At 58.9% G+C, this 56015-nt stretch carries 54 protein-coding genes and 4 tRNA genes (1 of these 58 running past the window's edge); 36 read left to right on the top strand and 22 right to left on the bottom strand.

The window, feature by feature from the left end; all coding sequences use genetic code 11:
- Positions 1-1255, bottom strand: partial view of an Lnb N-terminal periplasmic domain-containing protein gene (locus KVG88_RS26250; RefSeq protein WP_217873177.1) — the 5' portion only. Its footprint begins 599 nt before the window's first position; only the first 1255 of its 1854 coding nucleotides appear in the window; the start codon lies at positions 1253-1255; its stop codon lies off the left edge, out of view.
- A gap of 219 nt (positions 1256-1474) precedes the next feature.
- On the bottom strand, positions 1475-1963 hold the full coding sequence (locus KVG88_RS26245; RefSeq protein ID WP_020798660.1) for a DUF3015 domain-containing protein: 489 nt from the start codon (positions 1961-1963) through the stop codon (positions 1475-1477).
- 276 nt (positions 1964-2239) lie between these two features.
- Between KVG88_RS26245 and KVG88_RS26240 the strand changes: the two genes are divergently transcribed.
- Positions 2240-4678, top strand: coding sequence for a Lon protease family protein (locus KVG88_RS26240; RefSeq protein ID WP_150701507.1), 2439 nt, complete (start codon positions 2240-2242; stop codon positions 4676-4678).
- Between the two features lie 315 nt (positions 4679-4993).
- A complete protein-coding gene (locus tag KVG88_RS26235) occupies positions 4994-5335 on the top strand; it encodes a PA4575 family protein (protein WP_150701506.1) in 342 nt (113 codons plus the stop codon).
- Positions 5336-5341: 6 nt separating this feature from the next.
- On the opposite strand, the gene KVG88_RS26230 is transcribed toward KVG88_RS26235, so the two are convergent.
- A complete protein-coding gene (locus tag KVG88_RS26230) occupies positions 5342-7171 on the bottom strand; it encodes a hypothetical protein (protein WP_217873176.1) in 1830 nt (609 codons plus the stop codon).
- A 159-nt stretch (positions 7172-7330) separates the two neighbouring features.
- Between KVG88_RS26230 and KVG88_RS26225 the strand changes: the two genes are divergently transcribed.
- From KVG88_RS26225 to bamJ, 3 genes are all read left to right on the top strand, one after another.
- Entirely contained in the window at positions 7331-7819 is a 489-nt protein-coding gene (locus KVG88_RS26225; protein ID WP_007943976.1) for a TIGR00645 family protein, read from the top strand.
- A 137-nt stretch (positions 7820-7956) separates the two neighbouring features.
- Positions 7957-8265 carry a DUF6482 family protein gene (locus KVG88_RS26220; RefSeq protein WP_150701504.1) on the top strand — a complete coding sequence of 103 codons (309 nt, stop codon included), beginning with the start codon at positions 7957-7959 and terminating at the stop codon, positions 8263-8265.
- Positions 8266-8386: 121 nt separating this feature from the next.
- Positions 8387-9004: a BamJ family beta-barrel-assembly machinery protein gene (bamJ, locus tag KVG88_RS26215; RefSeq protein ID WP_056855672.1), complete on the top strand. Its 618-nt coding sequence runs from the start codon at positions 8387-8389 to the stop codon at positions 9002-9004.
- A 131-nt stretch (positions 9005-9135) separates the two neighbouring features.
- Here bamJ and KVG88_RS26210 read toward each other — a convergent pair whose 3' ends face one another.
- The 3 genes from KVG88_RS26210 to KVG88_RS26200 form a co-directional block, all read right to left on the bottom strand.
- Entirely contained in the window at positions 9136-9393 is a 258-nt protein-coding gene (locus KVG88_RS26210) for a PA4570 family protein (RefSeq protein WP_150701502.1), read from the bottom strand.
- 207 nt (positions 9394-9600) lie between these two features.
- Complete coding sequence (locus tag KVG88_RS26205; protein WP_020798653.1) at positions 9601-9942, bottom strand: zinc ribbon domain-containing protein YjdM; 342 nt, start codon at positions 9940-9942, stop codon at positions 9601-9603.
- A 157-nt stretch (positions 9943-10099) separates the two neighbouring features.
- Positions 10100-11068 (bottom strand): polyprenyl synthetase family protein, encoded by a 969-nt coding sequence (locus tag KVG88_RS26200; RefSeq protein WP_150701501.1) that lies wholly within the window; start codon positions 11066-11068, stop codon positions 10100-10102.
- A gap of 240 nt (positions 11069-11308) precedes the next feature.
- Between KVG88_RS26200 and rplU the strand changes: the two genes are divergently transcribed.
- From rplU to KVG88_RS26175, 5 genes are all read left to right on the top strand, one after another.
- Complete coding sequence (gene rplU / locus KVG88_RS26195) at positions 11309-11623, top strand: 50S ribosomal protein L21 (protein ID WP_003176051.1); 315 nt, start codon at positions 11309-11311, stop codon at positions 11621-11623.
- Between the two features lie 35 nt (positions 11624-11658).
- A complete protein-coding gene (rpmA, locus tag KVG88_RS26190; RefSeq protein WP_003205738.1) occupies positions 11659-11916 on the top strand; it encodes a 50S ribosomal protein L27 in 258 nt (85 codons plus the stop codon).
- A 197-nt stretch (positions 11917-12113) separates the two neighbouring features.
- Positions 12114-13337 carry an Obg family GTPase CgtA gene (gene cgtA / locus KVG88_RS26185; RefSeq protein WP_053162546.1) on the top strand — a complete coding sequence of 408 codons (1224 nt, stop codon included), beginning with the start codon at positions 12114-12116 and terminating at the stop codon, positions 13335-13337.
- A gap of 137 nt (positions 13338-13474) precedes the next feature.
- Entirely contained in the window at positions 13475-14593 is a 1119-nt protein-coding gene (proB, locus tag KVG88_RS26180; RefSeq protein ID WP_033047437.1) for a glutamate 5-kinase, read from the top strand.
- 12 nt (positions 14594-14605) lie between these two features.
- A complete protein-coding gene (locus KVG88_RS26175; protein ID WP_217873175.1) occupies positions 14606-15070 on the top strand; it encodes a CreA family protein in 465 nt (154 codons plus the stop codon).
- Positions 15071-15251: 181 nt separating this feature from the next.
- On the opposite strand, the gene rpsT is transcribed toward KVG88_RS26175, so the two are convergent.
- The gene (gene rpsT, locus KVG88_RS26170; protein WP_150701498.1) at positions 15252-15530 is read right to left on the bottom strand and encodes a 30S ribosomal protein S20; all 279 of its coding nucleotides are present in this window, start codon (positions 15528-15530) and stop codon (positions 15252-15254) included.
- 252 nt (positions 15531-15782) lie between these two features.
- On the opposite strand from rpsT, the gene murJ reads away from it, so the two are divergent.
- From murJ to ispH, 6 genes are all read left to right on the top strand, one after another.
- Positions 15783-17321, top strand: a complete 1539-nt coding sequence (gene murJ, locus KVG88_RS26165) for a murein biosynthesis integral membrane protein MurJ (RefSeq protein WP_217873174.1) — start codon at positions 15783-15785, stop codon at positions 17319-17321.
- A gap of 129 nt (positions 17322-17450) precedes the next feature.
- The gene (gene ribF, locus KVG88_RS26160; protein ID WP_150701496.1) at positions 17451-18401 is read left to right on the top strand and encodes a bifunctional riboflavin kinase/FAD synthetase; all 951 of its coding nucleotides are present in this window, start codon (positions 17451-17453) and stop codon (positions 18399-18401) included.
- Positions 18402-21233: an isoleucine--tRNA ligase gene (gene ileS / locus KVG88_RS26155; RefSeq protein ID WP_150701495.1), complete on the top strand. Its 2832-nt coding sequence runs from the start codon at positions 18402-18404 to the stop codon at positions 21231-21233.
- Complete coding sequence (gene lspA / locus KVG88_RS26150; protein ID WP_150701494.1) at positions 21226-21738, top strand: signal peptidase II; 513 nt, start codon at positions 21226-21228, stop codon at positions 21736-21738. Before ileS ends, lspA begins: the two co-directional genes overlap by 8 nt.
- 7 nt (positions 21739-21745) lie before the next feature.
- Positions 21746-22183, top strand: a complete 438-nt coding sequence (fkpB, locus tag KVG88_RS26145; RefSeq protein ID WP_172668667.1) for an FKBP-type peptidyl-prolyl cis-trans isomerase — start codon at positions 21746-21748, stop codon at positions 22181-22183.
- A 151-nt stretch (positions 22184-22334) separates the two neighbouring features.
- Positions 22335-23282 carry a 4-hydroxy-3-methylbut-2-enyl diphosphate reductase gene (gene ispH / locus KVG88_RS26140; RefSeq protein ID WP_150701493.1) on the top strand — a complete coding sequence of 316 codons (948 nt, stop codon included), beginning with the start codon at positions 22335-22337 and terminating at the stop codon, positions 23280-23282.
- Here the strand turns inward: ispH and KVG88_RS26135 are convergent.
- The gene (locus KVG88_RS26135; RefSeq protein ID WP_217873173.1) at positions 23251-23808 is read right to left on the bottom strand and encodes a GspH/FimT family pseudopilin; all 558 of its coding nucleotides are present in this window, start codon (positions 23806-23808) and stop codon (positions 23251-23253) included. The two genes, ispH and KVG88_RS26135, sit on opposite strands and share 32 nt — an antisense overlap.
- Before the next feature lie 129 nt (positions 23809-23937).
- Between KVG88_RS26135 and KVG88_RS26130 the strand changes: the two genes are divergently transcribed.
- The 7 genes from KVG88_RS26130 to thiO are packed head-to-tail and all read left to right on the top strand — an operon-like array spanning position 23938 to position 30701.
- Complete coding sequence (locus tag KVG88_RS26130; protein ID WP_217873172.1) at positions 23938-24411, top strand: GspH/FimT family pseudopilin; 474 nt, start codon at positions 23938-23940, stop codon at positions 24409-24411.
- Positions 24408-24857, top strand: coding sequence for a type IV pilus modification protein PilV (pilV, locus tag KVG88_RS26125; RefSeq protein ID WP_150701490.1), 450 nt, complete (start codon positions 24408-24410; stop codon positions 24855-24857). Before KVG88_RS26130 ends, pilV begins: the two co-directional genes overlap by 4 nt.
- Positions 24854-25567, top strand: coding sequence for a prepilin-type N-terminal cleavage/methylation domain-containing protein (locus KVG88_RS26120; protein ID WP_217873171.1), 714 nt, complete (start codon positions 24854-24856; stop codon positions 25565-25567). Before pilV ends, KVG88_RS26120 begins: the two co-directional genes overlap by 4 nt.
- 11 nt (positions 25568-25578) lie before the next feature.
- Positions 25579-26058 (top strand): pilus assembly PilX family protein, encoded by a 480-nt coding sequence (locus tag KVG88_RS26115; protein WP_150701488.1) that lies wholly within the window; start codon positions 25579-25581, stop codon positions 26056-26058.
- Positions 26045-29128: a pilus assembly protein gene (locus tag KVG88_RS26110; RefSeq protein ID WP_217873170.1), complete on the top strand. Its 3084-nt coding sequence runs from the start codon at positions 26045-26047 to the stop codon at positions 29126-29128. The genes KVG88_RS26115 and KVG88_RS26110 overlap by 14 nt, the downstream gene beginning before the upstream one ends.
- A 14-nt stretch (positions 29129-29142) precedes the next feature.
- Complete coding sequence (locus tag KVG88_RS26105) at positions 29143-29544, top strand: type IV pilin protein (protein ID WP_150701486.1); 402 nt, start codon at positions 29143-29145, stop codon at positions 29542-29544.
- A 56-nt stretch (positions 29545-29600) separates the two neighbouring features.
- On the top strand, positions 29601-30701 hold the full coding sequence (thiO, locus tag KVG88_RS26100) for a glycine oxidase ThiO (protein ID WP_217873169.1): 1101 nt from the start codon (positions 29601-29603) through the stop codon (positions 30699-30701).
- Positions 30702-30785: 84 nt separating this feature from the next.
- Here the strand turns inward: thiO and KVG88_RS26095 are convergent, their stop codons facing one another.
- The 4 genes from KVG88_RS26095 to KVG88_RS26080 all read right to left on the bottom strand — a co-directional run bounded on the left by KVG88_RS26095 (position 30786) and on the right by KVG88_RS26080 (position 35090).
- Complete coding sequence (locus KVG88_RS26095; protein WP_217873168.1) at positions 30786-32117, bottom strand: sigma-54-dependent transcriptional regulator; 1332 nt, start codon at positions 32115-32117, stop codon at positions 30786-30788.
- Positions 32118-32119: 2 nt separating this feature from the next.
- Positions 32120-33709 (bottom strand): ATP-binding protein, encoded by a 1590-nt coding sequence (locus KVG88_RS26090; RefSeq protein WP_150701666.1) that lies wholly within the window; start codon positions 33707-33709, stop codon positions 32120-32122.
- Positions 33699-33932, bottom strand: a complete 234-nt coding sequence (locus tag KVG88_RS26085; protein ID WP_150701483.1) for a PP0621 family protein — start codon at positions 33930-33932, stop codon at positions 33699-33701. The genes KVG88_RS26090 and KVG88_RS26085 overlap by 11 nt, the downstream gene beginning before the upstream one ends.
- 135 nt (positions 33933-34067) lie before the next feature.
- The gene (locus KVG88_RS26080) at positions 34068-35090 is read right to left on the bottom strand and encodes an outer membrane protein assembly factor BamD (RefSeq protein WP_150701482.1); all 1023 of its coding nucleotides are present in this window, start codon (positions 35088-35090) and stop codon (positions 34068-34070) included.
- A gap of 151 nt (positions 35091-35241) precedes the next feature.
- Here KVG88_RS26080 and rluD point away from each other — a divergent pair, with 151 nt between their 5' ends.
- The 8 genes from rluD (at position 35242) to KVG88_RS26040 (ending at position 42117) form a co-directional block, all read left to right on the top strand.
- Positions 35242-36204, top strand: coding sequence for a 23S rRNA pseudouridine(1911/1915/1917) synthase RluD (gene rluD / locus KVG88_RS26075; protein WP_150701481.1), 963 nt, complete (start codon positions 35242-35244; stop codon positions 36202-36204).
- Positions 36201-36926: a peptidoglycan editing factor PgeF gene (gene pgeF / locus KVG88_RS26070; RefSeq protein WP_217873167.1), complete on the top strand. Its 726-nt coding sequence runs from the start codon at positions 36201-36203 to the stop codon at positions 36924-36926. The genes rluD and pgeF overlap by 4 nt, the downstream gene beginning before the upstream one ends.
- 130 nt (positions 36927-37056) lie before the next feature.
- Positions 37057-39621 carry an ATP-dependent chaperone ClpB gene (gene clpB / locus KVG88_RS26065; RefSeq protein ID WP_150701479.1) on the top strand — a complete coding sequence of 855 codons (2565 nt, stop codon included), beginning with the start codon at positions 37057-37059 and terminating at the stop codon, positions 39619-39621.
- Positions 39622-39921: 300 nt separating this feature from the next.
- Positions 39922-39997 (top strand) — tRNA-Asn (locus tag KVG88_RS26060).
- Positions 39998-40006: 9 nt separating this feature from the next.
- Positions 40007-40083: transfer RNA gene (locus tag KVG88_RS26055), tRNA-Pro, on the top strand.
- Between the two features lie 5 nt (positions 40084-40088).
- Positions 40089-40164 (top strand) — tRNA-Lys (locus KVG88_RS26050).
- Positions 40165-40261: 97 nt separating this feature from the next.
- Positions 40262-40338, top strand: a tRNA-Pro gene (locus tag KVG88_RS26045).
- Between the two features lie 153 nt (positions 40339-40491).
- Positions 40492-42117: a methyl-accepting chemotaxis protein gene (locus tag KVG88_RS26040; protein ID WP_150701478.1), complete on the top strand. Its 1626-nt coding sequence runs from the start codon at positions 40492-40494 to the stop codon at positions 42115-42117.
- A 116-nt stretch (positions 42118-42233) separates the two neighbouring features.
- On the opposite strand, the gene KVG88_RS26035 is transcribed toward KVG88_RS26040, so the two are convergent.
- From KVG88_RS26035 to KVG88_RS26020, 4 genes are read right to left on the bottom strand one after another with little or no spacing between them, the layout of a single operon-like run.
- Entirely contained in the window at positions 42234-43532 is a 1299-nt protein-coding gene (locus KVG88_RS26035; protein ID WP_217873166.1) for an NAD(P)/FAD-dependent oxidoreductase, read from the bottom strand.
- A 60-nt stretch (positions 43533-43592) separates the two neighbouring features.
- Positions 43593-43766, bottom strand: coding sequence for a DUF3094 domain-containing protein (locus KVG88_RS26030; RefSeq protein WP_007970531.1), 174 nt, complete (start codon positions 43764-43766; stop codon positions 43593-43595).
- A gap of 54 nt (positions 43767-43820) precedes the next feature.
- Complete coding sequence (locus KVG88_RS26025) at positions 43821-44348, bottom strand: MOSC domain-containing protein (protein WP_150701476.1); 528 nt, start codon at positions 44346-44348, stop codon at positions 43821-43823.
- On the bottom strand, positions 44345-44971 hold the full coding sequence (locus tag KVG88_RS26020; protein WP_007970534.1) for a DUF1780 domain-containing protein: 627 nt from the start codon (positions 44969-44971) through the stop codon (positions 44345-44347). Before KVG88_RS26020 ends, KVG88_RS26025 begins: the two co-directional genes overlap by 4 nt.
- 217 nt (positions 44972-45188) lie before the next feature.
- On the opposite strand from KVG88_RS26020, the gene KVG88_RS26015 reads away from it, so the two are divergent.
- The 3 genes from KVG88_RS26015 to KVG88_RS26005 are packed head-to-tail and all read left to right on the top strand — an operon-like array spanning position 45189 to position 49041.
- Complete coding sequence (locus tag KVG88_RS26015) at positions 45189-46532, top strand: aromatic acid/H+ symport family MFS transporter (protein ID WP_217873165.1); 1344 nt, start codon at positions 45189-45191, stop codon at positions 46530-46532.
- Positions 46533-46535: 3 nt separating this feature from the next.
- A complete protein-coding gene (locus tag KVG88_RS26010; protein ID WP_217873164.1) occupies positions 46536-47756 on the top strand; it encodes a benzoate/H(+) symporter BenE family transporter in 1221 nt (406 codons plus the stop codon).
- 16 nt (positions 47757-47772) lie between these two features.
- On the top strand, positions 47773-49041 hold the full coding sequence (locus tag KVG88_RS26005; protein ID WP_150701473.1) for an OprD family porin: 1269 nt from the start codon (positions 47773-47775) through the stop codon (positions 49039-49041).
- 8 nt (positions 49042-49049) lie between these two features.
- On the opposite strand, the gene KVG88_RS26000 is transcribed toward KVG88_RS26005, so the two are convergent.
- Positions 49050-49292 carry a DUF2790 domain-containing protein gene (locus tag KVG88_RS26000; RefSeq protein ID WP_150701472.1) on the bottom strand — a complete coding sequence of 81 codons (243 nt, stop codon included), beginning with the start codon at positions 49290-49292 and terminating at the stop codon, positions 49050-49052.
- A gap of 223 nt (positions 49293-49515) precedes the next feature.
- Here KVG88_RS26000 and KVG88_RS25995 point away from each other — a divergent pair, with 223 nt between their 5' ends.
- Positions 49516-50205, top strand: a complete 690-nt coding sequence (locus KVG88_RS25995) for an energy-coupling factor ABC transporter permease (RefSeq protein WP_217873256.1) — start codon at positions 49516-49518, stop codon at positions 50203-50205.
- Between the two features lie 34 nt (positions 50206-50239).
- On the opposite strand, the gene yacG is transcribed toward KVG88_RS25995, so the two are convergent.
- Genes yacG through pilB form a run of 5 tightly spaced genes read right to left on the bottom strand, consistent with a single transcriptional unit; the run spans position 50240 to position 54851 of the window.
- Complete coding sequence (yacG, locus tag KVG88_RS25990) at positions 50240-50440, bottom strand: DNA gyrase inhibitor YacG (RefSeq protein ID WP_034148252.1); 201 nt, start codon at positions 50438-50440, stop codon at positions 50240-50242.
- A complete protein-coding gene (gene coaE, locus KVG88_RS25985) occupies positions 50437-51060 on the bottom strand; it encodes a dephospho-CoA kinase (RefSeq protein WP_217873163.1) in 624 nt (207 codons plus the stop codon). The genes yacG and coaE overlap by 4 nt, the downstream gene beginning before the upstream one ends.
- The gene (locus KVG88_RS25980) at positions 51057-51929 is read right to left on the bottom strand and encodes a prepilin peptidase (protein ID WP_217873162.1); all 873 of its coding nucleotides are present in this window, start codon (positions 51927-51929) and stop codon (positions 51057-51059) included. The genes coaE and KVG88_RS25980 overlap by 4 nt, the downstream gene beginning before the upstream one ends.
- A 1-nt stretch (position 51930) precedes the next feature.
- Complete coding sequence (locus tag KVG88_RS25975) at positions 51931-53148, bottom strand: type II secretion system F family protein (RefSeq protein ID WP_150701469.1); 1218 nt, start codon at positions 53146-53148, stop codon at positions 51931-51933.
- Positions 53149-53150: 2 nt separating this feature from the next.
- Positions 53151-54851, bottom strand: a complete 1701-nt coding sequence (pilB, locus tag KVG88_RS25970) for a type IV-A pilus assembly ATPase PilB (protein WP_217873161.1) — start codon at positions 54849-54851, stop codon at positions 53151-53153.
- A gap of 225 nt (positions 54852-55076) precedes the next feature.
- Here pilB and KVG88_RS25965 point away from each other — a divergent pair, with 225 nt between their 5' ends.
- The gene (locus tag KVG88_RS25965; protein ID WP_150701467.1) at positions 55077-55493 is read left to right on the top strand and encodes a pilin; all 417 of its coding nucleotides are present in this window, start codon (positions 55077-55079) and stop codon (positions 55491-55493) included.
- Positions 55494-56015 lie beyond the last annotated feature (522 nt).

Below are 56015 nucleotides of genomic sequence, written 5' to 3'. Positions count from 1 at the left end.
CAAACGCGCGGTCGCCTCGGGTGCCGACACCAACCTGCCAGGTGCGGGATTCGTGGCCATCCTCAGGCAAGCCGGGTTGCGGGATGTCGAGGTCCGGTGCCGGGTTCTGGTTGATCGCCCGCAGCAGTTCGAAGCTGCGCTGCGCCCGCTCCGGGTCACGCTCCTGACCGTTGGCGCGATAGCGCTCAAGGCGATAGGCCGCATCGATGATCAGCGCTTGGCGGTCGCGAGGTAGCGTTTTGAATTCCGGTGTTTGCAGTTGTTTCTGATCGGCGCTGACTTGCAGAACCCATTGCTGCTCTTCGGGATTCAACGGCTCGGCGCGGCTCAGCAATTCCCGTTCGCGGGACGGGCGATACTCGATCGACTCCACCAGGCCTGCGTCTTTCACCGCTTTGACGGTGTCGGTAGGTATCGCGGTCAGCGGGAATTGTTCGGTCAGGCGCAGGCTCGGGCGGGCCACTTGCAGCAATTCCAGCAGGCGATACGAGCAGTTTTCGTCGAAGAAGAAATAATCGAATTTGATCTGCTTCAGTTCCCAGACATGCTCAACCATGCGTGCGGTTTCTTGCTGGGTTAGGTTCAGTCGGTATTCCCACAAGTCGCGGTTTTCGAGGCTGCGGTACTCCGAGAGTTTTTCCTGATAGGGCACCAGGGCGAACAGCCCCGGATAACCGCCCATCAAGCCTTTCCAGGCGTAGAGGATGCTGTTGTCCGAGCCTTCGATGTACGCGCCGAAATTGATCGCGTAACTGAGCAGCGAAGTCTTGTCGCTTTGCACATCCGCCTGATCGATACGCAGCAGGGTGTGGCCGAACATCGACGATGGACTGTTGAGGTAGGCCGCGGGGAAAATCATCACCGCGCTGTGGGGCGAGACATCCTTGAACCACTGCTTGAACTCGGCGCAGTCCAGCGTCGGCAGATCTGTCAGGTTGAACTGCGTTTTAAGCCAGCGGGTGCGCGCCGGATAAACACATTGGGCGTGCTGCTCGCCAGCGCTGGCCGGCGCGTAAAGCGCTTGCACGGTGGCCGCCAGTTCACGGTCCGGGTGTTCGTTGCCATCGGCGGCGAGGAAGAACTTTGGATCGCTGACATAGCTGCGCCAGCCGCCGAGTTTGGCGGTTTCGTAATGACCCAGGGAAATCCAGAAAGGGTCGTTGGCCAGTTGCTGCAAACGTTGATTGTCGATAAGTGGCGCGGCGGACAGCGGGGCGCAGACACAGAGCGCCAGCCAGGCAAGGCGTTTGAGCATAGTGGCAACTTAAACAGGAAAAAAATAAAGACCCGGCGCGGTTGATGCCGCTCATTTGCAGGCGCTGTCGAGTGAAACGAGGCTGCGATCTTTACAGACAAGATCAAAAGATCGCAGCCTCGTTTCACTCGACAGCGCCCACAGTTGATTGGCATTACCCAACAAGGGCAGGTCCAAAAAACAAAACCCGCTTCCCAAAGAGAAGCGGGCGTGTCGAGCTTAAGCCTGAGTGGCGTACTTGGCCAGACGAGGATCGCTCTTCAGGACGGCCAGGGTGTTGGTATGCACGTCTTCTGCAGTCACATCAGCCTTGCTGAAGATCTGCTGGAAGTGCTCGTGAGTGACGGCGGCGAAGTGCGCACGGTCTTCCGGCGCCACGCCCAGTACCACGGCGTAAGTGGTCAGCGCTTCGCCCTGACCCTTGGCCATGTCTTCGGACAGCTCGTTCATCATGCCATTCATGGCAAACCAGGATTTGCCGCCATACGTCAGCGACGCGTTGGTCGAGCAACCGTTGGTGCCGGAGGTCATACCGAAGGTTGCGTTGCCGGAAGTGCCGTTGGTGGTGGATGCCAGGAAGTGAGCCGGGGTGCCACGCTGACCTTCGAACAGCATGTTGCCCCAACCGCAATCCGGACCGCCTGGCGCCTGAGCCATGGCGTTGATGGATACAGCGGTGAAGAGAGTACCGAGAAGAATCCGTTTCATAGCTTTGTTCTCTTTATGTGCATACCAATGGACAAGGGATCTGGCCCGTTCCGGTGCCAGTGGGCCGGTTATTAGTCCAGCCGCGCAGGTTGGAGTTTAGGCACGATCACGCAGTTCCGTGATTTTTTGCAAAACATTCGTTGAAAACAGTGATTTGACGCACGCCCGCGGCGGCGCAATGACTTGTCTATGCTTTGGCCTTAGGCGCTCCTTGCCAGTCAGGCACAGGCAGCGCCAGAATGCCGCTATCTGCCCCGCCTGATGTAAGGAAGCCCGATGCCTGATCCTGTTGCTGCCAGCTTGCGTCTAGCGCCCGAAGCGCTGACCCGTCCGTTTTCCGCTGAACAGTTCAGCTTCTCTACCACCAATGATCTGGAGCCCTTTCGCGGTGTGCTTGGCCAGGAACGTGCGGTCGAAGCCTTGCAGTTCGGTGTGGCCATGCCACGCCCCGGTTACAACGTATTTGTCATGGGCGAACCTGGCACTGGCCGGTTCTCGTTCGTCAAACGCTACCTCAAAGCCGAAGGCAAACGCCTGCAGACCCCGGCGGACTGGGTCTACGTCAATAACTTCGATGAGCCGCGCGAGCCGCGTGCACTGGAACTGCCGTCGGGTACCGCCGGTAATTTCATTGGTGATATCAACGGTTTGATCGACAACCTGCTGGCAACTTTCCCCGCCGTTTTCGAGCACCCGTCCTATCAGCAGAAAAAAAGCGCCATCGACCGCGCCTTCAATCAGCGCTACGACAAGGCTCTGGACATCATCGAGCGTCTGGCACTGGACAAGGAGGTTGCGTTGTACCGCGATGCGAGCAACATCGCGTTCACCCCGATGCTTGAAGGCAAGGCGCTGGACGAAGCGGAGTTCGCGCAATTGCCGGAAGCCGAGCGCGAGCGTTTCCACGAGGACATTTCGGCCCTGGAAGAGCGCTTGAACGAAGAGCTCGCCAGCCTGCCGCAGTGGAAGCGCGAATCGAGCAATCAACTGCGTCAGCTCAACGAAGAAACCATCACCCTGGCCTTGCAGCCGCTGCTGTCGCCGTTGTCGGAGAAGTACGCCGAGAACGCGGCGGTGTGCGGGTATCTGCAAGCGATGCAGGTGTATCTGCTCAAGACTGTGGTCGAGCAATTGGTGGACGACAGCAAGACTGACGCCGTCGCCCGCAAACTGCTGGAAGAGCAATACGCACCGAGCCTGGTGGTCGGCCATTCGGCGAGTGGCGGTGCGCCCGTGGTGTTTGAGCCGCACCCGACCTACGAAAACCTGTTCGGCCGCATCGAATACAGCACCGATCAAGGCGCGCTGTACACCACCTACCGTCAACTGCGGCCGGGTGCATTGCACCGCGCCAACGGTGGTTTCCTGATCCTCGAAGCGGAAAAAATGCTCAGCGAGCCGTTCGTGTGGGACGCGCTGAAACGCGCCCTGCAATCGCGCAAGCTGAAAATGGAATCGCCGCTGGGCGAGATGGGCCGCTTCGCCACCGTCACGTTGAATCCGCAGCACATTCCGTTGCAGGTCAAAGTCGTCATCATCGGTGCCCGTTCGCTCTATTACACGCTGCAGGACCTCGATCCGGACTTCCAGGAGATGTTCCGCGTCCTGGTGGATTTCGACGAAGACATCCCGATGGTCGACGAGAGCCTGGAGCAATTCGCCCAGTTGCTCAAAACCCGTACATCCGAGGAAGGCATGGCGCCGCTGACCGCTGATGCGGTGGCACGCCTGGCGACCTACAGTGCGCGTCTGGCCGAGCATCAGGGACGGTTGTCCGCGCGTATCGGTGATCTGTTCCAACTGGTCAGCGAGGCGGATTTCATCCGTCACCTGGCGGGCGATGAAATGACCGACGCCGGGCACATCGAGCGTGCACTCAAGGCCAAGGCCACCCGCACCGGCCGGGTGTCGGCGAGGATTCTCGATGACATGCTGGCCGGGATCATCCTGATCGATACCGACGGCGCGGCAGTCGGCAAGTGCAACGGTTTGACGGTGCTGGAAGTCGGCGATTCGGCCTTCGGCGTGCCGGCGCGGATTTCCGCCACGGTGTACCCGGGCGGCAGCGGCATCGTCGACATCGAGCGCGAGGTCAACCTCGGACAGCCGATCCACTCCAAAGGCGTAATGATCCTCACCGGGTATCTGGGCAGCCGTTACGCCCAGGAATTCCCGTTGGCGATTTCCGCGAGTATCGCCCTGGAGCAGTCCTACGGATATGTGGATGGCGACAGTGCGTCACTCGGTGAGGCGTGCACGCTGATTTCAGCCTTGTCGAAAACCCCGCTCAAGCAATGCTTTGCGATCACCGGATCGATCAACCAGTTCGGTGAAGTGCAGGCAGTCGGAGGGGTGAACGAGAAAATCGAGGGCTTCTTCCGTCTGTGCGAAGCCCGCGGGTTGACGGGCGAGCAGGGCGCGATCATTCCTCAGGCCAACGTCGCCACGCTAATGCTCGACGAGAAAGTGCTGGCGGCGGTGCGTGCGGGACAATTCCACGTTTACGCGGTACGTCAGGCCGATGAGGCGCTGAGCCTGTTGGTCGGCGAGCCTGCTGGCGAGCCGGACGAGAATGGCGAGTTCCCTGAAGGCAGCGTCAACGCACGGGTGGTGGAGCGCCTGCGGGTCATTGCGGAAATGATCAGTGAAGAAGATCTGAAAGAAGCCGAGAAGGAAATGGCGGTCGAGGCGTTGGTGGAGGCCAAGCCGGCTTGATTTAATCCGGCTCATCCATCCCCTGTGGGAGCGAGCCTGCTAGCGAAATCGGTCTGACATTCAACATTTATGTTGTCTGGGTCTCCGTCATTGCGAGCAGGCTCGCTCCCACATTTCTATCCGGGTTTACCCGCGAAAACGCCATCACTCTGGCGCCAATATTCACACTATGACCATTCGGCGCCTACTGGTGTCGATTGGCCTGTCTCCCGTACTTTTCTTCTATTCTCTGCTCAAGGACAAGGACAGTAATCACTGGATCGAAACAGCCTTCGCGATGGGGGCTGAATATCGGATCGACCGAGGGTCGCCGCCATGTCGCGCAACCTCTGCCTCACTCGTCAATGCCTGGGTCTTGTGACCCGTATCGAATGCGCCATCAAGCCGTTGGCCGGGGATACGGGGATGTGGACCTTGCTCTTCGCCGCCGGAATGGCTGGCGAACAACCCTCAGCCATCAAAGCCCAAGGCCCGTTCCATGGTCCTTTCGCCGCTGAAACCATCCTCGACACGATTGTTGAAAGCCTGACGCTGCACGGCTATGAGCTGGCCAACGACCCGCAAATCTGGTGCCTGCATCTGCAAGCCCAGCTGCGGGAAATCAATGGTGGCCGTTGCCGTAACGTCGGTGGCTTCGAGTTTCGCCCCGAACATTGACCCGCTCTATTGGGGCAGTTTGGTCAGATCGGCCTTGTCGAGCTTGACCTCGAAACCGTAGGGCACGGTGGCGAGGTCAGTTCGCTGGTAGGTTTCCAGGCGCGTCGGTTGCCCGTAGAAGTAATGCACGGCAAACAGCGCCGGGCCGTCGGCGCTCGCAACGTGATTGACCGCGAGAATTTCCTTGAGGTAATTGCCGCTGTCGTCCTTGGCGAAGAAGCGCCAGTCCTGTTCGGGAAACAGCTTCAGGTCCACCACCAACGTGTTGCCTTTGAGCTCAAGCCCTTTGGGCAATTGATGGGCATCGAGGGCCTTTTTATCGATTGTCGCCAGAAACAACGGTATGGAGCCGACCACATAAGCTGGTGTTTGCGGAAACAGGTTCAGGTCGTAGGTGATGCTGCCGCGCAAGGGATCGACCTCATACGCCTGCGGTGGTAATTCAATGGGTTCGTCACGTTTGCCGCGGCTGTCCTCGGTGAAGAAACTGACCGGACTTTCGCCGGGATTGAATGACGTCCCCAGCAGCTCATCATTGAAGCTTCGCAGGTGATTGAACTCGATGCGCGCGGCACTGGGATCCTCGACCGATTGCGTGATGTTCACACCTTTTTTCAGCTGTTCCTCCGTCAACGCCGCGCCCTTGAGCCAGGTCGGCGCCTGATCGTCATACACCACCACCGGCAGGTTCAGCGGCTGAATGGTTTTCTCCGTGGTGTTGCGGTCGAAGCGGCGCACCGGCAGGTTCAAGTCCTTGCGGGTGACCGAGGCGGTCGAGAAATCCAGCAGGCTGACTTCGAGGGTTTCGATGGGGCCGTTGAAATACACTTTCGAGTAACGGTGGCTTTGTTGTTTCTCGAAGTTGCGTTGCTCGTCATCGAGCTGCTTTTCCAGCGCCTCGCTCCAACCCTTCTGCTGCTGCATCTTCGCCAATTGCTTTTGGTAAAAGCTGATTTGCGCGGCGGTTTCGTTGATTGACCCCGAACGCGAGAGAAATTGTCCGGTAGCGTCCCGGGCCTGGACGATCAACGGATTGAGCGGGGTTTCCCCGATCTCCGGGGCTTGCGGCGCGCTGTTGCTGAACTCGACTTCAGCGTAGTTGGTGCCCAGTTTGATCAGGGTAACGCTGAGGTTGTCATTGGTGCGGGTCTGGCCCTCGTCTTTTTTGGTCAGGTCGAAGCTGTAGAGGCGACGTGGCGCAATGACCTCCACCGTGCCTTGCAGGCTCACCGGTTGTGGCTGGTTCTTGATGTCGGCGTCGAGCCCTTCGATGAACGGGTAGGCCACGGTCAGGTCATCCGGGTTGGTCAGGTTTGAGCTCGACGGGCTCAACTGAATGCCGGGATCGGTTTCCGACCATTCCGGCTGGAAGGCAATCACGCGTTTGTTGCTCAAAGTAACCGACCGCCATTCCAGGCAATGGGGAAAGAGGAAGGCCGCCGGAATGCTGAAGTTGAAGGGGAACACCGGTTGCAGGTCAGTCAAGTAGTCGGAACTGGAGTCCTTGTGCAGCACGAATAAGCCGTTGATGTAAGTGTCGACCAGCGCTTGCGGGGTGGGGTAGTGCTTGAGCACGGCGAGGACATCTTCACCGTATTCGGTTTCTACCGGTTTGCTGTCGAGCTTGAGTTGCGCGCGTTCGAGTAACAACAGCGAACCACCGAGTTCGGCCACGGCATTCTTGAGTTTTGGGTCCTCGATCGTATCCAGCGTTTTTTCAAACTGCGCGGTCTTTTCCTCGAGGCTGACCTGGCGTTTTTCTTCACTGGGTGAGCACGCGCTCAGCAGCAAAGCCAGGCAAACTCCGGCACTCGTCAGGGGTAATCGCACATCCATTTCCAGTCTTCCTGTCCGATGTCACGGCAATGTCAATGGTTTGGACACTAGCAGAAAAACTTTGACATACACGCGCAGGTGGCGGATTTCCGGACGGTTTCTGCGTGTAACAGGCGGCTGTTATACTCACGGCCATTTTCAGACCACCTGTGAGATTCAATGGAACGCTTTATCGAAAACGCAATGTATGCCTCCCGCTGGCTGCTGGCGCCGATCTACTTCGGCTTGTCACTTGGGCTGTTGGCGCTGGCGCTGAAATTCTTCCAGGAAGTCTTCCACGTCATTCCCAATGTTTTTTCGATGGCTGAATCGGACCTGATATTGGTCCTGCTGTCGCTGATCGACATGGCGCTGGTGGGCGGCTTGCTGGTGATGGTGATGATTTCCGGTTACGAAAACTTCGTATCGCAACTGGATATCGACGACAGCAAGGAAAAGCTCAACTGGCTGGGGACCATGGACTCTTCGTCGCTGAAGATGAAAGTGGCCGCGTCCATCGTGGCGATTTCGTCCATCCATCTGCTGCGCATCTTTATGGACGCGAAAAATGTCGATCCCGAGCATTTGAAGTGGTACGTGATCATCCACATGACTTTCGTGGTGTCCGCGTTCGCCATGGGTTACCTGGATAAATTGACCAAACACTGATCCCCCGCTGCTGATCGTTTTAGCTGCCGCCCGTCTGTTGCAAAACAGACGGGCGGCGTCGTTTGTGGCTTGTGCTTTGAGGCGCCGAGGCATATCCCTGTAGGGGTCTTGGCTTGCCAATGCGTGAGGTGCGTTTCATGAACCTGCAAGAGTTGAATGCGTATGCCGTCGCCGGGAAGGTCGACGAGCTGAACCTGATCTCGATGGAGGGCGGCATCTATCTGCTGGAGGCGCGGATGCATGGCGCGGCGTATCCCTTGAGTGATACCCACGGACACATGATGCATCTGCGATCGGTGGAGCATGCGCGTGATGTGCTGCGATCCTTTCCCAAGTTGAACTTCAATCTGGTGCACACCCTGGTGCATGACGAAATGTGCGGGCTCGGTGGCATTGAGGAAAGCCTGAAGGTGCCGATCGAGCTGCGTTCCTCACGACAGGGCTGACGCCTCTGATCAACGCTGTGCCATCTGTGCTAGTCTGCTGGCCCTTTTGGTTCCGGGCGCTCCGGGACGCGCTGTGCGAGCACGGCAAGTTCCTGGGCCGTCCGCACAGCGGAGCAGTGTCATGTCCGAAGTAAATCTGTCCACCGACGAAACCCGCGTCAGCTACGGTATTGGCCGTCAGCTGGGCGACCAACTGCGCGACAACCCGCCACCGGGCGTTAGCCTGGACGCAATCCTGGCAGGCCTGACCGACGCATTCGCCGGTCTGCCAAGCCGTGTTGGCCAGGAAGAAATGTCCGCCAGCTTCAAAGTGATCCGTGAAATCATGCAAGCCGAAGCTGCAGCCAAGGCTGAAGCGGCCGCTGGCGAAGGCCTGGCCTTCCTGGCTGAAAACGCCAAGCGTGACGGCATCACCACCCTGGCTTCCGGCCTGCAGTTCGAAGTACTGACTGCCGGTGAAGGCGCCAAGCCATCCCGTGAAGACACCGTGCGTACTCACTACCACGGCACCCTGATCGACGGCACTGTGTTCGACAGCTCCTACGAGCGTGGCCAGCCTGCAGAATTCCCGGTTGGCGGCGTGATCGCTGGCTGGACCGAAGCCCTGCAACTGATGAATGCCGGCAGCAAATGGCGCCTGTACGTGCCGAGCGAACTGGCTTACGGCGCTCAAGGCGTTGGCAGCATTCCGCCGCACAGCGTCCTGGTGTTCGACGTCGAACTGCTCGACGTTCTGTAATCCCCGGTCTGTCTGCATGACAGGCTGATGTGGGAGCCAGTCTGCTGGCGATAGGGGCCACCGGTTTTTTCGTCAAGACCGCGTTGTTGCCATCGCCAGCAGGCTGGCTCCCACAGTTATTTGGGTGCCGCTCATATTTCGAGCTTGTGAGTCAGTTCATGCGATGGGCGCAATGCCCGGGCATAGCAGAACAGAAACAGGTTACGCACCACTTCCTTGAGCACCACCGGTTCGCTGGAGTTCAGGCCATTGAGGTCCAGGTCACCCTGATCCTGTAGCTCGCTCAGCGCTTCTTCTTCCAGTACGGCACAGACTTCCCCGGTTTCCCGATGCAGGATCCTGAGGTAAGGGTGCGGGCGGTCCAGCCAGGCATCGATTAAGTAAGTCATGAGTTCTCATCTCCATTGATTGGTTTCAATGAGAATAATTCCTATTCAATAAATAGCAAGGACCTATTGGCGGTTTGGGCTTTTTTCCGGGTAAAGATTGCGTAAGGTCAAAACGGCTGGCCTTTAGCTATTGCGAGGATTTGCTGGGTGAAGCGGGGGAGGGCGAAGCACCATCCCACGCTTGGCGCGGGATGGAGTACAGCAGTATCAGACTTTTCTGACGAACTCGGATTTGAGTTTCATCGGGCCGATGCCGTCGATCTTGCAGTCGATGTCGTGATCGCCATCGCACAGGCGAATGTTCTTCACCTTGGTGCCGACCTTGACCACCAGCGATGTGCCTTTGACCTTGAGGTCTTTGATCACGGTGATGGTGTCGCCGTCCTGCAGGACGTTGCCGACCGAATCCTTTTTCACCGCGTCATCGGACACCGCTTCGGCTTCGCCGCTGGCGGACCATTCGTGCGCGCACTCAGGGCAAATCAGCTGGGCGCCGTCTTCGTAGGTGTATTCGGAATTGCATTTCGGGCAGGGTGGCAACGTGCTCACTAAGGCTCCTTGGATTCAGGGTCGCTAAAAAGCGCACATTGTATAGGGTTTTTCAGCTGCGGGGAGCTGATAGCAAAAGATCGCCGCCTTCGGCAGCTCCTACAAAATGTATGTAGGAGCTGCCGAAGGCGGCGATCTTCTGATCTTGCTTTAGCGATCAGTGGGTACGCGCGACCGAAAACTCGCTCAATTCAACCAGCGCATCGCGATACTCGCTCGGTGGCAGCGCGTCGAGGCACTTGATCGCACGGGCCACGTAGTCGCGGGCCAGTTGTGCGGTGTATTCCAGTGAACCCGAGGCTTCCACGGCTTCGCGGATGCTTTCCAGGTCTTCGATACCGCCTTTCTGGATCGCCTTGCGCACCAGGGCAGCCTGTTCCGGCGTGCCTTCGCGCATGGTGTAGATCAGCGGCAGGGTCGGCTTGCCTTCGGCCAGATCGTCACCGACGTTCTTGCCCAGGGTCTCGGCGTCGCCTTTGTAATCCAGCAGGTCGTCGACCAATTGGAAAGCCACGCCCAGGTGATCGCCGAACATGCGCAGTGCTTCGCTCTGTTCAGGCGTTGCACCGGCCAGTGCCGCGGCGCTATGGGTCGAGGCTTCGAAGAGCATCGCGGTTTTGCCGCGGATGACTTCCATGTAGGTTTCTTCGGTGGTGCTGGCGTCGCGGACTTTCGATAGCTGCAACACTTCGCCTTCGGCGATGATGCGCGTGGCTTGCGAAAGGATTTTCATCACGGGCATGGAGCCCAGTTCGACCATCATTTCGAAAGAACGCGAATACAGGAAGTCGCCCACCAGCACGCTCGGGGCGTTGCCCCACATGGCGTTGGCGGTCGAACGGCCACGGCGCATGCCGGACATGTCGACCACGTCGTCATGCAGCAGGGTGGCGGTGTGCAGGAATTCGATGGTCGCGGCCAACAGTCGCAGGTCATCGCCTTCACGTCCCAGTGCTTTGCCAGACAGCAGCACCAATAAAGGACGCAGGCGTTTACCGCCAGCCGAGGTAATGTAATCGCCGATTTTCGATACCAGCGGCACTCGGGAAGTCAGCTGCTTCTTGATGATGCCGTCGACGGCGCTAAAATCGTCCGCCACCGCGCGGTAGAAAGCTTGGGGTTGCATCAGCGACAGTCGCTCCAGAAGGGTTGCGCGGCATGCTAGGACCCACGTCCGGGCCTGTCAAGGCGCGATGGACGGCCCCTTGCAAGGCGCTCGTCCCTTGCGTACAATCGCGCACCCTGAACTTCCTGGGCAGCACCTGCCTTACGCAATTGCAAGCGGGCCTTCCAGCCCTATGCAGCCATGCCAGCCAATACCTCTTCTTATAAAGAGCTGGGTGAGCAGGATTATCGGAGAAATACCATGTCTTATGCAGTAATCGTTACTGGCGGCAAGCAGTACAAAGTCGCCCCAGGTGAATACCTGAAGATCGAAAAACTGGAAATCGCTACCGGCGAATCCGTTACCTTTGATCGCGTTCTGTTGGTTGCCAACGGCGACGACGTGAATATCGGTGCTCCAGTTGTTGCTGGCGCTACCGTTGTGGCTGAAGTGATCTCCCAAGGTCGTCACGATAAAGTCCGCATCATCAAGTTCCGTCGTCGTAAGCACCACATGAAGCGTATGGGCCACCGCCAGTGGTACACCGAGATCAAAATCACCGGTATTCAGGCTTAATTTCAGCCTAATTCCTCACTAGGAGAATTGAACTCATGGCACACAAAAAAGCTGGTGGTAGTACCCGTAACGGTCGCGACTCAGAAGCCAAACGCCTTGGCGTGAAGATGTATGGCGGCCAGGCTATCAAAGCAGGCAACATCATCGTGCGTCAGCGCGGCACCCAATTCCACGCTGGCTACGGCGTTGGCATGGGTAAAGATCACACCCTCTTCGCTAAAGTCGAAGGCGTGATCAAGTTCGAAGTAAAAGGCGCCTTCGGTCGTCGTTACGTGAGCGTAATCGCCGCTTAATTGCGCGATCGCTGGAAAAGCCCTGTCTCGCGACGGGGCTTTTTCGTTTGTGGGGTGAGTCTCTTGCAAAACTGTTTGTATGGGCTGTCGGCGCGCTGGATTGTGCGGTCGTTGATTGAGGTCGCTGCGCTCATTTTTGCAAGAGTCTTATGTCTTAGTGTTTATCGGCTCGTCCGTATGGCGAGAGGCGTTGTGTTATGAAGTTTGTTGATGAAGTATCGATTCGAGTAAAGGCAGGCGACGGCGGTAACGGTTGCATGAGTTTCCGTCGCGAAAAATTCATCGAAAATGGTGGTCCGAACGGTGGTGATGGCGGTGACGGCGGCTCGGTCTACATGATCGCCGACGAAAACCTCAACACCCTGGTGGATTACCGTTACACCCGGCACTTCGATGCCGAGCGTGGTTCCAACGGCGGCAGCACCGACTGCACCGGCAAGAAGGGTGAGGAGTTGGTCCTGCGTGTGCCGGTGGGTACCACGGTGATCGACTCGGCTACCCAGGAAGTGATCGGCGACCTGACCAAGGCTGGCCAGAAGCTGCTGGTGGCTCACGGTGGCTGGCACGGTCTGGGCAACACCCGTTTCAAATCCAGTACCAACCGTGCGCCACGCCAGACCACGCCAGGCAAGCCGGGCGAGCAGCGTGACCTTAAACTGGAAATGAAAGTGCTGGCGGACGTCGGTCTGCTGGGCTTGCCGAACGCCGGTAAAAGTACCTTTATCCGTTCGGTATCGGCCGCCAAGCCGAAAGTCGCCGATTACCCGTTCACCACTCTGGTGCCAAACCTGGGTGTGGTCAGCGTTGATCGCTGGAAGAGCTTCGTGGTCGCGGACATTCCGGGTCTGATCGAGGGTGCTTCCGATGGCGCGGGCCTGGGCATTCGCTTCCTCAAGCACTTGTCGCGTACCCGTTTGCTGCTGCACCTCGTCGACATGGCGCCACTGGATGACACCAGTGCACCGGACGCCGCTGAAGTCATCGTCAACGAGCTGACCAAGTTCAGCCCGTCCCTGGCTGAGCGTGATCGCTGGTTGATCCTGAACAAGTGCGACCAGATCCTCGACGAAGAGCACGATGCTCGCGTCAAGGAAATCGTTGATCGTCTGGAATGGACCGGTCCGGTCTACGTGATCTCGGCCATCGCCAAGCAGAACACCGAGCGTCTGTGCCACGACATCATGCGTTACCTGGAAGATCGTGCCGATCGTCTGGCTAACGACCCTGCGTACAAGGAAGAGCTGGCCGATCTCGATCAGCGCATCGAAGATGAAGCCCGTGCCCAGTTGCAGGCGCTGGACGATCAGCGTGCCCTGCGTCGCAGCGGCGTGAAGTCGGTCCACGACATTGGCGATGATGATTGGGACGAAGAAGATGTGGATGACGAAGACGGTCCGGAAATCATTTACGTGCGTGACTGATTCGTTGCGATAAACTTAAGCGCCGCTCAATTGAGCGGCGTTTTAGTATCTGGAAATCGATCGTTGGTCACGAATAATCACGAATAACGTCACGGGCAGTGCCAGGTCGCGCTGTCCTCAAGCTAAGGTTGAAGATGATGCGGAGCAAGGTGACAGGTGCGCAGCGTTGGGTCGTGAAGATCGGCAGCGCTTTGCTGACGGCGGACGGCAAAGGCCTGGATCGCGCGGCAATGGGTGTCTGGGTGGAGCAGATGGTGGCCCTGCATGAGGCGGGTGTCGAGCTGGTGCTGGTGTCCTCCGGGGCGGTGGCGGCCGGTATGAGCCGTCTGGGCTGGACCTCGCGACCCAGTGCGATGCACGAGCTTCAGGCTGCTGCTGCAATCGGTCAGATGGGGCTCGTGCAGGCCTGGGAGTCGAGTTTTGCCGAGCATGGCCGGCACACGGCGCAAATCCTCCTGACCCACGACGACTTGTCTGATCGCAAGCGCTACCTGAATGCTCGCAGCACCTTGCGTGCGCTGGTTGAGCTGAAGGTTATCCCGGTGATCAACGAGAACGACACCGTGGTCACCGACGAAATCCGTTTCGGCGACAACGACACCCTCGCGGCACTGGTGGCCAACCTGGTCGAAGCTGATTTGCTGGTGATCCTGACGGATCGCGACGGTATGTTCGATGCTGATCCGCGCAACAATCCGGATGCTCAACTGATTTACGAGGCGCGTGCCGACGATCCGGCGCTCGATGCGGTGGCGGGCGGCACTGGCGGTGCGCTGGGGCGTGGCGGCATGCAGACCAAGTTGCGCGCAGCGAGGTTGGCGGCACGTTCCGGTGCTCATACCATCATCGTTGGTGGGCGACTTGAGCGTGTGCTTGATCGCCTCAAGGCGGGCGAGCGCATCGGCACCTTGCTGTCGCCAGAGCGCGGCATGCTGGCGGCGCGCAAGCAGTGGCTGGCCGGACATCTGCAAACTCGTGGCACGCTGGTATTGGATGCCGGTGCGGTGACGGCGTTGTCCCAGGGCAACAAAAGCTTGCTGCCGGTTGGGGTCAAGTTGGTGCAGGGTAGCTTCCGTCGCGGCGAGATGGTGGTTTGCGTGGCGCCGGATGGTCGTGAGATTGCCCGAGGCCTGGCCAACTACAGTGCCCTGGAAGCGCAAAAAATCATCGGTCAGTCGTCTGAGGCGATTGTCGGTCTGTTGGGTTACATGGCGGAGCCGGAACTGGTTCACCGCGATAACCTGATCCTGGTCTGAAGGAATACCTGAATGCGCGTGGCAAAAGGATTATTGGGGGTGCTGCTGGCGATGCCGCTGCTGGCTTCGGCTGAAGAAATTGGCCAGGTTTCGACGGTGTTCAAATTTGTTGGCCCGAACGACCGCATCGTGGTCGAGGCGTTTGATGATCCCAAGGTTGAAGGCGTGACCTGCTACCTGTCGCGCGCCAAGACTGGCGGCGTGAAAGGTGGGCTGGGGCTGGCTGAAGACCGTGCCGAGGCCTCGATTGCCTGTCGTCAGGTGGGGCCGATCAGCTTCAAGGGTGAGCTCAAGGATGGCGACGAGGTGTTCAAGGAGCGCACGTCGCTGGTGTTCAAGACCATGCAGGTGGTGCGTTTCCTCGACAAGAAGCGCAATACGCTGGTGTATCTGGTGTACAGCGATCGCTTGATCGAGGGTAGCCCGCAGAATGCTGTGACGGCGATTCCGATCTTGCCGTGGGCGCACGTCCAATAACCTGACGCAATTCAAACTGTGGGAGCGAGTCTGCTAGCGATGACGGAGTAACATTCAGTAGCTGTGTTGGCTGGATGTCCGCTATCGCGAGCAGGCTCGCTCCCACAGTTTTTTTTGCGTTCACCAAATCGCAGGCAATAAAAAACCGACCCTGAGGTCGGTTTTTTAATGAACGAGTCGTTTAGGCAGCAACGGCAACGTTCAGGGCCTTAACGTGGCCATTCAAACGGCTCTTATGGCGAGCAGCCTTGTTCTTGTGGATGATGCCTTTATCGGCCATACGGTCGATAACTGGCACAGCCAGAACGTATGCAGCTTGAGCTTTTTCAGCGTCTTTTGCGTCGATGGCCTTAACTACATTCTTGATGTAGGTACGAACCATGGAACGCAGGCTGGCGTTGTGGCTGCGACGCTTCTCAGCCTGTTTTGCACGTTTTTTGGCGGAAGGTGAGTTGGCCACCGTCGAGCTCCTCGAAAGACTTTTTAGGAAATAGCAAACAAAATAGGCCGCGAATCATGCCGATGAGTTGAAGTCTTGTCAAGGGCGCTTGAAACGTTCCGCTAAGTGGTAGGGGTACCGCGACGGGATATTTCTTTCCGGCGTGTGACCTGTAAACTCGCGAGCTTTGGCTCTGTGCTGTTGCGGCGCAGAGTATCGCATAAGTGGGCGCTTTATTCGCCTGCTGTTTATCGACAGGCACAAACTCTTTCAATGAATCTGCTCAAATCGTTGGCCGCCGTCAGCTCTATCACGATGCTTTCCCGGATTCTGGGGTTTGTTCGTGACACCCTCATTGCACGCACATTTGGCGCGGGAATGGCGACCGACGCCTTCTTTATCGCCTTCAAGTTGCCGAACTTATTGCGCCGGATTTTCGCCGAGGGGGCATTTTCCCAGGCCTTCGTGCCGATTCTTGCCGAATACAAAAGCCAGCAGGGTGAAGAGGCGACACGCACCTTCATTGCTTATGTCTCAGGCCTGCTGACGCTGGTGCTGGCGCTGGTCACCGCGTTGGGCATGCTTGCCGCGCCGTGGGTCATTTGGGTCACGGCACCGGGATTCACCGATACCCCGGAAAAATTCGAGCTCACCACCGATCTACTGCGGGTGACCTTTCCTTACATATTGCTGATTTCCCTTTCGTCGCTGGCAGGCGCGATTCTTAATACCTGGAACCGTTTTTCGGTCCCGGCGTTCGTGCCGACGCTGCTCAACGTGAGCATGATTATTTTTGCGCTGTTCCTGACGCCGTACTTCGACCCACCCGTAATGGCGCTCGGCTGGGCGGTTCTGGTGGGTGGCCTGGCTCAGTTGCTCTATCAGCTGCCGCACCTGAAGAAGATCGGCATGTTGGTGCTGCCGCGCCTGAATCTGCGCGACTCCGGGGTCTGGCGGGTCATGAAGCAGATGCTGCCGGCGATCCTCGGGGTCTCGGTGAGCCAGATCTCGCTGATCATCAACACCATATTCGCTTCGTTCCTGGTCGCAGGCTCAGTGTCCTGGATGTATTACGCCGACCGTTTGATGGAATTGCCATCAGGCGTGCTGGGTGTAGCGTTGGGCACGATTCTGCTGCCGACCCTGGCCAAGACATACGCCAGCAAGGATCGCCACGAATACTCGCGAATTCTCGATTGGGGCCTGCGACTGTGCTTCGTGCTGGTATTGCCTTGCGCCCTGGCACTGGGGATTCTGGCTGAACCGCTGACGGTTTCGTTGTTCCAGTATGGGCAGTTTGATGCCCACGATGCGGCCATGACCCAGCGCGCGCTGATCGCCTATTCCGTCGGGTTGCTCGGAATTATTGTGATTAAAGTGCTAGCGCCTGGCTTTTATGCGCAACAAAACATTCGCACACCGGTAAAAATCGCAATTTTCACGTTGGTCGTCACCCAGTTGTTCAACCTGTTGCTGATCGGCCCGCTGGCGCACGCCGGTCTGGCGCTCGCTATCAGCGCCGGCGCCTGCCTCAATGCGGGCCTGCTCTTCTATCAACTGCGCAAACAGCAGATGTACCAACCGCAACCGGGCTGGGCGAAATTCGGTTTCAAACTGGTGGTTGCGGTGGCGGTGATGTCGGGCGTGTTGCTGGCCGGCATGCATTTCATGCCAGCCTGGGGCGAGGGGCAGATGCTTGAGCGTTTCCTGCGGCTGGGCGCCTTGGTGGTTGCCGGTGTGGTGGCGTATTTCGGCATGTTAATGTTGATGGGCTTCCGCCTGCGTGATTTCAATCGCAAGGCGTTGGGCTGAGGTTAAACCCTCCATCAATACGGGCGAGCCGGCATTTTTGTCGGCTCGATTACTTTGGGATACGGTGTTGCCTGTCGTCGGCCGCCGGGTGTGGTTATAATCGACCACTTTATGAGCAAGAAGCGCGTTATGCAGCTGGTTCGAGGCCTCCACAATCTGCGCCCTCAGCATCGGGGCTGTGTCGCCACTATTGGCAACTTTGACGGTGTACACCGTGGTCACCAGGCTATCCTGGCGCGACTGCGTGAGCGTGCGCTGGAGTTGGGCGTGCCCAGCTGCGTGGTGATTTTCGAGCCGCAGCCGCGCGAATTCTTCGCTCCGGACACCGCGCCGGCCCGTCTGGCCCGCTTGCGCGACAAGCTGCAACTGCTGGCAGACGAAGGCGTCGACCGGGTTTTGTGCCTGGCCTTCAACCAGCGCCTGAGCAAACTCAGCGCCAGTGAGTTCGTCGATACCATCCTGGTCGATGGGCTTGGCGTGCAGCACCTTGAAGTCGGTGATGACTTCCGTTTCGGCTGTGACCGGGTAGGGGACTTCGATTTCCTGCAGCAGGCTGGCGTGATGCAGGGTTTCACCGTCGAAGCGGCACAGACTGTCGAGCTCGATGGCATTCGCGTCAGTAGCACCCAGGTGCGTAATGCCCTGGCGGCTGCCGATTTCGTCCTCGCCGAACGTTTGCTCGGCCGCCCGTACCGGATCGCCGGTCGCGTGTTGCACGGTCAGAAACTGGCGCGTCAGCTGGGCACGCCCACTGCCAACATTCAACTCAAGCGCCGTCGCGTTCCGCTCACCGGTGTTTACCTGGTCAGCGTCGATCTCGACGGCAAGACCTGGCCGGGCGTTGCCAATATCGGCGTGCGGCCTACGGTCCAAGGGGATGGCAAAGCCCACCTCGAAGTCCATCTTTTAGATTTTGCCGGCGATCTGTATGACCGGCGTATGACGGTGGTTTTCCACCAAAAGCTGCGTGAAGAGCAGCGTTTCGCCTCTCTGGAGGCGCTTAAGACGGCGATCAATGCGGATGTCGCCGCCGCCCGTGCCCTGTCGCACCTAGCGCCAATCGCTAATGAAGAGCCTTAAATGACCGACTATAAAGCCACGCTAAACCTTCCGGACACCGCCTTCCCAATGAAGGCCGGCCTGCCACAGCGCGAACCGCAGATTCTGCAGCGCTGGGACAGTATTGGCCTGTACGGAAAGTTGCGCGAGATTGGCAAGGATCGTCCGAAGTTCGTCCTGCACGACGGCCCTCCGTACGCCAACGGCACGATCCATATCGGTCACGCACTGAACAAGATTCTCAAGGACATGATCATTCGTTCGAAGACCCTGTCGGGCTTCGACGCGCCTTATGTTCCGGGCTGGGACTGCCACGGCCTGCCGATCGAGCACAAAGTCGAAGTGACCCACGGCAAGAACCTGGGCGCGGACAAGACCCGCGAACTGTGCCGGGCCTACGCCACCGAGCAGATCGAAGGCCAGAAGTCCGAATTCATCCGTCTGGGTGTGTTGGGCGACTTCGCCAATCCGTACAAGACCATGGATTTCAAGAACGAGGCCGGTGAAATCCGCGCCTTGGCCGAAATCGTCAAGGGCGGCTTCGTGTTCAAGGGCCTGAAGCCTGTGAACTGGTGCTTTGACTGCGGTTCGGCCCTGGCTGAGGCGGAAGTCGAGTACGAAAACAAGAAGTCCTCGACCATCGACGTGGCGTTCCCGATTGCCGACGAAGCCAAACTGGCTGCCGCTTTCGGTCTGCCATCGCTGGCCAAGCCCGCTTCGATCGTGATCTGGACCACCACCCCGTGGACCATCCCGGCCAACCAGGCGCTGAACGTTCACCCGGAGTTCAACTACGCCCTGGTCGACGTCGGCGACAAGCTGCTGGTGCTGGCCGAAGAACTGGTCGAGTCGTGCCTGGCGCGCTACTCGCTGGAAGGCTCGGTCATCGCGACCACCACCGGTAAAGAACTCGAACTGATCAACTTCCGTCACCCGTTCTACGACCGTCTGTCGCCGGTTTACCTGGCCGACTACGTTGAGCTGGGCGCGGGTACTGGCGTGGTTCACTCCGCACCGGCCTACGGCGTGGACGACTTCGTGACCTGCAAGAAATACGGCATGGTTAACGACGACATCCTCAACCCGGTGCAAAGCAACGGCGTCTACGTGCCGTCGCTGGAGTTCTTCGGCGGCCAGTTCATCTGGAAAGCCAACCCGGCCATCGTTGAAAAACTGACCGAAGCCGGTGCGCTGCTGCACACCACCGTCATCGAACACAGCTACATGCACTGCTGGCGCCACAAGACCCCGCTGATCTACCGCGCCACCGCGCAGTGGTTCATCGGCATGGACAAGCAGCCGACCACTGGCGACACCCTGCGTGTGCGCTCGCTCAAAGCCATCGAAGAGACTCAGTTCGTTCCGGCCTGGGGCCAGGCGCGCCTGCATTCGATGATCGCCAACCGTCCTGACTGGTGCATTTCCCGTCAGCGCAACTGGGGCGTGCCAATCCCGTTCTTCCTGAACAAGGAAAGCGGCGAGCTGCACCCACGCACCGTCGAGCTGATGGAAATCGTTGCCAAGCGCGTTGAAGGCGAGGGCATCGAAGCCTGGTTCAAACTCGACGCCGCCGAACTGCTGGGCGATGAAGCTCCGCTGTACGACAAGATCAGTGACACCCTCGACGTCTGGTTCGACTCGGGCACCACGCACTGGCACGTCCTGCGCGGTTCGCACCCGATGGGCCACGAAACCGGTCCACGTGCCGACCTGTACCTCGAAGGCTCGGACCAACACCGTGGCTGGTTCCACTCGTCGCTGCTGACCGGTTGCGCCATCGACAACCACGCGCCGTACCGCGAACTGCTGACCCATGGCTTCACCGTCGACGAGTCCGGCCGCAAAATGTCCAAGTCCCTGGGCAACGTGATCGCGCCACAGAAAGTCAACGACACCCTGGGCGCCGACATCATGCGTCTGTGGGTCGCTTCGACCGACTATTCGGGTGAAATGGCGGTTTCCGAGCAGATCCTGCAACGCAGTGCGGACGCCTACCGGCGTATTCGTAACACCGCGCGTTTCCTGCTTTCCAACCTGACCGGGTTCAATCCGGCCACCGACCTGCTGCCGGCCGAAGAAATGCTGGCGCTGGACCGTTGGGCCGTGGACCGTACCCTGCTGCTGCAGCGCGAGCTGCAAGAGCACTACGGCGAATACCGCTTCTGGAACGTGTACTCGAAGATCCACAACTTCTGCGTGCAGGAGTTGGGTGGTTTCTACCTCGACATCATCAAGGACCGCCAGTACACCACCGGCGCCGACAGCAAGGCCCGTCGTTCGTGCCAGACCGCGCTGTTCCACATCTCTGAAGCGCTGGTGCGCTGGATCGCACCGATCCTGGCCTTTACCGCCGACGAACTGTGGCAGTACCTGCCGGGCGAGCGTAACGAGTCCGTCATGCTCAACACCTGGTACGAAGGTCTGACCGAGCTGCCGGAAGGCTTCGAGCTGGGTCGCGCCTACTGGGATCGCATCATGGAAGTGAAGGTCGCGGTCAACAAAGAGATGGAAATCCAGCGCGCGGCCAAGGCCGTCGGTGGCAACCTGCAAGCCGAGGTGACGCTGTTCGCCGAAGACGCCCTGAGCGCCGACCTGGCCAAGCTGAGCAACGAGCTGCGCTTTGTGCTGATCACGTCGACCGCCAGCGTTGCGCCGTTCGTACAGGCGCCGGCTGATGCCGTGGTCACCGAAGTCAGCGGCCTGAAGCTGAAGATCGTCAAGTCGGCCTTCGCCAAGTGCGCCCGTTGCTGGCACTGCCGTGAAGACGTCGGCGTGAACCCTGAGCATCCGGAAATCTGCGGTCGTTGCGTCGACAATATCAGCGGCGCTGGTGAGGTTCGTCACTATGCCTAATGCCATTGGCCGTTTCGGACGGCTGGGCTGGCTCTGGTTGAGCTTGCTGGTTCTGGTCATCGACCAGGCCAGCAAGTTCTACTTCGAAGGCAAGCTCGAGATGTATCAGCAGATCGTGGTGATCCCCGACTACTTCAGCTGGACGTTGGCCTACAACACCGGCGCGGCATTCAGCTTCCTGGCTGACAGCTCCGGCTGGCAGCGCTGGTTGTTTGCCCTGATTGCCATTGTGGTCAGCGCGGTGCTGGTGGTCTGGCTCAAGCGTCTGGGTCGCAACGAAACCTGGCTGGCCGTAGCGCTGGCACTGGTGCTCGGTGGCGCGCTGGGCAACTTGTATGACCGCATTGCCCTGGGCCATGTGATCGATTTCATTCTGGTGCACTGGCAGAACCGCCATCACTTCCCGGCGTTCAATTTTGCCGACAGCGCAATCACTGTAGGCGCTGTCATGCTGGCACTGGATATGTTCAAAAGTAAAAAAACCGGAGAAGCCGTTCATGACTGAACAGGTATTGGCTGAGCAACGCATTGGCCAGAACACGGAAGTCACTTTGCATTTCGCATTGCGCCTGGAGAACGGCGACACAGTGGACAGCACCTTCGATAAAGCCCCGGCGACCTTCAAGGTCGGTGATGGCAACCTGTTGCCAGGTTTCGAAGCAGCGCTGTTCGGTTTCAAGGCCGGCGACAAGCGTACTCTGAGCATCGAGCCGGAAAACGCTTTCGGCCAGCCAAACCCGCAAAACGTGCAGATCATCCCGCGCTCTCAATTCCAGGACATGGACCTGTCGCCGGGTTTGCTGGTGATCTTCAACGATGCGGCCAATACTGAATTGCCGGGTGTGGTGAAAGAGTTTGATGACGCGCAGGTGACCATCGACTTCAACCATCCGCTGGCAGGCAAGACGCTGACCTTTGACGTGGAAATCATTTCCGTCAAAGCGCTGTAACTGATCGTACGCGGTCAAAAATGTAGGAGCGAGCCTGCTCGCGATGAGTACTGACACTCAACACATGTGTTGACTGACACTCCGCCATCGCGAGCAGGCTCGCTCCTACAGTGTTTTTTATTGTTTTCGCGCGCAAGACACGAGGCTCAGCATGCAAATCAAACTCGCCAACCCCCGTGGCTTCTGCGCCGGCGTGGACCGGGCGATCGAAATCGTCAACCGCGCCCTGGAAGTCTTCGGGCCGCCGATCTATGTGCGCCATGAAGTGGTCCACAACAAATTCGTCGTCGAAGACCTGCGCAACCGTGGCGCGATCTTTGTCGAGGAACTGGATCAGGTGCCGGACGACGTGATCGTGATCTTCAGCGCCCACGGCGTTTCCCAGGCGGTGCGCACCGAAGCTGCCGGCCGTGGCCTGAAAGTGTTCGACGCCACGTGCCCGCTGGTGACCAAAGTGCACATCGAAGTCGCACGTTATAGCCGCGACGGTCGTGAATGCATCCTCATCGGCCACGCTGGTCACCCGGAAGTCGAAGGCACCATGGGCCAGTACGATGCCAGCAATGGTGGTGCGATCTACCTCGTCGAAGACGAAAAAGATGTCGCCGAGTTGCAAGTGCACAACCCCGAAAAACTGGCATTCGTCACCCAGACGACCTTGTCCATGGACGACACCAGCCGCGTCATTGACGCCCTGCGTACGCGCTTCCCGGCCATCGGCGGTCCACGCAAGGACGACATCTGCTACGCCACTCAAAACCGCCAGGACGCGGTCAAGCAACTGGCTGACGAGTGCGATGTGGTGTTGGTGGTCGGCAGTCCGAACAGCTCCAATTCCAATCGCTTGCGTGAACTCGCCGAGCGCATGGCGACTCCGGCTTATCTGATTGATGGCGCCGAAGACCTGCAGAAGAGTTGGTTCGACGGTGTCGAGCGTATCGGCATCACCGCAGGTGCCTCTGCACCGGAAGTGCTGGTGCGTGGCGTGATCGAGCAGTTGCAGGCCTGGGGCGCTACCGGTGCCGATGAACTGGCTGGTCGTGAGGAGAACATCACATTCTCCATGCCTAAAGAACTGCGCGTGCGTTCCCTGCTTTAAGTTTTTTCCCCTCTGCGCACAGCGCCTGCTCAGCCTTTTCGTTGCGCAGGCTGACGCGACCGGTCGGGGCCAGCACCACCTGGTACTGGCTCACCGGTTCGCGAGCGGCGCACACATGTAATGTCCCTGCCTGAAATGCCCCCCTGGCGAACTGTGGCTCACCCAGACTGCTGAAGCGCACGAATGTGCTGACAGGTCGGTTACCGACAATCGGCACCTGCGCGCCGCTCTGGCGTTCGAACAGCAGCGGGTTGCTGGCGTCTTTCTGGCCTTTGCCACTGACATCCAGAATGATCCGCCACCCTCGGCCCCAGTCGCCATCGATGGCGTGGATCATCACGCTCTGATGGCGCGCAATGGCCTCGGTTCTGGCCGTGCGGATGCCACTGTAAAGCGACTGTGCCGCCAGCTCGCGATGGTTCGATTCCGTGACCGCTGCGAATGCCGGGCTGACCAAATGCAGAACAATCCCGACAATCGTCAGTCCCATAAGCAGTTCAATCAGGCTGAAACCTTGCTGACGCATGACGTCTCCCTCCCTGGAATGGATTGGCCTGTGCGATCCGTGCACAGGTGAAGGCAAAACAACCGCGCAGGGCGGTCGAATGTTCTAGCGTGTAACTGCAGGTATAGCCGACGGCAACGGAGGGCACTGATGGAACATCGTTCAAAAGGTTTCACGCTGGTCGAGTTGTTGATTGCGTTGGGGATCTTTCTGGTGCTTATCACGTTGGCCGTCCCGGCGTTCACCCGCTCAACGCAAACGACGAGGGCCGACACCGAAATCGGCGACCTGCAACGCAGTCTTAATTTCGCCCGGCTGGAGGCCATCGATCGGGGCGTGACGACACGGCTTCGGCCCACAGCGGGCGGCAGCGTCTGGACCGGGGAGTTAGCGGTGTATGACAGTACTGGCACTTCGGCCAATGTATTGCGGGTTGTTCCGGCGATGGGCAGCGGAGCGACTCTGACGCTAACCTCAGGAGTGACCGCCATTGATTTCAACAATCTGGGCGGGCTGGCGTCATCGTCCACGGCGGTGGTGATCAGTTATGAATTGGGGGCGCAAAGCAGGACGCTGAATGTGTGTTTGAACGGACGAATTCTATTGGGTGGAAGTTGCGGATGAGGCCATGGAGCAAGCCTGCACAGGACGGCATGACGTTGATCGAAGTTCTGGTGGCATTGGTGATACTGAGCGTTGGGTTGTTGGGCGCGGCGGCCTTTCAATTGAATGCGCTCAAATACACCGACAGTGCGCGCATGACTAGCCAGGCCAGCTTTATCGCCTATGACATGATGGACCGCATCCGCGCCAACTCGGCTGCCGATTACACCGTGACGCCGCCGACATCCGGCAACCTCAACGTAGCCCGGGACCAGGACCTCTACGACTTCACCAGCAATATCGTCAATTTCGGTGGTCCCACTGCCACGGGCAGCATTGCGCTCAATCAGCGGGTGTACACCATCACCATCACTTGGGACGATTCCCGGGCGGCCAACAGCGCCAATTCGCGTCGCAGCTTCGTCCTTACCAGCCGTGCCACCGTCGACCCGGTATCGACGCCATGAACCGCCGGCAAAGAGGCTTCGGCCTGATCGAGTTACTGATCGCCCTGGCCTTGAGCCTGGTGGTGGTGCTGGGCGTTGTGCAGGTTTTCATTGCGTCGAAAAACACCTACATCAGCCAGAGCGCCGCCGCTGCGATGCAGGAAGACGCGCGTTTCGTGCTGAGCAAAATGATTCAGGAAATCCGCATGGTCGGGATGTTCGGTTGTCTGGGAACGATTACCGACGCCAGTTCGGCAGGTGAATTCAACGGGGCTCAAATTACCCCCATCAGTTGGGATAACGCCAATCTCAAGCTGACCCTGGTGACGGCGGACGTCGGCAGCAGTGGCGGGACGCCGACCTGGACGGTGATATCGGATTGTCGAAACACTGCGACGGCCTATAGCGACTCGCGCACGCCGGCGTCGGGGCAACTGGCATTCCCGATCCGGCGGTTGATCTACAGCTTGAAGAACGGCCAGTTGACGATGGGTGTCGGCAGAGGCACACCGGCCCAGCAGGTGCTGGTGGATAACGTCAGCGCCTTCAATGTGAGTTTCGGCCTCGCCAGCTCCGCTGCCGATTCGTCAGCCTCCAGTTACAGCAGCAACCCGTCTGACCCCGCGCGCATTCGTAGCGTGCGATTGAGCCTGACTCTCACCGACCCTAAAAACCGGGTCAGCAATCAAACCTTCAACGTGGTTGCCGCGCTGCGCAACCGCTTGCCATGAGGGGAGGGCCGATGAGTTTTTCTGTACTCACTTTTCGCGGCCAGCGTGGCATGGCGTTGCTGGTCAGCCTGGTGTTTCTTTTGCTGCTGACGCTGATTGGCCTTTCATCGATGCAGAACGCCACGCTGCAGGAAAAAATGGCCGGCAGTGTGAGTTTGCGCAATCAATCGTTCCAGAGCGCCGAGGCGGCGTTGCGTGTCGGTGAAAGCGCAGTGCAACTCGATAGCTACGCCTTGGCTGTCTGCAACGGCACCAGTCAGTGCGCGCCGCCGGCTGAGTCTGCCACCGTCAAGGCCGCCGGTTTCAATTCCACCTCGGGCGTGACCTGGATCGCTTCGGGCAATGGCTTTTATGGGGTGCAGAACATTGGCACCACCCTCACGGCCGTGAACGTGCCGAGCAATACATCGGCAACGTTGTACCGGGTGACCGCCGTGGGCATCGCGGGTAGTTCGCGCAGTGTGGTGGAGAGTATTTATGCGAAGTACTGATGGGTGCACCGGGCTGTGGCGAATACTGTGTGGCGTTGCTCTGGGGTTGTATCTGGCAGCACCGGTCTATGCCTTCACGCCGTCGGATTCGCCGCTATTGAGCGCGGCAGCCGTGGCGCCGAACGTGATGCTGATGATCGATGATTCGGGGAGTATGAATAACATCATTTGGGCGCCGGGATTCGATCCGACGGTCAACCGCGCGCAGATCGCGATGTGCAATTCCAACCTGTCATGTATCGGTGGTCAGAATCTCGATATGAGTGATGCCAACATCGCCCTGTCGAGCCTGAACCGTGGCGGTTGCTCGACCAACGGCAATTGGTACGGTTTCTATCGCGGCTTTCTCGGGCTGACACCGATCTGCCTGAAACTGCCCGACCCCGTGGGCAATGAGAACACCCGCTACACGGCGAACTATCTGGCGTATCTGTTGGGGCTGGCCAACGGTTCCAGCCGCGATTTCACCACGGGCGCCAATGCAATCCCCGATGACTATCGCATCAGTGTCGCGCAGGATGTCTCGAAAAATCTGGTCACCAGCAATCGCTCGTTGCGCATCGGACTTGCGACATTCAATCCCCCTGTCGGCAATAACCCGGGCAACGGCGGTTACATTGCGCGGGCGGTCAGTGATCTGTCGGTGGACGCCAACTACAACGCGCTGATTTCTTCGATCAATGGTCTGAGCGCAGTCGCCAACACGCCATTGGCGGAAACCTACTACGAAGTGACCCGATACATGCGCGGCATAGCGCCGTACTACAACTCGACGCCTGCCACCTATACCAGTCCGATCCAGTATCGCTGTCAGAAAAACTACGGCGTGGTGATCACTGACGGCTTGCCCACCTACGACCGAACCTTCCCCACCAATGACCCACTTGGCGGCACTCGCCTGCCGAACTGGGACGGCAACAGCGCCAACGACGGCGACAACCCCGGCGGTGATGGGGAGGGTGACACCCTTTATCTGGATGACATCGCCAAATTCGCCTTCGACATCGACATGCGATCCACCGGGACGGATCTGGCCGGCAAAAGCTGGAACGCCACTGATTTCCCCAAACAGAACATGAACACCTACACCGTCGGCTTTACCGCCGCGAATCAGATGTTGTCGGACGCCGCCAATTACGGTCAGGGCAAGTACTACCAGGCGACGGACAGCACCGGCTTGAATGCTGCGCTATCTAACGCTCTGAGTGATATCACCTCGAAGGCTGGTTCCGGCGGCAGCGGCGTTGCCAGTGGTTCGAATTACACCAGCGGCAGCAGCTATTTCCAGACCAGTTACGACCCCAAGGACTGGCGCGGCACGATCAAGTCATACGGCTACACCGCCAACGGCGCGATCAATACCAATGCGGTGTTGTGGACCACTGACACAGCCATCGTGCCTGGCGCCACGGCGCCGACCTATCAATCCTGGAACAGCCAAAACAACACGGCCGTGACGTTGGCTTATGCCAATTTTTCCACAGCCCAGCAAACCACCCTCAATCAGGGTCTGCCCACAGGCATCACCGGTAGTGATCTGGTGGAGTGGAGCAAGGGCACCAACAAGACCGGGCTGAAGGTTCGCAGTGTGCTGCTGGGGGACATCATCAACTCACCGTTGGCCCTGGCATCCCCGATAGAAAAAACCGCTTCCGATTTGGCGGGTGACACCACCTACAGCACTTACCTGGCCACAAAAGCCGCCAACATGAATGCCAGTCTGGTGGTCAATGCCAACGACGGTTTCGTCAATGTCATCAACGCTGCCAACGGCGCTCGACGCTACGCCTACATGCCGTCGAGTGTGTTGCCGTCGTTGCGCTACATCGCCGACACCGCGTACATCAACGGCGTCAGCCACAAGTTTCTGGTGGATGGGCAGGTGGGCGTGTTCGATGCCCAGCTCAACAGTGCCTGGAAAACCCTCGCGCTGGGCGGCACCGGAGCAGGGGGGCGGACCTTCTACGCGTTGCAACTGTTCGATGCTTCGGCCGGTAATGTGACCAAGGCGTTGTGGGAAATCAGTGCGCCTGCCACTGCCAGCACGGCAAACGCTTTCAATGATCTGGGTTATGCCTATGCCCGTCCGGAAGTGGCACGCTTGGCTGATGGTCGATGGGCCGCGTTCATTTCCAATGGCTACGGCAGCAACTCTGGCGTGGCGGCGTTGTATGTGGTGGATATTCGCGATGGTTCGCTGATCAAGAAAATCGTTGTCGACAGCACTGAAACCACCAACGGTTTGTCTTCGGTAAAGCTCAAGGTCAACTCGCAGAACGTGGTGCAAGCCGCGTATGGCGGTGACTTGAAGGGGCGGCTGTGGAAATTTGATCTGAGCGGCACCACCGCGGATAGTTGGGGCGTGGCGTTTTCCGGCAAACCGTTGTTCACCACTGCTGGCGGCGCAACCCAGCCCATTACGGCGCAGCCATTGCTGGCCGATAACTCGCTGGGTGGCAAAGTGGTTTTTTTCGGTACCGGCAAGTTCAACGAAGCGGCGGATAAGACGAACAAGGATTTGCAGGCGTTCTACGCGGTGTGGGACGCGAACGGGGGTTCCGGGCAGATCACCACGTCAAGCCTTCAAGCCCAGGCTATAACCGGTGTGTTCTCCGGTAGCTCAGGCCAATTCATCACCACGAGCCAGAACGAGGTGACTTATCCGGCGGAAAAGGGTTGGTATCTGCCGTTGGTGTACAACAACGTGCTGACTGGGGAGCGGGTGATCAATTCAGCTCGACAGGTATTCGAGCGGATTGTTTTCACTACGGCGAGTGTAGACACTACCGACCCTTGTTCTAGCTTCGGTACCGGCAAGCTGATCGAGCTCGATGCTTTCAGCGGTAAGATGCTCAACTATGCGGTACTTGATACTAACAATGATCAACTGGTCGATAGTACTGACTCAATTTCCAGCGGGGTAATCTCTACCGACGGTTCCCTAACGGTAAACAACGTCTCTGCAGACGGAAAGACTAAGGATGTAGGCAAAACCAGCGGAACGCCTATTACCTTGTTTGAGAAGGGCGGTGGCGGCAGCCGTCGCATCATGTGGCGACAAATACAGTAAGTGAGAGTTGAGGCATGCACAGATCCAACCGTGGTTTTACCCTGATCGAAATCATGATCGTGATTGCGATCATCGGGATTGTCATGACCATCGCGGCACCGAGCTTCACCGAGTACCTGAAGAAGGGCCGCCGTGCCGAAGTGGCCGGTCTGCTGTCCGAGCAGGCGCAGATTCTCGAGCGATTCTATTCGCAAAAAAATGTCTACACCGGTGTTGCAGGGCTTAGCCCCGGCAATGATTACTACACCATAACGTCGACCCTGACCGACCAGACCTTCCTGCTGACGGCGGTGCGCAAGACCGGCACTTCCATGGCAACGGACAAGTGCGGTGATTTCACGATTACCAATACCGGCGTGCGCAGCATGGTCAACGCCACGGCAGGCCTGACCACCAAGGATTGCTGGGGTCGCTGAGTGTTCTCTTCGGGCGCTTTTTGCGTCCTCTGTCTATTTATCGGTTGGATCAGAATATGAACAGGCAACAGCAAGTGGTGATTGTCGGTGGCGGGGTCATCGGCCTGCTGACGGCATTCAATCTCGCGTCCGAAGTGCAGAACGTTGTGCTGCTGGACCGTTCGAACGTCGGTCAGGAATCGTCCTGGGCGGGTGGCGGTATTGTTTCGCCGCTCTATCCGTGGCGTTACAACCCGGCAGTCACCGCACTGGCTCATTGGTCCCAGGATTTTTATCCACAGCTGGGTGAGCGCCTGTTTGCTGCCACCGGTGTCGATCCCGAAGTGCATGTCACCGGCCTGTACTGGCTCGATCTGGATGACGAAGCCGAGGCGTTGGCCTGGGCGTTGCGGGAGAACCGCCCGCTTCGGGCTGTGGATATCTCGGCGGCGCACGATGCGGTGCCGGTGCTGGGCGGTGGTTTTTCCCGGGCCATCTACATGGCTGATGTCGCCAATGTACGCAATCCACGTCTGGTGAAATCGCTGAAGGCTGCTTTGCAGGCACTGCCGAACGTGACGATTCATGAGCAGTGTGAGGTCAGCGGGTTCATTCGCGAAGGCGAGAAGATTGTCGGTGTGCAGACTTCCACGGGCGCGATCAAAGGTGATCAAGTGGTCCTGACGGCTGGCGCCTGGAGCGGCGACTTGCTCAAGAGCCTCGATCTCACGCTGCCGGTCGAACCGGTGAAAGGGCAGATGATTCTTTACAAATGCGCGGCGGATTTTTTGCCGAGCATGGTGTTGGCCAAAGGGCGATACGCCATTCCCCGACGCGACGGGCACATTCTGATTGGCAGCACGCTGGAGTACGAAGGCTACGACAAGACGCCAACCGAGCCGGCGCTGGAGAGCCTCAAGGCTTCGGCGGTGGAATTGATTCCGGCGTTGGCGGATGCCGAAGTGGTCGGGCATTGGGCCGGTTTGCGGCCGGGGTCGCCGGAAGGCATTCCCTTCATTGGCCGAGTGCCAGGGTTTGATGGGTTGTGGCTCAACTGCGGACATTTCCGCAATGGGCTGGTGCTGGCACCGGCGTCGTGTCAGTTGTTTGCCGATGTGATGTTGGGACGTGATCCGATCATTGATCCGGCACCGTATGCGCCGACGGGGCGCATCTGAGGCAAAAGATCGCAGCCTTCGGCAGCTCCTACGTAGGGCGAGTTACCCTGTAGGAGCTGCCGAAGGCTGCGATCTTTAAAGGCTTCAATCCAACCCGAATTTCTTCAGCCGATAACGCATCGACCTGAACGAAAGATTCAACCGCTGAGCCGCCGCCGTGCGGTTCCAGCGGGTTTCTTCCAGCGCCTGAAGAATCAGCTGACGCTCGACGTTTTCCAGATACGCTTCAAGATTGTCGATTTGCGTCAAATCCGGCAACCCACCCTCAGGCGTGCAATTACCTTCGGCCAATCGCAGGTCGCCGGCTTCAATCTGTTTGTTTTCGCAAAGGGTGTGAGCCCGCTCAAGCATGTTCACCAGTTCCCGGACGTTGCCGGGGAAACGGTAGCTTTTAAGCGCTTCCAGTGCTTGCGGGTGCAGTTTGGCCACCGGCTGACCGGTATCGGCTGCCAAACGCTTGAGCACGTGGCTGGCCAACGGCTCGATGTCGTCACGGCGTTCGCGCAGGGGCGGTACGCGCAACTCGATCACGTTCAAGCGGTAATAAAGATCCTGGCGAAAGCGCTCCGCGGCGACTTCGGCGCCAAGGTCCTTGTGGGTGGCGCACAGAACGCGCACATCGACCACTTCTTCCTGCTGTCCGCCAACGCTGCGCACGGCTTTTTCCTGAATCGCCCGCAGCAGTTTGACCTGCATCGGCAGCGGCAGGTCAGCCACCTCGTCGAGAAACAGCGTACCGCCGTGAGCGGCCTGGAACAGCCCGGGTTTGTCTTCGATGGCACCGCTGAAGCTGCCTTTGCGATGACCGAAAAACTCGCTTTCCATCAGCTCCGATGGAATCGCCCCGCAATTGACCGGAACAAATGCCTGCTTGGCGCGCGGACCGCGATCATGGATCAGCCGGGCCACCAATTCCTTGCCGCTTCCGGACTCGCCACTGATGTACACCGGCGCCTGGCTGCGCGCCAGTTTGTCGATCTGCTTGCGCAAATTGCGCATCGGCAATGAATCGCCCAGCAAGCGTCGATCAATGGCGATGCCAGGGGCGGGCAGGAGCAGGGCGCTGGTGACCAGTTCACGCAGGCGGCTGAGATCCACCGGTTTGGAGAGGAAGTCGAAAGCGCCGGCCTTGAGCGCGTTGATTGCCGTGTCAACGTTGCCATAAGCGGTGATCATCGCCACCGGAATCTGTGGGTAACGTTGCTGGATGTGCTGCACCAGTTCCAGGCCGGTGCCGTCCGGAAGGCGCATGTCGGTCAGACACAGATCGAACGCTTCGCGCTTGAGCAGGGCCAGGGCCTCGCTCGCATTACGCGCACTGTAAGTGTCGAGTTTCATCCGTCCCAGGGTGATTTCCAGGAGTTCGCGGATGTCCGGTTCGTCGTCGACAATCAGGACTTTTTGCCGTGGGCTCATATTCAACTTTGTTTCCGTCCGTGAGCAAAGGTGATGCGAAAGCAGCCGCCGCCTTGGCGTGGTTTGAAGTCTAGGCGGGCCTGATTGCTTTCGCACAGCTCACGGGACAGATACAGCCCAAGGCCTGTGCCTTGGTGACTGGTGGTGAAGAAAGGTTCGAACAGTTGCGCCTGATGATCAGGTGTCACGCCGGCACCATCATCCAGCACTTCGAGGATCGGCAACTGGCTGCCGGGTTCGATGAACAACTCCAGCCAGACTTGCGCCAGGTCGTGGTTTTGCGCGCTGTGGCGCCAGGCGTTGCGCACGAGGTTGTCGATGATCTGGTGCAGCTGGTTCGGGTCCATCAGCGTCTTGAAGTCACCGGGGCCAATGTTCAGGTGGATCTGCTGGCGCTCGGTCGCGGCCTCGCGGATTTCAGTGACGAACTGTTGCAGCCACGGCTTCAGGTCGAGGCGCTGTGCCACGGTTTGCTGGCGGCGGGACAATTGCAGGACGTTTTCGATTACCCGATTCATTCGCTGAGAGTGGTCTTGAATAATCTGGGTCAGACGTTGATCCGCGCTATTGAGTTCCTCAGATTCTCGCAATAGCTGTGCGGCATGACTGATGGCGCCCAACGGATTGCGGATTTCATGGGCGATGCCGGCGGTCAGGCGGCCGAGGGCGGCCAGTTTCAGTTGTTGCGCTTGCTGGGCGATTTGCGCGAGATCTTCGAGAAAAACCAGGGTCTGGTGCTGCGGACTCGGGTCCAGGGCGATGAAGCTAGGCTGCAGCTCCATGCCGCTGCTGGCGATTTTCAGGCTTTGGGGGCGCAGTGTCGGGTTGTTGAGCCACAGGTGCAGGCGCTCGACCAGCGGTGGGAAGTGGTCGTCGATCAGTTGCCCTTCAAGGTTTTCGCAGCCCAGCAGGGCCAAGGCACTGTGGTTGGCCAATTGCACGCGACGCTGATCGTCGAGTACCAGGATGCCGGTGCGCATGCGTTGCAGGATAAGCGCATTGAGCGCTTCGAGGCCGACGACTTCGCTGGCCTTCTGCTCCGCCAGCGATTCGCTGACTTCCAGGCGTCTGGTCAGGCCTTGCACCAGCAGCGCGGCGGCAAAGCACAGGGCACCCAACGTGCCGACCTGCAAATAATCGTTGGGGCTGGCGGTATGGCTGAAACTCAACAGGAAGCTTGAAGCGACGATGCCGAGCGCCCCAACGGCGGCGATCAGCAGGCCGATTCGCCCACGCAATAAGGTGTTGCTGATGGCCACCGAGACGATCAGCAAGTTGCCAATCGCACTGGCCACGCCGCCAGCGGCATAGAACAGGCCGCAAAGCAGCAGGACATCGACCAGCGCCAGGCTAAACAGCTGCGCCGGGCGGCGGGTGTTCTCGAGAAAGACCACCAGCAGGATGTTCAGCACCAGATACAACCAGCTGCCACTGCGCAGCAGCTCGTCATTGGCCGAGGTCAGCAACCGGTTGTCCATGTTGCTGGAGATCAGCAACACCAGAGTGATGCCGACGCTTAAACGGTAAAGATGATAAAGGCGCAGCAGTCGCTGGGCCTGTTTGCCGCCGTGACTGGACGTCTCAGCGATCACTGGAGCCGGGGCCTTGCTCAAGGTGAGCCTGGCTGCAATACCACTGTTGTTGAAGGTTCAGCGCGCGGTCGCGAGGCAGGTGCACGCCGCAATGGGCGCAACGGACCATCGGCGCCGCTTCCAGCTCGGCAGTGGACTTGGGCGATGAAACCTGGCGCTTGTATTTGCGCCAGAACCACACGGCGGCGGCAATCACGGCGATCCAGAATAATAAACGAAGCATGATGAGCTGCTTTTTGACGGATGAAACGGCAGTTTAGCCAAGGTCATGACAGGCGCACAGTGCATTCGCTCATCACAAAAAATTGGCAATAAAAAGGGAGGCTCGAAAGTCTCCCTTTTTGTACCGCCGGTCGTATCAGTCGAACACGCCGAAGGTCATGTAGCTGAACCACGAACGGTCTTCGTTGTTGCCTTCCGCTTCGTGTTCCTCTTCCTCGATCACTTCGCCGTTTGCATCTTTAGGCTTGAGTTCGCTCGGAATGGCGTCTTTGGCGTCCTGGAACTGCTTCTGCACGTCCTGGTTGGCGCGGGTTTCTCCCGGCGGCAGCGGCGGACGGGATTCGATCAGGCCCAGGGTGGCCTTGCTCAACCACGAACGGTTGTCGGCTTCGGCAACCGATGGCACGAACTGACCGTCAACCAGCGTCGGGTGGTTCGGGTAGTTCAGCTTCAGGGTTTCGAGACTGGTGGCTGCCAGGTCGTCCAGGTGCAGACGCTGGTAGGACTCGGTCATCACCGCCAGGCCGTCACCGACCGAAGGGGTTTCCTGGAAGTTTTCCACGACGTAGCGGCCACGGTTGGCAGCAGCGACATATGCCTGACGGGTCAGGTAGTAGTCGGCAACATGGATCTCGTAGGCCGCCAGCAGGTTGCGCAGGTAGATCATGCGCTGCTTGGCGTCAGGCGCGTAGCGGCTGTTCGGGAAGCGGCTGGTGAGCTGGGCGAACTCGTTATAGGAGTCGCGCGCGGCACCCGGGTCACGCTTGGTCATGTCCAGCGGCAGGAAGCGCGACAGCAGACCCACGTCCTGGTCGAAAGACGTCAGGCCCTTGAGGTAATACGCGTAATCGACATTCGGGTGCTGTGGATGCAGACGAATAAAACGCTCCGCAGCGGCTTTTGCTGCCTCGGGTTCAGCGTTCTTGTAGTTGGCGTAGATGAGCTCGAGTTGAGCCTGATCAGCATAACGACCGAACGGATAACGCGATTCCAGAGCCTTCAGCTTGGCGGTAGCGCTGGTGTAGCTGTTGTTGTCCAGGTCGGCCTGAGCCTGTTGGTACAACTCGACTTCACTCAGGTTTTCGTCTACGACTTCCTTCGATGAGCAAGCAGCGGTCAATGCGAGGATGGCGATCAGCAGCAGGTGTTTCACTTGCATGGCGGCTTGCGTCCCTATGACGGCCGCTGTCTTGGGCGTGGCCGTCCTGTTATGATGAGCGCCCCGTTGAATAGCCTCGGGGCAAAAGACGCCGTATTTAACCACAAGCGCGCAGCCGAAACCAAAGGCTGTGCCGACGCCTAGTCTGAGCATGTCCGATAAAATTGAACTTCGCGCAGAGGTGCCGTCCGAATTGGGCGGCCAACGCCTCGATCAAGTCGCCGCACAATTATTCGCTGAGCACTCGCGCTCGCGCCTTTCCGCCTGGATCAAAGACGGCCGCCTGACTGTGGATGGGGCGGTTATCCGCCCGCGAGACATCGTTCACGGTGGCGCCATTCTTGAACTCACTGCCGAGCAGGAAGCTCAGGGCGAATGGGTCGCTCAAGACATTGCCCTGGACATCGTCTACGAAGACGACGAAATCCTGGTGATCAACAAGCCTGCGGGCCTGGTGGTGCACCCGGCTGCCGGTCACGCCGACGGTACGTTGCTCAACGCCTTGCTGCACCACGTGCCGGACATCATCAATGTGCCCCGCGCCGGTATCGTGCACCGTCTGGACAAGGACACCACCGGTCTGATGGTGGTGGCCAAGACCATTCAGGCGCAGACGCAGCTGGTTACACAGTTGCAGAGCCGCAGTGTCAGCCGCATCTATGAATGCATCGTGATTGGTGTGGTAACCGCTGGTGGCAAAATCAACGCCCCGATCGGTCGTCACGGCCAGCAGCGCCAGCGCATGGCTGTAATGGAAGGGGGCAAGCAAGCCGTCAGTCATTACCGCGTGCTCGAACGCTTCCGCTCCCACACTCACGTGCGGGTGAAGCTGGAAACCGGTCGTACGCACCAGATTCGCGTGCACATGGCGCACATCAACTTCCCGTTGGTCGGAGATCCTGCCTACGGTGGTCGTTTCCGAATCCCGCCGGCAGCCAACCCGACCATGGTCGAGTCGCTGAAAAACTTCCCGCGTCAGGCACTGCATGCGCGGTTCCTGGAGCTGGATCACCCGACGACCGGTCAACGCATGAGCTGGGAATCGCCGCTTCCGGAAGATTTCGTCTGGTTGCTGACCCTGCTCAAGCAAGATCGCGAGGCGTTCATCGGATGAGTGACTGGCTGATTCCTGACTGGCCCGCGCCGGCCGGGGTCAAAGCCTGCGTCACCACTCGTGCGGGCGGCGTCAGTCTGGCGCCGTTCGACAGCCTCAACCTCGGCGATCACGTCGACGACAGCCCTGAAGCCGTCGCCGAAAACCGCCGTCGTCTCACCGATCATTTCGCCATTCAACCGGCCTGGCTGCAGCAGGTCCACGGCATTGCCGTGGCCCATGCCGACCCGAGCCGGGTAGATAGGGCCGATGCCAGTTGGACCTCAACGCCGGGCATAGCCTGTGCGGCGATGACTGCCGATTGCCTGCCCGCGCTGTTTTGCGACCGCGCCGGCACCCGTGTCGCGGCAGCTCATGCCGGTTGGCGCGGGTTGGCGGCAGGCGTGCTTGAAGCCACCCTCGACAGTCTGGCGGTGCCAGCTGCTGAAGTTTTGGTCTGGCTCGGTCCGGCCATTGGTCCGCAAGCCTTTGAAGTCGGCCCTGAAGTGCGCGAAACCTTCGTGCAGCAGTTGCCGCAAGCGGCTGAAGCCTTCGTGCCAAGCGCCAATGCCGGCAAGTTCATGGCCGACATCTATAAGCTGGCGCGATTGCGTCTGGCGGCTCGCGGTGTTACCGCTGTCTATGGCGGTGGTTTCTGCACCGTGACCGATCCGCGCTTCTTTTCTTACCGGCGCAGCCCTCGCACTGGTCGATTTGCTTCCTTGATCTGGCTCGAACGCTAGACTTTCCTGACCTGCATCAACGTCACGACGCTTGAAACTCCCAGAATTGACCACATCTATTGTGGTATCTGGCAGGTTTCTTCATTCAGGATGTTTTATAGGTCCGGCCTGCTCAAAAGGAAGGTGACCCATGCGTATAGACCGTTTAACCAGCAAATTGCAGTTAGCGTTGTCCGATGCCCAATCTTTGGCTGTCGGCCTCGATCATCCGGCCATCGAACCGGCGCACTTGATGCAGGCCTTGCTCGAACAGCAGGGCGGCTCGATCAAGCCCCTGCTGATGCAGGTGGGCTTCGACGTCAACAGCTTGCGTAAAGAGCTGACCAAAGAACTCGACCAGCTCCCGAAAATCCAGAACCCGACTGGCGACGTCAACATGTCGCAGGATCTGGCGCGGCTGCTGAACCAGGCTGACCGTCTGGCCCAGCAGAAAGGCGACCAGTTCATCTCCAGCGAGTTGGTGTTGCTTGCCGCCATGGACGAGAACAGCAAGCTCGGCAAGCTGTTGCTCGGTCAGGGCGTGAGCAAGAAAGCCCTGGAAAACGCGATCAACAACCTGCGTGGTGGCGAGGCCGTCAACGACCCGAACCACGAGGAAGCGCGCCAGGCGCTGGATAAATACACCGTCGACCTGACCAAGCGCGCCGAAGACGGCAAGCTCGATCCGGTGATCGGCCGTGACGACGAAATTCGCCGCACCATCCAGGTGCTGCAACGCCGCACCAAGAATAACCCGGTGCTGATTGGTGAGCCTGGCGTGGGTAAAACCGCGATCGCCGAAGGTTTGGCCCAGCGCATCATCAACGGCGAAGTGCCGGATGGCCTCAAGGGCAAGCGCCTGTTGTCCCTGGACATGGGGGCGTTGATTGCCGGTGCCAAGTATCGCGGTGAGTTCGAAGAGCGCCTGAAGTCCCTGCTTAATGAGCTGTCGAAGCAGGAAGGGCAGATCATTCTGTTCATCGACGAGCTGCACACCATGGTCGGCGCCGGTAAAGGCGAAGGCTCAATGGATGCGGGCAACATGCTCAAACCCGCCCTGGCTCGCGGTGAGCTGCATTGTGTCGGTGCCACTACGCTCAACGAGTACCGCCAATATATAGAGAAGGATGCGGCCCTTGAGCGTCGCTTCCAGAAAGTGCTGGTGGATGAGCCGAGCGAAGAGGACACGATTGCCATTCTGCGTGGCCTGAAAGAGCGCTACGAGGTTCACCACAAGGTGGCGATCACCGACGGCGCGATCATCGCGGCGGCCAAACTCAGCCATCGCTACATCACAGACCGACAGTTGCCGGACAAGGCCATCGACCTGATCGACGAGGCCGCCAGCCGCATCCGCATGGAGATCGACTCCAAGCCGGAAGTGCTGGACCGTCTGGAGCGTCGCCTGATTCAGCTGAAGGTGGAATCCCAGGCGCTGAAGAAAGAAAGCGACGATGCGGCGAAGAAGCGTCTGGAAAAATTGCAGGAAGAAATCGCTCGGCATGAGCGTGAGTACTCGGATCTCGAAGAAATCTGGAACTCGGAAAAAGCCGAAGTCCAGGGTTCTGCGCAGATCCAGCAGAAAATTGAACAGTCCCGTCAGGAACTGGAAACCGCTCGCCGTAAAGGCGACTTGAACCGCATGGCTGAATTGCAGTACGGGGTGATCCCGGACCTGGAACGCAGCCTGCAAATGGTCGACCAGCACGGCAAACCGGAAAACCAGTTGCTGCGCAGCAAGGTGACTGAAGAAGAGATCGCCGAAGTCGTTTCGAAGTGGACCGGTATCCCGGTATCGAAAATGCTCGAAGGCGAGCGCGAAAAACTGATGAAGATGGAAAGCCTGTTGCACAAACGTGTGATTGGCCAGGAAGAGGCAGTGGTCGCGGTTTCCAATGCGGTACGGCGTTCCCGCGCCGGGTTGTCCGACCCGAACCGGCCGAGCGGCTCGTTCATGTTCCTCGGCCCGACCGGTGTCGGTAAAACCGAGCTGTGCAAAGCGTTGGCCGAATTCCTCTTCGATACTGAAGAGGCGATGGTGCGGATCGATATGTCCGAGTTCATGGAGAAACATTCCGTGGCTCGCTTGATCGGTGCGCCACCAGGATATGTCGGTTATGAAGAGGGCGGTTACCTGACCGAGGCGGTGCGTCGCAAGCCTTACTCGGTGATCCTGATGGACGAGGTCGAGAAGGCGCACCCGGATGTGTTCAACATCTTGCTGCAAGTGCTCGAAGACGGTCGCCTGACCGACAGCCATGGCCGCACCGTGGACTTCAAGAACACGGTGATTGTCATGACCTCCAACCTGGGGTCGGTGCAGATCCAGGAACTGGTCGGTGATCGTGAAGCGCAACGTGCGGCGGTCATGGATGCGATTTCCACGCACTTCCGTCCGGAGTTCATCAACCGGGTGGACGAAGTGGTGATCTTCGAGCCTTTGGCGCGGGATCAGATCGCCGGCATCACCGAGATCCAGTTGGGTCGTCTGCGTAGCCGTCTGACCGAGCGGGAGCTGAAGCTGGAACTCAGCCCTGAAGCCATGGATAAGCTGATCGCGGTCGGTTACGACCCGGTATACGGTGCTCGGCCGCTGAAACGGGCGATCCAGCGCTGGATCGAAAACCCGCTGGCGCAGCTGATTCTGTCGGGACGATTCATGCCTGGGGACACTGCCCATGGGGTGGTGGAGAACGACGAAATCGTCTTCGTCTGATCCTGAGCGGCAGCAAAAATCAAAAGGCCTCGCATTGCGAGGCCTTTTTTTCGTTAGGCTGTTGAACTCAAAGGAAAAGGCTTGTAAAGTGCGCCCCGCAGTCAGTCACCCGCTAGGGTTTCCGCTCCCCAAGCAGGAATCCAAAATAAGTTGCAAATCATTAACTTGAAAGCAATTTAGGGGGTTGACAGAGGTGCTGAAGATTGTAGAATAGCGCGCCTCAGACACACGAACGCAGCGATGCGAACGGGTCGAAGAGAACGCAGTAAAGCTTCACCGTTGTAAATTGAAATATGTAGTTCCGTGATAGCTCAGTCGGTAGAGCAAATGACTGTTAATCATTGGGTCCCAGGTTCGAGTCCTGGTCACGGAGCCAATTTCAAACCGGGGTATAGCGCAGTCCGGTAGCGCGCCTGCTTTGGGAGCAGGATGTCAGGAGTTCGAATCCCCTTACCCCGACCATTTTTGGGTCGTTAGCTCAGTTGGTAGAGCAGTTGGCTTTTAACCAATTGGTCGTAGGTTCGAATCCCACACGACCCACCATTTTTGAAACCAGTTAACGCTGGAATCGAATCTTAAGATCAGAGGCCAAAAGCGCTGATCGAAGAAGGCGACTTTTGAAAGGTCGCCTTTTTTTTACCGGGGTATAGCGCAGTCCGGTAGCGCGCCTGCTTTGGGAGCAGGATGTCAGGAGTTCGAATCCCCTTACCCCGACCATATTAAAAATCCTCGTATCGAAAGATACGGGGATTTTTTTTGCCTTGGAAAAAGTGCACTCATCTCTTTAGTCATCGTACAACTTGCCGATAACGAGCTACAGGAGCACCGACAGGGCCTCCACTCCAGCCAACAAAAATAAAGGCGCTCGTTATGTTTCTTCGTCAGTTGAATATTGCCCCCCGTGCAGCCTTGGGCTTTGCCTTGATCGCGGTGCTTGTGGCGTTGCTCGGGATTTTTGCCCTGGGGCAAATGTCGAGCATTCGCGAGAGCGAAGTGGCAGTGGAGAAACAATGGCTGCCGAGCATTCGTGGCGGTGACGAGATCCGCGAAATCATGCTGCGCATTCGTACCATTTCCCTGCGCATGGCCCTGGACCAAGACCCGAAGAACATCGCCCAATACCGCAGCCAGATGGACACGCGGGACAAAGAGCTGAGCGAGAAAATCGCCGCGTACGACCAGCTCGTCACCACCGCCGAAGGCCAGGCGTTGTATGAGCAGTTCAAAAAAACCTTCACGGCCTACCGCGCCGGCATTGCGCAATCGTTCACCCTCGCTGAACAGGGGCGCCGCGACGAATTGACCAAATTGTTGCTGATCGACATGAAAACCGTGGTCGACGGTTCCGGTAAACAACTCAGTGACCTGGCGCAGTTGTTTACCCAGCAAGTGGCGGCAGAAAGCGAAAAGTCCAAAGTGCATTACGAAACATCACGCACCATCGTCAGTTTGTTCATCGCCCTTGCCGCGTTGGCGACCGTTGGCCTGGCGATGCTGCTCACCCGCAGCATCGTGCGCCCTTTGAGTGCCGCGGTGACGGCCGCCGAGCATGTGGCACAGGGCGATCTGACCCGTCCGATCGAAACCCATGGCAACGATGAAGTCAGCCGCTTGCTCAAGGCATTGGCCGCCATGCAACAGAATCTGCGGGAAACTTTGCAAGGGATCAGCGGTTCGGCCACGCAACTGGCGACCGCCGCCGATGAGTTGAACGCCGTGACGCTCGACAGCAATCAGGGCGTGCAGCAGCAAAATAACGAAATTGAACAGGCCGCCACGGCGGTCAATGAAATGACCAGTGCGGTGGAAGAGGTCGCACGCAATGCCGTGTCCACCTCCGAGGCCACGCGTCAGTCCAGCGAGTCAGCGCATCAGGGGCAAGAACGGGTCAGCGAAACGGCCAGTGCCATCAGCTCGTTGGCCAATGATGTGCGCAGTACCGGTGAGCTGGTGCAGTCACTGGCCAACCAATCTCAGGACATCGGCAAGGTGCTGGACGTGATTCGTGCCATTGCCGAGCAAACCAATCTGCTGGCACTCAACGCGGCGATTGAAGCGGCGCGTGCCGGGGAGAGTGGTCGAGGCTTTGCCGTGGTGGCCGATGAAGTGCGGGCCTTGGCCTATCGCACCCAGCAATCGACCCAGGAGATCGAGCAAATGGTGCAAGGCATGCGCACCGGGTCAAGCCAGGCGCTTGAGGCGATGAACGCCAGCGCTTCTCGGGCGGCCAGCACGCTGGTATTGGCGGAGCGGGCAGGCGAGGCTTTGCACACGATCACGGCATCGGTGCATCAGATTCACGAGCGTAATCTGGTGATCGCCAGTGCAGCAGAAGAACAGGCGCAAGTCGCCCGCGAGGTTGATCGCAATCTGGTGAACATTCGCGATTTGTCAGTGCGCTCCGCCGCGGGAGCGAATCAGACCAGCGCATCGAGCCATGAGTTGTCGCAACTGGCCAATGCGTTGCAGGGGATGGTGGGGCGCTTTCGGGTATAGCTGATTCAGATAGAAAATGTGGGAGCTAGCCTGCTAGCGATGGCGGTATAACAGCCAGCATTGATGTTGACTGTTTCGACGCTATCGCCAGCAGGCTAGCTCCCACAGGTTTTTTATCAGTGCAGTTTGAGGCGCGGCTCGGTGCCTCGGCCGATCTTGCTGCCCAGCATCAGCATCGCCGTGCGGAACGGTCCGTACAGCGCCATCTGGTGCATGCGGTACAGCGACACGTAGAACATCCGCGCCAGCCAGCCTTCGAGCATCACGCTGCCGGTGAGGTTGCCCATCAAGTTACCCACAGCGGAAAAACGCGACAGCGAAATCAAAGAGCCGTAGTCGGTGTATTTGTACTCCGGCAGCGCCTTGCCTTCGATGCGCAATTTCAGCGATTTGGCCAGCAACGAGGCTTGTTGATGCGCAGCCTGTGCGCGCGGCGGCACGTTGCGGTCAGTGCCGGGCTGCGGGCATGCGGCGCAGTCACCGAAGGCGAAAATGTTTTCGTCGCGGGTGGTTTGCAGGGTCGGCAACACTTGCAGTTGATTGATGCGGTTGGTTTCCAGGCCGTCGATGTCCTTGAGGAAACCCGGTGCACGAATCCCCGCGGCCCAGACTTTCAGGCTGGCGTTGATCACTTTGCCGTCCACGGTAATCAGGCTGTCGGCGGTCACTTCGCTGACAGCGGCATTGGTCATCACGTTGACCCCGAGTTTCTCCAGGGTTTTATGCACAGGCCCGCCGATGCGTTCCGGTAGCGCGGGTAATACCCTTGGCCCGGCTTCGATCAAGGTGATGTGCATGTTTTCCGGCTTGATCCGGTCCAGGCCGTAGGCCGCCAGTTCATGGGCGGCGTTGTGCAGTTCGGCGGCCAGTTCGACCCCCGTGGCACCAGCGCCGACGATGGCCACGCTGATCTGCTCGACCTTGTCGGTCTGCCCGGCATGGGCGCGCAGGTAGTGGTTGAGCAGTTGCTGGTGGAAGCGTTCGGCCTGTTTGCGGGTATCGAGGAACAGGCAATGCTGCGCCGCGCCCTGGGTGCCGAAATCGTTGGTGGTGCTGCCGACGGAAATCACCAGCGAGTCATAAGGCACTTCGCGGGCGGGTACCAGCTCCAGACCGGCTTCGTCATAAGTGGCCGCGAGCTGGATTTTCTTGCTCGCGCGATCAAGCCCGCTCATGCGTCCCAGCTGGAACTCGAAGTGGTTCCATTTGGCCTGGGCCACATAGTTGAGTTCGTCTTCGGAAGAGTTCAGCGACCCGGCCGCCACTTCGTGCAACAGCGGTTTCCAGATGTGGGTCAGGTTCGCGTCGACCAGCATCACGCTGGCTGTGCCGCGCTTGCCCAGAGTCTTACCCAGGCGGGTAGCCAACTCCAGACCGCCGGCGCCGCCGCCGACAATAACAATACGATGGGACATGGGGATAACTCGCAAGGCTAAAGGAAATCGGTGCAATTACCCGAGCGAGCGCAAGGCAGCTCATAGCGTCAGGTAACTGATAAGTCGGCTCAACAGGCCCAGACCAATGGTCACTGCCAGTACCAGCACAAGGAGCATCCACGGCCGGAAAGGTCGGCGCTCGACTTGGTGCTGGGACAGTTGCAGGTACTCTTCGACATGCTTCTGGTCGTCGGGGTTCAGGCGGCTGGTCATATCGGGCCTCGTCAGGGGTAGACGTTGCTAAATGTGATGAAGCTACAACGGGCGTTATCCCGCGATGAACGGAGCATAGCCGCTCTCGGTCAGTGGCAAGACGCTCAGGGTATCGTCCAGGCGAATGATTCCACTTTGTAACACCCGGGCTGTGATTCCGCCATGTCCACGCACGGCTTGAAAGGTCCCCGGCCCAAGGTTGTTCTCCAGACGCGCGCAAGGCTGGCACCAACCGGTGGTTTCGAAAATCGCCTGGCCGATGCGAAAGCGCCGGCCCTTGAGGCTGAACAGGTTGATGCCACTGATAACGAGATTGCGCCGCAGCTCTTCAGGCTTGATCGGCTGATCGTCCGGGCGGCCCATCAGCGAATGGATCACCGCCAGGTGTTCCCACTGAATCAGCGTCACCTGCCGCGCGTTGCGTACGCCGGGCCGGGCGCGGTCACCGGTCAAACCGGCTTCAAGCCGCGCTTCCACGGCGTCCAGTTCGATCATCGGCGCGTGACGCTCCGGGCGCACGCCAATCCAGCGAACGCGGCCGGTTTGCGGTACATGGGCAATCAATTCCTGCAATGGACTCACAGGCTGATCCCGACATCGAAAACAATGCTGCGTCCCAGGTTGCTGCGCAGGAAGTCCGGTGCATCCGGGTGAGCGAACAGCACGCGGGCGAAGGTCGGGCCAACCAGAGACAACGAACGCCAGCCCTGGCGCAAGTATTCGGTGGGCGGCGGGAAGTGGCTGTTGAGGTCCAGCACTTCGCGCTTGAGGCTGGCGAAAGCGATGATGTCCAGTTCGCCCAGGTCCATGCCGCGCTCTTTGTAGTTGTGCGCCTTTTTGCGCAAGGTCGGTGCCAAACGGAGCAAGAACTCGTTGGCGGGGATGCGTCGCGGCTTGGCTTCGCGCCGTACCAGTTGGCTCAGCGAGAACGCGCTGCGTCGGCGTTGCAATTCGTCTCGCCATTCATCATTGAGGCGCCGGCCCTCGTCGAGCACGAAGAACACCTCGAAACTGGCGTCGCGAAACAGCACGTCCGGCGGCTCCCCGGCCGGGGCGAATTCGTCGGCGCGATAAGGAATGTTCAGCCCTTGCAGCAGGCGTTGGCAGACCCAACGCTCACGCTCCCATTTGCGGGCATTGGACAGGAACGCGTTGGCTTGCTCGGCCGCGATGGTCAGCAGGCGTAAGTAATCTGAGTCATCCATAGGCCCAAGCTTAGCGTTCAATTGCGATCACAAAGAAGACAGTTTATCGGAGAGGGCCAATTCCCTCCGTTCCCATGCCCGTTCAGGGCCCTGCACAAAACGGATAGAGGTCTGCGCATTGCGGATATTGACCCGCGCCGGGTGGCTCTACCCTCGGCTGTACGGACGTAAGCCGTGATACCCACGCTCAAAAAAACAACAACAAGAGATAAATGCCATGCGCAAGATCGACGTACATGAGGTTATCGACAACGCTCGTTTCAACCGCTTTCACTGGATGGTGCTGTTCTGGTGTGCCTTGATCATCATCTTCGACGGTTACGATCTGGTGATCTACGGCGTGGTCTTGCCGATGTTGATGAAGGAGTGGGGGCTCAGCCCCCTGCAAGCCGGTGCATTGGGCAGTTATGCACTGTTCGGCATGATGTTCGGCGCGCTGTTCTTCGGGCCGCTGTCGGACAGGATCGGCCGCAAGAAAGCCATCACCATTTGCGTGATGCTCTTCAGCGGTTTCACCGTGCTCAACGGTTTCGCCCGCAACCCCACCGAGTTCGGGTTGTGTCGCTTCATTGCCGGGCTCGGCATTGGCGGCGTGATGCCTAACGTCGTGGCGCTGATGAACGAATACGCGCCGAAAAAAATCCGCAGCACGCTGGTGGCGATCATGTTCAGCGGTTACTCGGTGGGCGGCATGTTGTCCGCCGGGCTGGGCATTGTGCTGATCCCGAGTTTCGGCTGGCAGTCGGTGTTTTACGTGGCGGTCCTGCCACTGTTGCTGTTGCCGCTGATCATGTACTTCTTGCCCGAATCGGTGGGCTTCATGTTGCGTCAGGGGCGCGATGAAGAGGCGCGCAACATTCTCCAGCGCATCGACCCGGCCTACGTCGCGCAAACCGCCGATCAGTTGCACATGGCCGAAGTGAAAGGCACGGGCACCCCGGTGTTGCAGTTGTTCCGTGAAGGCCGTGCGCTGCGCACGCTGATGTTGTGGCTGGCGTTTTTCTGCTGCCTGCTGATGGTGTACGCGCTGAGTTCCTGGTTGCCGAAACTGATGGCCAACGCCGGTTACAGCCTCGGTTCGAGCCTGTCGTTCCTGCTGGTGTTGAACTTCGGGGCGATCTTCGGCGCGGTCGGCGGCGGGGTGTTGGGCGACAAGCTCAATCTGCCGAAAGTGCTGGCGGTGTTTTTCGCGATGGCGGCGGTGTCGATCACGCTGTTGGGTTTCAACAGTCCGATGCCGGTGTTGTACCTGCTGATCGCCATTGCTGGCGCCACTACCATTGGCTCGCAGATTCTGTTGTACGCCTGTGCCGCGCAGTTCTACTCCATGACCATTCGTTCGACCGGTCTTGGCTGGGCCTCGGGCATCGGGCGCAACGGGGCCATCGTCGGTCCGTTGCTGGGCGGTGCCTTGCTCGGGATCAGCCTGCCGCTGCAACTGAACTTCATGGCGTTTGCCTTGCCCGGTGCGGTGGCGGCCCTGGCCATGACCGTGTTCGCCATCAGCAGCCGGCGTAGCGCCTCCAGCGTCAGCCCGGCGCTGTCAGCGACTGGTGCCTGAACCATGAAAGGGTTCTTCCAGGACTTCTCGCTGTCAGCCGCCGTGGCTGGATTCATCGCCACGGTGATTTCCTATGCCGGCCCGCTGGTGATTATTTTTCAGGCGGCGGAGGCGGCGCATCTTTCGCGGGAAGTGCTGTCGTCCTGGATCTGGGCGATCTCCATTGGCAGCGCTGTGTTGGGCATCGGTTTGAGCCTGCGCTACCGCGTTCCGGTGATCATCGCCTGGTCGGCGCCGGGCTCGGCGTTGCTGGTGGCTCTATTGCCGGACATCTCCATGGCAGAGGCCGTGGGGGCTTATATGGTCAGCAGCCTGATCATTTTCGTGGTCGGCATTTCGGGGGCTTTCGACCGGATCATCAGCAAGCTACCCGGCGCCATCGCTGCGGCGATGCTGGCGGGGATCCTGTTCAGTTTCGGCACCGGGTTGTTCGTGTCGATGCAGCACAAGCCGCTGCTGGTGTTGGCGATGTTTGCCACGTACCTGATCTGCAAGCGGGTGATGCCGCGTTACGCGGTGATGATGGTGTTGCTGACGGGGTGTTCGATAGCCGCGTTCACCGGTGATCTGCACCGTGAAGCGCTGGTGATCGGCCTGGCCACACCGGTGTGGATCACGCCTGAGTTCAGCCTGGCCGCGATCCTGAACATCGCCTTGCCGCTGGTGATGGTGGCGCTGACCGGTCAGTTCGTGCCCGGTATGGCGGTGCTGCGCGCCAGCGGTTACTCGACACCCGCGAGCCCGATCATTGCCAGCAGCGCGCTGGCCACGGCGTTGCTGGCGCCGTTCGGCTGCCACGGGCTGAATCTGGCGGCGATCACTGCCGCGATCTGTACCGGTCGCGAATCCCATGAAGATCCACGCAAACGCTACGTCGCCGGGGTTGTCGGCGGGGTGTGCTACCTGTTGTTCGGGATCTTCGGCGCCACCCTGGTTTCGCTGTTTTCGGCGTTTCCCAAAGAGCTGATCGCAGCACTGGCCGGGTTGGCATTGTTCGCTGCCATTGCCGGTGCGTTAACCGGTGCGATGGCGGTGCCGAACGATCGTGAAGCCGCGTTGGTGACCTTCCTGGTCACGGCGTCGGGCATGTCGTTGTTCGGTTTGTCCGCCGCGTTCTGGGGGCTGATTTTCGGCATGGTCACCCATGTGCTGTTAAACGCCCGCCGGCCTGTTCCCCTTCGCAAATCCACTGCAACTGACGTTGTTCAACCTGTCGATCAATAACAATAAGAGAAAGACAATGAAGCAGAATCTCCCAACAACCGGTTCGTTGTTGTCCCTGGCTGTCGTCTCGAGTTTTTCCGCGAGCGCGATCGCCGCGGAAAAAGGCTTTATCGAAGACACCACCGCGACCTTGCAGGCGCGCAATTATTACTTCAGTCGCGACTTTTCCGACATCGTCGGTGCCAACCAGCAATCGAAGGCTGAAGAGTGGGCGCAAGGCTTCATTCTCAACGTGAAGTCCGGTTACACCCAGGGCACCGTCGGGTTTGGTGTGGACGTCATCGGCTTGCTCGGCCTCAAGCTCGACAGCGCCCCGGACCGGACCAATACGGGCTTGTTGCCGGTGCAGGACGACGGCCGCGCGCCGAACAATTACAGCCGTCTGGAAGGCGCGCTGAAAATGCGCTACTCGAAAACCGAGCTGAAGGTCGGCGAGTTGCAGCCCAATCTGCCGGTGTTGGCCTTCAGCGATATTCGCCTTTTACCGCCGAGTTATCAGGGCGCAAGCATCACCTCGAACGAGATCAATGGCCTGACCTTGCAGGGTGGTCACTTGAGCTCCACTAGCCTGCGCAACGAAGCCGGTGACGAAAAAATGCAAGCAATGCTCGGCCATGTGCCGCAGCGCCAGGTCAGCAGTGACGGTTTCAATTTTGCCGGCGCTGATTATGCCTTCAACGACAAGCGTAGCTCGGTCAGCGCCTGGTTCGGGCAACTGGAAGATATCTACAACCAGCGCTTTTTGGGTTTAAAGCACAGTGAGCCGATGGGCGACTGGGTCCTTGGCGCCAACCTCGGTTACTACGACTCGCGCGAGGACGGCAAAAAACTGCTGGGTAACATCGACAACCAGGCGTTCTTCTCGTTGCTGTCAGCCAAGCGTGGCGGCCATACGTTCTACGTTGGCTATCAGGGCATGTTCGGTGACAGCGCATTCCCACGGGTGTTTGCCAACATCTCGCCACTGGGCAACGAGGTGCCGACCTACGAGTTCGCCTACACCGATGAGCGTTCCTGGCAGGCGCGCTATGACTACGATTTTGCGGCGCTCGGCGTACCGGGGCTGACCAGCACTGTGCGCTACATCAGCGGCAACAATGTCGATACTGGCAAGGGCTATGAAGGCAAGGATCGCGAGCGCGACCTGGACATCGGCTATGTGCTGCAGAGTGGCAGCCTAAAGGGTTTGGGTATTCGCGTGCGCAATGCCATGGCGCGTTCCAACTACCGCAGTGACATCGACGAGAATCGGCTGATCCTCAGTTACACCTGGACCTTGCTATGAGCCATTGATCACAGGTTGCTGGTGCAATCACCCATGACGTTGTAAGTCACGCGGTGGGCCTGGCCCTGATGATCGATGTATTCCATGGTCGCCGGTACAACCCCGCACGCGTTCGCGGTGTCCGACACCGAAACCACTTTGGCGATGTCCAGAGGCTGCGCGGGGTTGTATTCGACGGCGGCAGGTTCGTTGCCTGCGGCCATGGCCGAGGTGGCGATGACGGTCAGTAACAGGCTGATCAGGGTTTTCATGTTGGCGGCTCCGTGTCGGTTTTGATACTTGAATTTTAGTCTTTGCCACCCACGGATAAAGGGGCGAACGGCAGATGCAGCCTTACATGAAACGTAACAATCGCCCGCCGCGCGCGAGGCCGGTACTGAGCGATCCATGGCATTGGGCCTGAAGTCGAAGGGCGGGCGAGCAGCGGTGTAGACTGAGTGCCTGTTGTTCTTCACCTGGGAGGCGCGCGTTGCCATGATCGGTGCCGAGTTGCTGTCATCGCAAACCCTTGCGGTCGGCTGGCTGATCTATGTGCCGGTGTTGATCTGGGCGATCTGTCGTGCGCCATGGGTTGAACTGTTCACCGACAGCCGTCGCCAGCATTTGCTGTTCGGGACGGTGTTCGCGTTGTTTCTGTTGTGGCTCGTACGACGGGATTTCGATACCGGCGTGTCTTATCACTTCATCGGCATGACCGCCGTGACGTTGCTGCTGGACTGGCCGCTGGCGCTGGTCGGCGGGCTGGTGGCGCAAATGGGGTTGGTGCTGCTCGGGCGTCAGGACCTCGCCGCTGTCGGGGTCAACGGCGCATTGCTGATTGCATTGCCGGTGCTGGTGACCGAGTGCTGTGCGATCCTCGTCGAGCGCGCGCAGCCGCGTAATCCCTTTGTGTATATCTTCGTGTCGGGTTTCTTTGCCGCCGCGCTGTCGGCGTTGCTGTGCCTGCTGCTGGCGCTGTGGTTGCTGTGGTTCGACGAGCGCTTCGCCATGCCGTACTGGCTGGAAGATTTTGTCGGTTACCTGTGGCTGATCATTTTTCCGGAGGCGTTCATCAACGGCATGATCGTCAGTGCGCTGGTGGTGTTTAGCCCGGAATGGCTGGAGACCTTCAACCGCACGCGCTATTTGTCGGCGCCGTGGAAGGACGACGATCCCAAGCCTTGATGGCCTTAAGGCCCGGGATCGTCGATGCGATGGCTCAGTGGCGCGGATCGAAGTCGCCGCTGAACAGCTCGTCTTCGGCATCCGGCGCTACCGGGATCTTGTGCTCTTCCGACGCCCAGGCGCCGAGGTCGATCAGTTTGCATCGGTCCGAGCAGAACGGCCGGAATTTACTCTCGGCACTCCACTCGACAGGGGCGCCGCAGGTCGGGCATTCAACGGTTGGGATCTGGCTCATGACTGGCCTCCACGCAATGTCAGGTAAAAGTGATGCAGGCGTTCGACCTCGCTGTGCAGCCAGCCGAGGTCGCGGTCATTGACCACCACATCGTCGGCATGGCTGATGCGATCCTGACGGCTGGACTGGGCCTTGAGAATCGCCTGGACCTGCTGTTCGCTGGTCTGGTCGCGCTGCAAGGTACGTTCGATCTGTAGTTGTTCAGGGGCATCGATGACCAGCACCCGCTGGGTCATCGTGTACTGGCCGGATTCGATCAGCAACGGTGAAACCAGGATCGCATACGGTGATTTTGCCAGCGCCAGGTGATGGGCAATCTCCTCGCCGATCAGCGGATGCAGCAAGGCTTCCAGCCAGCGGCGTTCATCCGGCACTTCGAAGATCAGTGTGCGCAACGCAGCGCGATCCAGTTGCCCGTCCGCCTGCAATACGCCAGGGCCGAAGTGTTCGGCAATCTTTGCCAGCGCCGGCCGGCCCGGCTCCACCACCCAGCGTGCGGCGTGATCGGCATCGACCGCGTGCACACCCAGATCGATGAAATGCTGGGCAGCCGCGCTTTTGCCGCTGCCGATGCCGCCGGTCAGGCCGAGAATCCAGGGTTTTTCCACAGGGGTATTCATTTCAAACCGACAAACTGCCAATAGAAGTCGGTTATTTGACCACCCCAGAGCAAGGCAATCCAGCCGGCAATTGCCAGATAGGGGCCGAAGGGGATCGGCGTCGATGTTTTGGCGTTGCGCAAGCGCAGGCAAATCACACCAATCACCGCCCCCACCAAGGATGACAAGAGGATCGTCAGGGGCAGAATCTGCCAGCTGCCCCAGGCACCAAACATCGCCAACAATTTGAAATCACCATGACCCATGCCGTCCTTGCCGGTGATCAGCTTGAACAACCAGAACACCGACCACAGCGTCATGTAGCCGGCCACGGCGCCCCACACCGCGTCCGGTAACGGCACGAACAGACCGAGACTGTTGACGATCAGCCCCAGCCACAACAAGGGCAGCACCAGCACATCCGGCAGCAGTTGGTGCTCGGCGTCGATCAAGCTCATGGCCAATAGGCCCCAGCTCAGGAGCAATGTCATGCACGCTTGCCAGCCGAAGCCGAAATGCCAGGCAATGAAAGCCGACCCCAGGCCGCAGGCCAGTTCGACCAGCGGATAACGCTTGCTGATCGGTGCTGCGCAGCCTGAACAGCGGCCGCGCAGGAACAGAAAACTGAGCACCGGAATATTTTCCCACGGGCGTATTCGGTGGCTGCAATGGGGGCATTGGGAGTGGGGTAGAAACAGATTGAAGGTCGGCAGCGTTGATTCGTCGGGCTGCCCGAGGATCTCGTGGGCCTGCACACGCCATTCACGCTCGAGCATTTTCGGCAGGCGCCAGACCAGCACGTTTAGGAAGCTGCCGACCAGCAAGCCGATCACCCCGGCGATCACAACGAACGCCAGCGGGTACTGAATCAGTATTTCGTTCAAGGGCATGTCAGATCGCTGAGCCGAGTTGGAAGATGGGCAGGTACATGGCAACCACCAATCCGCCGACGATAACACCCAGCACCACCATGATGAACGGTTCCATCAGGCTGGTCAGGTTATCGACCATGTTGTCGACCTCGTCCTCGTAGAATCCGGCGACCTTGTCGAGCATGTCATCCAGCGCGCCGGACTCTTCGCCAATGGCGGTCATCTGAGTCGCCATGTTCGGGAAAATGCCGGATGTGCGCATGGAAAAATTCAGCTGCATGCCCGTCGACACGTCTTGCTTGATGCGCAGCACGGCCCGTTTGAACACGATGTTGCCGGTGGCGCCGGCCACTGACTCCAGGGCTTCCACCAACGGCACGCCGGCCGCGAAGGTGGTCGACAAGGTACGGGCAAATCGGGCCACGGCGGACTTGTACATCAAGGTGCCCACCAGCGGCAGCTTCAGCAGCCAGGCGTCCGTGCGGTCGCGAAAACCCTGTGAGGTCCTGAAGGCGTGGCGCACCCCGAAAATTGCCACGAGCAGCAAGCCGAGCATGAGCCACCACCAGTCCTGCATGAACCGCGAAAGGCCAATCACCATCACCGTGAACGCGGGCAGTTCGGCGCCAAACCCTTCGAACACCGACTGAAACTGTGGCACCACTTTGACCAGTAGGATCCCGGTTACAATCATCGCGACGAACACCACTACCAGCGGATACGTCATGGCTTTCTTGATCTTGGCCTTGAGGCTTTCGCTCTTTTCCTTGTAGGTCGCCACCCGCTCCAGCAGCGTATCCAGCGCTCCGGCCTGCTCACCGGCGTCCACCAGGTTGCAGTAGAGCTCATCGAAATATTGCGGTTTTTTGCGCAGGGCGGCGGCGAAGCTGTTGCCTGCCGCGACTTCCTGTTTCACCTCGTCCACCAGCTTGCGCATCGCGGGGTTGTCGAAGCCTTCGCCGATGATGTCGAACGATTGCAGGAGCGGCACGCCCGCTTTCATCATCGTCGCCATTTGCCGGGTGAACAGGGCGATATCGTGGGCTTTGATGCGTTTGCCCATGTCGAAAATCGACGTGGTTTTCCTGCGCACCTTGCCGGGGTTGATGCCTTGCTTGCGCAGTTGTGCCTTGACCAGCGCGGGGTTCTGCCCACTCAACTCGCCGCTGATTTTCGTGCCTTTGCGGTCTGTGCCTTCCCAGGCATACACGCTGATTTTCGCTGCCTTGACTGCCATGTTCAGTCCTTGGTGACCCGGTTGATTTCTTCCAGGCTGGTGATGCCCTGCATGGCTTTGAGCAGCCCTGAGGTGCGCAGGTCGTTAAAGCCGTCCTTACGCATCTGGTCGTCGATTTGCAGTGCGTTGCCTTCAGCCATGATCAGCCGTTGCAGGTCCGCCGTGTTCCTCACCACTTCATAAATCCCCACTCGCCCTTTGTAACCGCTGTTGCAGTGATCGCAACCGACCGGTCCATAGATCGTGAAGGTGCCGATGCGTTCCTCGGGAAAACCTTCCTTGAGCAACGTTTCGCGGGGAATCTCCACCGGCACGCGGCAATGGCTGCACAGTTTGCGCGCCAATCGCTGTGCGATGATCAGGCTGACGGAGGTGGCGATATTGAAACCCTGGATGCCCATGTTGTGCAGGCGGGTCAGGGTTTGCGCGGCACTGTTGGTGTGCAGGGTCGACAGCACCAGATGCCCGGTCTGCGCCGCCTTGATGGCGATTTCGGCGGTTTCGAGGTCGCGGATTTCACCGACCATGATCACGTCCGGGTCCTGACGCAGGAATGATCGAAGCGCCTGGGCGAAATCCATGCCCTGCTTGGGATTGACGTTGACCTGGTTGATACCCTCCATGTTGATTTCTACCGGGTCTTCGGCGGTCGAAATATTGATGTCCACGGTATTGAGGATGTTTAGCCCGGTGTACAGCGAAACCGTTTTGCCCGAGCCGGTAGGGCCGGTCACCAGAATCATGCCTTGCGGCTGTTTCAGCGCTGCCATGTACAGGTCTTTCTGGTCGGGCTCGTAACCGAGGGCATCGATGCCCATTTGCGCGCTGGTCGGATCGAGAATCCGGATCACCACTTTCTCGCCCCACAGGGTCGGCAGGGTGTTGACCCGGAAGTCGATGGATTTGCTTTTGGACAGGCGCATCTTGATTCGGCCATCCTGAGGCTTGCGGCGTTCGGAGATGTCGAGGCTGGCCATGACTTTCAGTCGCGCTGCAATGCGGTTGGCCAATTGGATCGGCGGTTTGGCAACCTCATGCAGCACGCCGTCGGTGCGCATTCGCACGCGGTAGTTTTTTTCGTACGGTTCGAAATGCACATCCGAAGAGCCGCCTCTGATCGCGTCGAGCAGCATCTTGTGGACGAAGCGCACCACCGGCGCGTCATCGGCTTCCTGACCGACGATGGCGTCATGGCGCTTGTCATCGGTGGTCTCGATGTCCAGGCCGTCGAGGTCAACGTCGGCCATGTCTTCCAGGCCTGTGCCATGGCTGTCGAAGAACTTCTCGATGGCGTCGCTGAGTTTGTCGTCCTCGACCAGAATCGCTTCGGTCGTCAGCCCGGTGCTGAACTGGATGTCGTTGATGGCTTGGTGGTTGGTCGGATCGGAAACCCCTACGAACAACTTGTTGCCACGGCGCCAAAGGGGCAGGGCGTGATGCTGACGGACAAGCTTCTCGCTGACCAGGCCCTTGGGCTGGCTGTCCTTGTCCAGGGCGTGTAAGTCCATCAGGGCCATGCCGAAGTGTTCCGAGGCGATTTCGGCGACCTGGCGGCTTTTGACCAGTTTGTTCTGCACCAGGTAACTGACCAGGGACATACGGTTGCGTTGGGCTTGTTGATACGCCTGTTGCGCGCTTTTGTCAGTGAGCAGCTCGGCCAGGATCAACTGCTTGGCCAGACCGCTGAGAGCGATGTCGTTCATTGGGATACCGGACGCAGACAATTCAAGACTTATAGCCTAGTCAAGCAAGGGAACCAAACCAGCGGCGGTGAGGTGACAAAAAGTGTCAGATAGTGCGGATCCTGGGAGTAGGAAACGTCTTGCGGGCAGGCTAATCCCTCGCGAACAGGGTGCGTGGGGCTTGGCATGGGCTGTGCTGCGACAGGTTCAGATCATGAGATTTCGACTCATGCACGGAGGCTGTCTATGAAGACTCAAAAAGGTTTTACCCTGATCGAGCTGCTGATCGTGGTGGCGATCATCGGCATTCTCGCGACGTTTGCCATTCCGGCTTACTCCAAGTACCAGGCGCGGGCCAAGGTCACGGCGGGGCTGGCGGAAATTTCGGCGTTGAAGGTTTCGTTTGAAGACCTCATGAATTCCGGCACCGCAGAGCCAACCACTCTGACCGGAGCAGGAACGACCACGCAAAATTGCGCAATTGCCGTCACGGGCACCGTAGCGTCCGGGGCTGGCACCATTGTCTGCACCTTGCAAAAAGCGCCAGCGCCTGTAGCCGGCAAGACAATCACCCTTTCCCGCAGTGCAACGGCAGGTTGGTCATGCGCGACCGGCGTAACCGCCGAATACGCTCCGCCCGGCTGTACGGCGGCCGCCAGCTGATCAACCAGTTGCGACATACAAAGGTGCCCCGTCGAGAGAACGGGGCATTTTTTTGGCCCTCTCCATGTTCATGCATGGACTCTATCCACCCCTGCCGAGCATCACTACATCCAGGCAAAATACGGTGTACGTCAAGCAACACTCATTGAGTACGTAAGACGGTTCCTAGGACTGTTCTGATTTACATTTTGAACATTAAATCTGTTTTTTAACTCGGCCCCAGCATCTACGCACCCACACGCCTTTCATCCGCTAAAAAACCATACAGTGCCACCACATCGCCACGATTGTGCCGTTGAATTTGCGCCCGCTAACGTCCACGCCACCATGTTCAGTCAGCGATCATCACCTCGGGGCGTAACAAGTGGATCTGGAGGATGGTTGAGCCGTCTCGTATCAACGAATTGCATCGACACGGATGCCAACTTGAAAAAACCGAGAATCAAGTACGCCGATGACACGTCGGTCATGAGCCGGCTGGAGCAATACGAACCGACTATTGAAGTCTCTCAGTAAAAGGAC

The sequence above is a fragment of the Pseudomonas azerbaijanoccidentalis genome (genome assembly GCF_019145495.1).
GTDB classification, from domain to species: domain Bacteria; phylum Pseudomonadota; class Gammaproteobacteria; order Pseudomonadales; family Pseudomonadaceae; genus Aquipseudomonas; species Aquipseudomonas azerbaijanoccidentalis.
The sequence above is the reverse complement of the archived record's forward strand: the minus strand, read 5'-3'. Positions and strand labels throughout refer to the sequence as shown.

Excerpts from the sequence above, each read along its gene's own strand:
- KVG88_RS26245 (WP_020798660.1), bottom strand. The coding sequence starts at position 1,963 with ATGAAACGGATTCTTCTCGGTACTCTCTTCACCGCTGTATCCATCAAC.
- KVG88_RS26240 (WP_150701507.1), top strand. The coding sequence starts at position 2,240 with ATGCCTGATCCTGTTGCTGCCAGCTTGCGTCTAGCGCCCGAAGCGCTG.
- KVG88_RS26235 (WP_150701506.1), top strand. The coding sequence starts at position 4,994 with ATGTCGCGCAACCTCTGCCTCACTCGTCAATGCCTGGGTCTTGTGACC.
- KVG88_RS26230 (WP_217873176.1), bottom strand. The coding sequence starts at position 7,171 with ATGGATGTGCGATTACCCCTGACGAGTGCCGGAGTTTGCCTGGCTTTG.
- KVG88_RS26225 (WP_007943976.1), top strand. The coding sequence starts at position 7,331 with ATGGAACGCTTTATCGAAAACGCAATGTATGCCTCCCGCTGGCTGCTG.
- KVG88_RS26220 (WP_150701504.1), top strand. The coding sequence starts at position 7,957 with ATGAACCTGCAAGAGTTGAATGCGTATGCCGTCGCCGGGAAGGTCGAC.
- bamJ (WP_056855672.1), top strand. The coding sequence starts at position 8,387 with ATGTCCGAAGTAAATCTGTCCACCGACGAAACCCGCGTCAGCTACGGT.
- KVG88_RS26210 (WP_150701502.1), bottom strand. The coding sequence starts at position 9,393 with ATGACTTACTTAATCGATGCCTGGCTGGACCGCCCGCACCCTTACCTC.
- KVG88_RS26200 (WP_150701501.1), bottom strand. The coding sequence starts at position 11,068 with ATGCAACCCCAAGCTTTCTACCGCGCGGTGGCGGACGATTTTAGCGCC.
- rplU (WP_003176051.1), top strand. The coding sequence starts at position 11,309 with ATGTCTTATGCAGTAATCGTTACTGGCGGCAAGCAGTACAAAGTCGCC.
- rpmA (WP_003205738.1), top strand. The coding sequence starts at position 11,659 with ATGGCACACAAAAAAGCTGGTGGTAGTACCCGTAACGGTCGCGACTCA.
- cgtA (WP_053162546.1), top strand. The coding sequence starts at position 12,114 with ATGAAGTTTGTTGATGAAGTATCGATTCGAGTAAAGGCAGGCGACGGC.
- proB (WP_033047437.1), top strand. The coding sequence starts at position 13,475 with ATGCGGAGCAAGGTGACAGGTGCGCAGCGTTGGGTCGTGAAGATCGGC.
- KVG88_RS26175 (WP_217873175.1), top strand. The coding sequence starts at position 14,606 with ATGCGCGTGGCAAAAGGATTATTGGGGGTGCTGCTGGCGATGCCGCTG.
- murJ (WP_217873174.1), top strand. The coding sequence starts at position 15,783 with ATGAATCTGCTCAAATCGTTGGCCGCCGTCAGCTCTATCACGATGCTT.
- ribF (WP_150701496.1), top strand. The coding sequence starts at position 17,451 with ATGCAGCTGGTTCGAGGCCTCCACAATCTGCGCCCTCAGCATCGGGGC.
- ileS (WP_150701495.1), top strand. The coding sequence starts at position 18,402 with ATGACCGACTATAAAGCCACGCTAAACCTTCCGGACACCGCCTTCCCA.
- lspA (WP_150701494.1), top strand. The coding sequence starts at position 21,226 with ATGCCTAATGCCATTGGCCGTTTCGGACGGCTGGGCTGGCTCTGGTTG.
- ispH (WP_150701493.1), top strand. The coding sequence starts at position 22,335 with ATGCAAATCAAACTCGCCAACCCCCGTGGCTTCTGCGCCGGCGTGGAC.
- KVG88_RS26135 (WP_217873173.1), bottom strand. The coding sequence starts at position 23,808 with ATGCGTCAGCAAGGTTTCAGCCTGATTGAACTGCTTATGGGACTGACG.
- KVG88_RS26130 (WP_217873172.1), top strand. The coding sequence starts at position 23,938 with ATGGAACATCGTTCAAAAGGTTTCACGCTGGTCGAGTTGTTGATTGCG.
- pilV (WP_150701490.1), top strand. The coding sequence starts at position 24,408 with ATGAGGCCATGGAGCAAGCCTGCACAGGACGGCATGACGTTGATCGAA.
- KVG88_RS26120 (WP_217873171.1), top strand. The coding sequence starts at position 24,854 with ATGAACCGCCGGCAAAGAGGCTTCGGCCTGATCGAGTTACTGATCGCC.
- KVG88_RS26115 (WP_150701488.1), top strand. The coding sequence starts at position 25,579 with ATGAGTTTTTCTGTACTCACTTTTCGCGGCCAGCGTGGCATGGCGTTG.
- KVG88_RS26110 (WP_217873170.1), top strand. The coding sequence starts at position 26,045 with ATGCGAAGTACTGATGGGTGCACCGGGCTGTGGCGAATACTGTGTGGC.
- KVG88_RS26105 (WP_150701486.1), top strand. The coding sequence starts at position 29,143 with ATGCACAGATCCAACCGTGGTTTTACCCTGATCGAAATCATGATCGTG.
- thiO (WP_217873169.1), top strand. The coding sequence starts at position 29,601 with ATGAACAGGCAACAGCAAGTGGTGATTGTCGGTGGCGGGGTCATCGGC.
- KVG88_RS26095 (WP_217873168.1), bottom strand. The coding sequence starts at position 32,117 with ATGAGCCCACGGCAAAAAGTCCTGATTGTCGACGACGAACCGGACATC.
- KVG88_RS26085 (WP_150701483.1), bottom strand. The coding sequence starts at position 33,932 with ATGCTTCGTTTATTATTCTGGATCGCCGTGATTGCCGCCGCCGTGTGG.
- KVG88_RS26080 (WP_150701482.1), bottom strand. The coding sequence starts at position 35,090 with ATGCAAGTGAAACACCTGCTGCTGATCGCCATCCTCGCATTGACCGCT.
- rluD (WP_150701481.1), top strand. The coding sequence starts at position 35,242 with ATGTCCGATAAAATTGAACTTCGCGCAGAGGTGCCGTCCGAATTGGGC.
- pgeF (WP_217873167.1), top strand. The coding sequence starts at position 36,201 with ATGAGTGACTGGCTGATTCCTGACTGGCCCGCGCCGGCCGGGGTCAAA.
- clpB (WP_150701479.1), top strand. The coding sequence starts at position 37,057 with ATGCGTATAGACCGTTTAACCAGCAAATTGCAGTTAGCGTTGTCCGAT.
- KVG88_RS26040 (WP_150701478.1), top strand. The coding sequence starts at position 40,492 with ATGTTTCTTCGTCAGTTGAATATTGCCCCCCGTGCAGCCTTGGGCTTT.
- KVG88_RS26035 (WP_217873166.1), bottom strand. The coding sequence starts at position 43,532 with ATGTCCCATCGTATTGTTATTGTCGGCGGCGGCGCCGGCGGTCTGGAG.
- KVG88_RS26030 (WP_007970531.1), bottom strand. The coding sequence starts at position 43,766 with ATGACCAGCCGCCTGAACCCCGACGACCAGAAGCATGTCGAAGAGTAC.
- KVG88_RS26020 (WP_007970534.1), bottom strand. The coding sequence starts at position 44,971 with ATGGATGACTCAGATTACTTACGCCTGCTGACCATCGCGGCCGAGCAA.
- KVG88_RS26015 (WP_217873165.1), top strand. The coding sequence starts at position 45,189 with ATGCGCAAGATCGACGTACATGAGGTTATCGACAACGCTCGTTTCAAC.
- KVG88_RS26010 (WP_217873164.1), top strand. The coding sequence starts at position 46,536 with ATGAAAGGGTTCTTCCAGGACTTCTCGCTGTCAGCCGCCGTGGCTGGA.
- KVG88_RS26005 (WP_150701473.1), top strand. The coding sequence starts at position 47,773 with ATGAAGCAGAATCTCCCAACAACCGGTTCGTTGTTGTCCCTGGCTGTC.
- KVG88_RS26000 (WP_150701472.1), bottom strand. The coding sequence starts at position 49,292 with ATGAAAACCCTGATCAGCCTGTTACTGACCGTCATCGCCACCTCGGCC.
- KVG88_RS25995 (WP_217873256.1), top strand. The coding sequence starts at position 49,516 with ATGATCGGTGCCGAGTTGCTGTCATCGCAAACCCTTGCGGTCGGCTGG.
- yacG (WP_034148252.1), bottom strand. The coding sequence starts at position 50,440 with ATGAGCCAGATCCCAACCGTTGAATGCCCGACCTGCGGCGCCCCTGTC.
- coaE (WP_217873163.1), bottom strand. The coding sequence starts at position 51,060 with ATGAATACCCCTGTGGAAAAACCCTGGATTCTCGGCCTGACCGGCGGC.
- KVG88_RS25980 (WP_217873162.1), bottom strand. The coding sequence starts at position 51,929 with ATGCCCTTGAACGAAATACTGATTCAGTACCCGCTGGCGTTCGTTGTG.
- KVG88_RS25975 (WP_150701469.1), bottom strand. The coding sequence starts at position 53,148 with ATGGCAGTCAAGGCAGCGAAAATCAGCGTGTATGCCTGGGAAGGCACA.
- pilB (WP_217873161.1), bottom strand. The coding sequence starts at position 54,851 with ATGAACGACATCGCTCTCAGCGGTCTGGCCAAGCAGTTGATCCTGGCC.
- KVG88_RS25965 (WP_150701467.1), top strand. The coding sequence starts at position 55,077 with ATGAAGACTCAAAAAGGTTTTACCCTGATCGAGCTGCTGATCGTGGTG.